General features: G+C 64.4%; 57 protein-coding genes. 41 read left to right on the top strand and 16 right to left on the bottom strand.

The window, feature by feature from the left end:
- Positions 1-329 precede the first annotated feature (329 nt).
- Positions 330-896 carry a hypothetical protein gene (locus ACUYV6_RS12300; protein ID WP_449278960.1) on the top strand — a complete coding sequence of 189 codons (567 nt, stop codon included), beginning with the start codon at positions 330-332 and terminating at the stop codon, positions 894-896.
- A 36-nt stretch (positions 897-932) separates the two neighbouring features.
- On the opposite strand, the gene ACUYV6_RS12295 is transcribed toward ACUYV6_RS12300, so the two are convergent.
- The 5 genes from ACUYV6_RS12295 to ACUYV6_RS12275 all read right to left on the bottom strand — a co-directional run bounded on the left by ACUYV6_RS12295 (position 933) and on the right by ACUYV6_RS12275 (position 8,288).
- Positions 933-1,274, bottom strand: a complete 342-nt coding sequence (locus tag ACUYV6_RS12295) for a hypothetical protein (protein ID WP_449278959.1) — start codon at positions 1,272-1,274, stop codon at positions 933-935.
- Between the two features lie 202 nt (positions 1,275-1,476).
- Positions 1,477-4,968: a MobF family relaxase gene (gene mobF / locus ACUYV6_RS12290; protein WP_449278958.1), complete on the bottom strand. Its 3,492-nt coding sequence runs from the start codon at positions 4,966-4,968 to the stop codon at positions 1,477-1,479.
- 151 nt (positions 4,969-5,119) lie between these two features.
- Positions 5,120-6,019 carry an oxidoreductase gene (locus tag ACUYV6_RS12285; protein ID WP_449278957.1) on the bottom strand — a complete coding sequence of 300 codons (900 nt, stop codon included), beginning with the start codon at positions 6,017-6,019 and terminating at the stop codon, positions 5,120-5,122.
- Between the two features lie 55 nt (positions 6,020-6,074).
- Complete coding sequence (locus ACUYV6_RS12280; protein ID WP_449278956.1) at positions 6,075-7,331, bottom strand: MFS transporter; 1,257 nt, start codon at positions 7,329-7,331, stop codon at positions 6,075-6,077.
- Positions 7,332-7,466: 135 nt separating this feature from the next.
- Positions 7,467-8,288, bottom strand: a complete 822-nt coding sequence (locus ACUYV6_RS12275) for a siderophore-interacting protein (protein WP_449278955.1) — start codon at positions 8,286-8,288, stop codon at positions 7,467-7,469.
- A gap of 151 nt (positions 8,289-8,439) precedes the next feature.
- Here ACUYV6_RS12275 and ACUYV6_RS12270 point away from each other — a divergent pair, with 151 nt between their 5' ends.
- From ACUYV6_RS12270 to ACUYV6_RS12260, 3 genes are all read left to right on the top strand, one after another.
- A complete protein-coding gene (locus tag ACUYV6_RS12270; protein WP_449278954.1) occupies positions 8,440-9,039 on the top strand; it encodes a TetR/AcrR family transcriptional regulator C-terminal domain-containing protein in 600 nt (199 codons plus the stop codon).
- Between the two features lie 873 nt (positions 9,040-9,912).
- A complete protein-coding gene (locus tag ACUYV6_RS12265) occupies positions 9,913-10,464 on the top strand; it encodes a TetR/AcrR family transcriptional regulator (RefSeq protein WP_449278953.1) in 552 nt (183 codons plus the stop codon).
- Positions 10,465-10,474: 10 nt separating this feature from the next.
- The gene (locus tag ACUYV6_RS12260) at positions 10,475-11,323 is read left to right on the top strand and encodes an NmrA family NAD(P)-binding protein (RefSeq protein WP_449278952.1); all 849 of its coding nucleotides are present in this window, start codon (positions 10,475-10,477) and stop codon (positions 11,321-11,323) included.
- A 91-nt stretch (positions 11,324-11,414) separates the two neighbouring features.
- Here the strand turns inward: ACUYV6_RS12260 and ACUYV6_RS12255 are convergent, their stop codons facing one another.
- Entirely contained in the window at positions 11,415-12,827 is a 1,413-nt protein-coding gene (locus ACUYV6_RS12255) for an MFS transporter (protein WP_449278951.1), read from the bottom strand.
- 83 nt (positions 12,828-12,910) lie between these two features.
- Here ACUYV6_RS12255 and ACUYV6_RS12250 point away from each other — a divergent pair, with 83 nt between their 5' ends.
- Positions 12,911-13,582, top strand: coding sequence for a TetR/AcrR family transcriptional regulator (locus ACUYV6_RS12250; protein WP_449278950.1), 672 nt, complete (start codon positions 12,911-12,913; stop codon positions 13,580-13,582).
- A gap of 73 nt (positions 13,583-13,655) precedes the next feature.
- Here the strand turns inward: ACUYV6_RS12250 and ACUYV6_RS12245 are convergent, their stop codons facing one another.
- Entirely contained in the window at positions 13,656-14,495 is an 840-nt protein-coding gene (locus tag ACUYV6_RS12245; RefSeq protein WP_449278949.1) for a LysR family transcriptional regulator, read from the bottom strand.
- 70 nt (positions 14,496-14,565) lie between these two features.
- Between ACUYV6_RS12245 and ACUYV6_RS12240 the strand changes: the two genes are divergently transcribed.
- From ACUYV6_RS12240 to ACUYV6_RS12220, 5 genes are all read left to right on the top strand, one after another.
- Positions 14,566-14,883 (top strand): hypothetical protein, encoded by a 318-nt coding sequence (locus ACUYV6_RS12240; protein WP_449278948.1) that lies wholly within the window; start codon positions 14,566-14,568, stop codon positions 14,881-14,883.
- Positions 14,880-15,143, top strand: coding sequence for a hypothetical protein (locus ACUYV6_RS12235; protein ID WP_449278947.1), 264 nt, complete (start codon positions 14,880-14,882; stop codon positions 15,141-15,143). Before ACUYV6_RS12240 ends, ACUYV6_RS12235 begins: the two co-directional genes overlap by 4 nt.
- 647 nt (positions 15,144-15,790) lie before the next feature.
- Complete coding sequence (locus tag ACUYV6_RS12230; protein ID WP_449278946.1) at positions 15,791-17,311, top strand: MFS transporter; 1,521 nt, start codon at positions 15,791-15,793, stop codon at positions 17,309-17,311.
- Between the two features lie 28 nt (positions 17,312-17,339).
- Positions 17,340-17,945 carry a vitamin K epoxide reductase family protein gene (locus ACUYV6_RS12225; RefSeq protein ID WP_449278945.1) on the top strand — a complete coding sequence of 202 codons (606 nt, stop codon included), beginning with the start codon at positions 17,340-17,342 and terminating at the stop codon, positions 17,943-17,945.
- An 88-nt stretch (positions 17,946-18,033) separates the two neighbouring features.
- Positions 18,034-18,798, top strand: a complete 765-nt coding sequence (locus ACUYV6_RS12220) for a siderophore-interacting protein (RefSeq protein WP_449278944.1) — start codon at positions 18,034-18,036, stop codon at positions 18,796-18,798.
- A 62-nt stretch (positions 18,799-18,860) separates the two neighbouring features.
- On the opposite strand, the gene ACUYV6_RS12215 is transcribed toward ACUYV6_RS12220, so the two are convergent.
- Entirely contained in the window at positions 18,861-19,472 is a 612-nt protein-coding gene (locus ACUYV6_RS12215) for a TetR/AcrR family transcriptional regulator C-terminal domain-containing protein (protein WP_449278943.1), read from the bottom strand.
- Between the two features lie 228 nt (positions 19,473-19,700).
- Here ACUYV6_RS12215 and mgtE point away from each other — a divergent pair, with 228 nt between their 5' ends.
- On the top strand, positions 19,701-21,062 hold the full coding sequence (gene mgtE, locus ACUYV6_RS12210; protein ID WP_449278942.1) for a magnesium transporter: 1,362 nt from the start codon (positions 19,701-19,703) through the stop codon (positions 21,060-21,062).
- 104 nt (positions 21,063-21,166) lie between these two features.
- Here mgtE and ACUYV6_RS12205 read toward each other — a convergent pair whose 3' ends face one another.
- Positions 21,167-21,745 carry a TetR/AcrR family transcriptional regulator gene (locus ACUYV6_RS12205; protein WP_449278941.1) on the bottom strand — a complete coding sequence of 193 codons (579 nt, stop codon included), beginning with the start codon at positions 21,743-21,745 and terminating at the stop codon, positions 21,167-21,169.
- A gap of 141 nt (positions 21,746-21,886) precedes the next feature.
- Here ACUYV6_RS12205 and ACUYV6_RS12200 point away from each other — a divergent pair, with 141 nt between their 5' ends.
- Together ACUYV6_RS12200 and ACUYV6_RS12195 are read left to right on the top strand one after the other, a co-directional pair.
- Complete coding sequence (locus tag ACUYV6_RS12200; RefSeq protein ID WP_449278940.1) at positions 21,887-22,732, top strand: SDR family oxidoreductase; 846 nt, start codon at positions 21,887-21,889, stop codon at positions 22,730-22,732.
- 634 nt (positions 22,733-23,366) lie between these two features.
- On the top strand, positions 23,367-23,708 hold the full coding sequence (locus ACUYV6_RS12195; RefSeq protein WP_449278939.1) for a helix-turn-helix transcriptional regulator: 342 nt from the start codon (positions 23,367-23,369) through the stop codon (positions 23,706-23,708).
- A gap of 577 nt (positions 23,709-24,285) precedes the next feature.
- On the opposite strand, the gene ACUYV6_RS12190 is transcribed toward ACUYV6_RS12195, so the two are convergent.
- Positions 24,286-25,047 carry an AraC family transcriptional regulator gene (locus tag ACUYV6_RS12190; RefSeq protein WP_449278938.1) on the bottom strand — a complete coding sequence of 254 codons (762 nt, stop codon included), beginning with the start codon at positions 25,045-25,047 and terminating at the stop codon, positions 24,286-24,288.
- A gap of 84 nt (positions 25,048-25,131) precedes the next feature.
- Between ACUYV6_RS12190 and ACUYV6_RS12185 the strand changes: the two genes are divergently transcribed.
- Together ACUYV6_RS12185 and ACUYV6_RS12180 are read left to right on the top strand one after the other, a co-directional pair.
- Positions 25,132-25,941: a TSUP family transporter gene (locus ACUYV6_RS12185; RefSeq protein ID WP_449278937.1), complete on the top strand. Its 810-nt coding sequence runs from the start codon at positions 25,132-25,134 to the stop codon at positions 25,939-25,941.
- Positions 25,942-25,977: 36 nt separating this feature from the next.
- Positions 25,978-26,409 (top strand): ATP-binding cassette domain-containing protein, encoded by a 432-nt coding sequence (locus ACUYV6_RS12180; protein ID WP_449278936.1) that lies wholly within the window; start codon positions 25,978-25,980, stop codon positions 26,407-26,409.
- A gap of 87 nt (positions 26,410-26,496) precedes the next feature.
- Here ACUYV6_RS12180 and ACUYV6_RS12175 read toward each other — a convergent pair whose 3' ends face one another.
- Entirely contained in the window at positions 26,497-27,027 is a 531-nt protein-coding gene (locus ACUYV6_RS12175; protein ID WP_449278935.1) for a MarR family winged helix-turn-helix transcriptional regulator, read from the bottom strand.
- Positions 27,028-27,095: 68 nt separating this feature from the next.
- Between ACUYV6_RS12175 and ACUYV6_RS12170 the strand changes: the two genes are divergently transcribed.
- Positions 27,096-28,073 carry a quinone oxidoreductase family protein gene (locus ACUYV6_RS12170; RefSeq protein WP_449278934.1) on the top strand — a complete coding sequence of 326 codons (978 nt, stop codon included), beginning with the start codon at positions 27,096-27,098 and terminating at the stop codon, positions 28,071-28,073.
- Between the two features lie 77 nt (positions 28,074-28,150).
- Here the strand turns inward: ACUYV6_RS12170 and ACUYV6_RS12165 are convergent, their stop codons facing one another.
- Genes ACUYV6_RS12165 through ACUYV6_RS12155 form a run of 3 tightly spaced genes read right to left on the bottom strand, consistent with a single transcriptional unit; the run spans position 28,151 to position 30,038 of the window.
- Positions 28,151-28,951, bottom strand: a complete 801-nt coding sequence (locus ACUYV6_RS12165; protein ID WP_449278933.1) for an aminoglycoside adenylyltransferase domain-containing protein — start codon at positions 28,949-28,951, stop codon at positions 28,151-28,153.
- Positions 28,948-29,403, bottom strand: coding sequence for an N-acetyltransferase family protein (locus tag ACUYV6_RS12160; RefSeq protein ID WP_449278932.1), 456 nt, complete (start codon positions 29,401-29,403; stop codon positions 28,948-28,950). Before ACUYV6_RS12160 ends, ACUYV6_RS12165 begins: the two co-directional genes overlap by 4 nt.
- A 32-nt stretch (positions 29,404-29,435) precedes the next feature.
- Positions 29,436-30,038 (bottom strand): PadR family transcriptional regulator, encoded by a 603-nt coding sequence (locus tag ACUYV6_RS12155; protein WP_449278931.1) that lies wholly within the window; start codon positions 30,036-30,038, stop codon positions 29,436-29,438.
- A gap of 66 nt (positions 30,039-30,104) precedes the next feature.
- Here ACUYV6_RS12155 and ACUYV6_RS12150 point away from each other — a divergent pair, with 66 nt between their 5' ends.
- A complete protein-coding gene (locus tag ACUYV6_RS12150) occupies positions 30,105-31,292 on the top strand; it encodes an FAD-dependent monooxygenase (protein WP_449278930.1) in 1,188 nt (395 codons plus the stop codon).
- Between the two features lie 55 nt (positions 31,293-31,347).
- Here the strand turns inward: ACUYV6_RS12150 and ACUYV6_RS12145 are convergent, their stop codons facing one another.
- Together ACUYV6_RS12145 and ACUYV6_RS12140 are read right to left on the bottom strand one after the other, a co-directional pair.
- Positions 31,348-31,974, bottom strand: coding sequence for a histidine phosphatase family protein (locus tag ACUYV6_RS12145; protein ID WP_449278929.1), 627 nt, complete (start codon positions 31,972-31,974; stop codon positions 31,348-31,350).
- A 39-nt stretch (positions 31,975-32,013) separates the two neighbouring features.
- Complete coding sequence (locus tag ACUYV6_RS12140; RefSeq protein ID WP_449278928.1) at positions 32,014-32,412, bottom strand: MerR family transcriptional regulator; 399 nt, start codon at positions 32,410-32,412, stop codon at positions 32,014-32,016.
- Positions 32,413-32,475: 63 nt separating this feature from the next.
- On the opposite strand from ACUYV6_RS12140, the gene ACUYV6_RS12135 reads away from it, so the two are divergent.
- The 24 genes from ACUYV6_RS12135 to ACUYV6_RS12020 all read left to right on the top strand — a co-directional run bounded on the left by ACUYV6_RS12135 (position 32,476) and on the right by ACUYV6_RS12020 (position 55,747).
- Positions 32,476-33,120: an NADPH-dependent FMN reductase gene (locus ACUYV6_RS12135; RefSeq protein ID WP_449278927.1), complete on the top strand. Its 645-nt coding sequence runs from the start codon at positions 32,476-32,478 to the stop codon at positions 33,118-33,120.
- Positions 33,117-34,604 (top strand): MFS transporter, encoded by a 1,488-nt coding sequence (locus ACUYV6_RS12130; RefSeq protein ID WP_449278926.1) that lies wholly within the window; start codon positions 33,117-33,119, stop codon positions 34,602-34,604. The genes ACUYV6_RS12135 and ACUYV6_RS12130 overlap by 4 nt, the downstream gene beginning before the upstream one ends.
- Before the next feature lie 233 nt (positions 34,605-34,837).
- A complete protein-coding gene (locus ACUYV6_RS12125) occupies positions 34,838-35,590 on the top strand; it encodes a helix-turn-helix domain-containing protein (protein ID WP_449278961.1) in 753 nt (250 codons plus the stop codon).
- A gap of 266 nt (positions 35,591-35,856) precedes the next feature.
- Positions 35,857-36,927, top strand: a complete 1,071-nt coding sequence (locus ACUYV6_RS12120; RefSeq protein WP_010154780.1) for a DNA-methyltransferase — start codon at positions 35,857-35,859, stop codon at positions 36,925-36,927.
- 92 nt (positions 36,928-37,019) lie between these two features.
- Positions 37,020-37,493 carry a hypothetical protein gene (locus tag ACUYV6_RS12115; protein ID WP_029608024.1) on the top strand — a complete coding sequence of 158 codons (474 nt, stop codon included), beginning with the start codon at positions 37,020-37,022 and terminating at the stop codon, positions 37,491-37,493.
- A 153-nt stretch (positions 37,494-37,646) separates the two neighbouring features.
- Complete coding sequence (locus ACUYV6_RS12110) at positions 37,647-39,041, top strand: hypothetical protein (RefSeq protein ID WP_449278925.1); 1,395 nt, start codon at positions 37,647-37,649, stop codon at positions 39,039-39,041.
- Between the two features lie 254 nt (positions 39,042-39,295).
- Positions 39,296-40,180 (top strand): bifunctional DNA primase/polymerase, encoded by an 885-nt coding sequence (locus ACUYV6_RS12105; protein WP_081473361.1) that lies wholly within the window; start codon positions 39,296-39,298, stop codon positions 40,178-40,180.
- A gap of 5 nt (positions 40,181-40,185) precedes the next feature.
- Positions 40,186-40,980 carry a DUF2637 domain-containing protein gene (locus tag ACUYV6_RS12100; RefSeq protein ID WP_010154784.1) on the top strand — a complete coding sequence of 265 codons (795 nt, stop codon included), beginning with the start codon at positions 40,186-40,188 and terminating at the stop codon, positions 40,978-40,980.
- Positions 40,973-41,404 (top strand): hypothetical protein, encoded by a 432-nt coding sequence (locus tag ACUYV6_RS12095; RefSeq protein ID WP_010154785.1) that lies wholly within the window; start codon positions 40,973-40,975, stop codon positions 41,402-41,404. The genes ACUYV6_RS12100 and ACUYV6_RS12095 overlap by 8 nt, the downstream gene beginning before the upstream one ends.
- Before the next feature lie 239 nt (positions 41,405-41,643).
- Complete coding sequence (locus ACUYV6_RS12090; protein ID WP_449278924.1) at positions 41,644-42,474, top strand: hypothetical protein; 831 nt, start codon at positions 41,644-41,646, stop codon at positions 42,472-42,474.
- Positions 42,471-43,586 (top strand): ParB/RepB/Spo0J family partition protein, encoded by a 1,116-nt coding sequence (locus tag ACUYV6_RS12085; protein WP_449278923.1) that lies wholly within the window; start codon positions 42,471-42,473, stop codon positions 43,584-43,586. The genes ACUYV6_RS12090 and ACUYV6_RS12085 overlap by 4 nt, the downstream gene beginning before the upstream one ends.
- The gene (locus tag ACUYV6_RS12080; RefSeq protein ID WP_449278922.1) at positions 43,570-44,049 is read left to right on the top strand and encodes a hypothetical protein; all 480 of its coding nucleotides are present in this window, start codon (positions 43,570-43,572) and stop codon (positions 44,047-44,049) included. Before ACUYV6_RS12085 ends, ACUYV6_RS12080 begins: the two co-directional genes overlap by 17 nt.
- 71 nt (positions 44,050-44,120) lie before the next feature.
- On the top strand, positions 44,121-44,810 hold the full coding sequence (locus ACUYV6_RS12075) for a hypothetical protein (RefSeq protein WP_449278921.1): 690 nt from the start codon (positions 44,121-44,123) through the stop codon (positions 44,808-44,810).
- 13 nt (positions 44,811-44,823) lie between these two features.
- The gene (locus ACUYV6_RS12070) at positions 44,824-45,993 is read left to right on the top strand and encodes a M23 family metallopeptidase (RefSeq protein WP_010154790.1); all 1,170 of its coding nucleotides are present in this window, start codon (positions 44,824-44,826) and stop codon (positions 45,991-45,993) included.
- Between the two features lie 72 nt (positions 45,994-46,065).
- A complete protein-coding gene (locus ACUYV6_RS12065) occupies positions 46,066-46,380 on the top strand; it encodes a DUF6112 family protein (RefSeq protein WP_010154791.1) in 315 nt (104 codons plus the stop codon).
- A gap of 82 nt (positions 46,381-46,462) precedes the next feature.
- Positions 46,463-46,786, top strand: a complete 324-nt coding sequence (locus ACUYV6_RS12060) for a DUF6112 family protein (RefSeq protein WP_010154792.1) — start codon at positions 46,463-46,465, stop codon at positions 46,784-46,786.
- A gap of 33 nt (positions 46,787-46,819) precedes the next feature.
- Positions 46,820-48,262 carry a hypothetical protein gene (locus tag ACUYV6_RS12055; protein ID WP_010154794.1) on the top strand — a complete coding sequence of 481 codons (1,443 nt, stop codon included), beginning with the start codon at positions 46,820-46,822 and terminating at the stop codon, positions 48,260-48,262.
- A gap of 185 nt (positions 48,263-48,447) precedes the next feature.
- Entirely contained in the window at positions 48,448-49,911 is a 1,464-nt protein-coding gene (locus ACUYV6_RS12050; RefSeq protein WP_010154795.1) for an SCO6880 family protein, read from the top strand.
- A 53-nt stretch (positions 49,912-49,964) separates the two neighbouring features.
- A complete protein-coding gene (locus tag ACUYV6_RS12045) occupies positions 49,965-51,494 on the top strand; it encodes an ATP-binding protein (RefSeq protein WP_010154796.1) in 1,530 nt (509 codons plus the stop codon).
- Positions 51,491-51,988 (top strand): hypothetical protein, encoded by a 498-nt coding sequence (locus ACUYV6_RS12040; protein WP_143026014.1) that lies wholly within the window; start codon positions 51,491-51,493, stop codon positions 51,986-51,988. Before ACUYV6_RS12045 ends, ACUYV6_RS12040 begins: the two co-directional genes overlap by 4 nt.
- Positions 51,985-52,515 carry a hypothetical protein gene (locus ACUYV6_RS12035; RefSeq protein ID WP_074690048.1) on the top strand — a complete coding sequence of 177 codons (531 nt, stop codon included), beginning with the start codon at positions 51,985-51,987 and terminating at the stop codon, positions 52,513-52,515. Before ACUYV6_RS12040 ends, ACUYV6_RS12035 begins: the two co-directional genes overlap by 4 nt.
- Positions 52,516-52,586: 71 nt before the next feature.
- The gene (locus ACUYV6_RS12030; protein ID WP_010154799.1) at positions 52,587-54,389 is read left to right on the top strand and encodes a type IV secretory system conjugative DNA transfer family protein; all 1,803 of its coding nucleotides are present in this window, start codon (positions 52,587-52,589) and stop codon (positions 54,387-54,389) included.
- Between the two features lie 75 nt (positions 54,390-54,464).
- The gene (locus ACUYV6_RS12025; RefSeq protein ID WP_010154800.1) at positions 54,465-54,989 is read left to right on the top strand and encodes a single-stranded DNA-binding protein; all 525 of its coding nucleotides are present in this window, start codon (positions 54,465-54,467) and stop codon (positions 54,987-54,989) included.
- 113 nt (positions 54,990-55,102) lie between these two features.
- A complete protein-coding gene (locus ACUYV6_RS12020) occupies positions 55,103-55,747 on the top strand; it encodes a hypothetical protein (protein ID WP_010154801.1) in 645 nt (214 codons plus the stop codon).
- The last annotated feature ends 171 nt before the right edge of the window (positions 55,748-55,918 follow it).

Raw genomic sequence — 55,918 nt, 5'->3', positions numbered from 1 at the left:
TACCATCGCAGGCGTCGCCAGGCCCGTCTGGGCCGGTTGACGCCGATCGAGTTCGAGACCATCATGAACAACGACCTGGCCCTCGCGGCCTGATTAGAACTGTCACCTGTTCCTGCACCAGACCCCGCCAAAAGTTCCGATTGGGGTGCGAGGTCTAGCCACGGCTGGCCACCTCCGGCGTGGATTTCATGCGGAAGAGGACGGCTTGGTGGTCGTTGTGTAGCTGTTGGCACATCCGTCCAGTCTGTCGAGCGAGAGACTGCTCACCCTCGTAAGGGGCCTTGGTTCTGAAAGGTTGTCTCCGAAACACTGGCAGTAGCGTTTCTCTTATGGAAGTGGATCTTGAGGCGATGTACCGGATCCGTCTGCGCTCGCTCATGTGGGCAGCAGGCTTGTTGAAGGAGCTGCGCCATTCTCGTGACGTCGAGGCTGTGGCAGTGGCAGCGAACTGGGGACTCGATGCTGTGTACGACCTCTTCGAGGCTTACATCGTTATCGAGGGCATCCAGAAGAACATGAAGCAAGACGATGCTCTGCTGGAGTCGACCTCGGGCGAGGTAGTCGGCGGGCTAATGTTCGTACGCGGCGAGAAGACACATCGCGCGAGACGTGTTGATGCTCCCAGCCCGTTTAAGGATCTGCCATACGACTTCGCTGATCTCACCGACTGGACGTGGTCCAAGCTCACGGCCATACCGACCGACCGTCGTTACGCTCGGCGGGCAGAGTGGTATCAGCGGCACGTCCAGGATCGCCCGTTATGGGTGCCACTTGAATCTGCGGAGTATTGGTTTCTCACGAACTGGCCTGCGGAAGTCCCTCGCTCCGAGATCATTGAAACGTCCGACTGGGTGGAGGGTGTGCGCCCGTTCTATGACTCAATGTCCGACACGTGAGCTGCGGACTAGAAAGTGATGGCAAAGACTGCCGCGCTACTCAGGCTTGGGGTATCTGGAGCCTCTGTGCGACCGCATCTCACGTGTCCGTGCGCGAGCGAGCAGTACGAGGCTCCACGGGCCGAAGAACAGGAACTTCAGTGCATTCCAGAGGGCGAGGAAGAACACGAGGTAGAGCGATTTGCTCCAGCCCTGCTCGATAAGCCCGGTGCAGGTGACTGCGATTAGTAGGTAGACGATACCGAAGAGCATCGCGGGGATTCCCCATTTGAGGCCGCGTCGGGTGCGCAGCTTGTCGAGGAGGATGTTGGTGGGCATCCAGCCGCGCAGGAAGATGCGGGTGTGGATGCTGGCGTTCCAGAGTCTGTTCAGGAGCATGGTGTGGGCCTCGCTTTCGCACACAGGACTATCGCGGTGTGGCTGGTCCTGAGTGGTTGAGTGCCCGAGATACTTCTCGAACGGTCTGCCTCACCCCAGCTTGCGGGGATCGGCGCGTGGTTGCTCCTGCCACCATCAGGATACCCACCGCTCCAGCAAGAAGGAAGGCCCCGAGAGATGAGGCGCTTCTGCGTTGTGATATCTACAGCCTGCGCTCATCCCGTCGCTGCGCGACCTCTCGGGTGTGGTCGTCTGGAACTTGGTTCATGCGCGTGAGCGTCTCGCGGGCACGTTCGTAATCGATCCGCTGTGCGTCATCAGCGGGCACCGGCCCAAGAGCGCTTGTCGAGGTGATTCCCCACCGATCACGGTACGCGGCGACCACGCGAACCATCTTTTGCAAGGTCCCCTGGTCGAGATCTCCAAGCATGGGCAGCCACGGTGCGGGCTGCTCGATCGCGGCCTGGGTGAGCGCGTCAAGGCGTTCGCCCATGAGTTGCTCCCGTTCGTCCAGCGCTGTGCGCATGGCGGGGTCGGTGATGTCGGTGGCGCGTGGCACGAGTTCTGCGATGAGCCCGGTCGCGCGTCGCGGGCTGGGTGGGTAAGTGCTGGTGATCTTCTGGATCCGGTGCCGCAGCAGTGACCCGAGATCATCGACGCCATCGAGGTTCCCGGCCTGCACGACTCGCGGAAGCAGCTGCTCGATGTCGTGGCCTGCAGCTTCGAGGCGACGCAACTCGGTAGTGAGGATCCCAAACGACTCTGTCTCAACGAGTTCATCAACTACATCGGTGGTGAGCCCCCCGTGTTCGAGGAGGCTGGTCCAGCGGTGTTGCTGGGCTTCTTGGGCGATGGTTTCGTACTCTGCTGCGAGTTGCGCCAGCGATCCCCACGTTTCTTGCTCCGCGGTGATGGTGTCGTGCGCGGATGGTTCGGCACCGACGTGTTGCAGGATGCCGTAGAGGATGCTCCGGGCGGTCATGTGCAGGTCGTCGCGGTGCTGGTGCTCTTCGAGGTGGTGCTGGTCGGTGGCGATGTAGGCGCGGTTGGATTCCCGGCCACGGGTCATTGCGACGTAGAACGATTCGCGAGTCATTTCCGGCGACGTCACGATCGCGTGCGCCGTCGTCACGGTCAAGCCCTGCGCACGGTGCGCGGTAATCGCATACCCGAGTTCCACGTTCTCGGCGACATACGCGGCAGGCAGGGTAATCGTGGTGCACCATTTCGAGTGCGCTCGGCGCACAGTGAGTGATCCGTCATCATGCGCTCGGGTCACGGTCCAGCGGTCGCCGTTCTTCACCCAGCCCCGCCCGAGCGACAATCGCCGGTCATTCTTACGCGTGATGACCAGGTCACCACGCGAGGCATCGTTCCCGTCATGCAGCCGGATACCATCCAGCGCGACCTCGCCTGCAAGGATCCGATCGGTGCGAGCACGAGTATTGAGCTGAGAGACAGTGTCAAGGGTCTCCGCGATCAACACCGAAGTCTTCCCCACCGCTTGGTCTAGTTGCCAAGCTTGGTAAGCCTGCTCGAGAATCTCCTCGTACCCGCCGGGAGTGACGCGGTCGTGGGCGAGATACGTGTCAATGATGTCGGTATCGCCGATCCGTAGTCCGAGGGAGGCGTGTTTCTCCCAGTCATTTCGGAACCTGCGCACATCCAACAGCTCCGGGGCATCGTCCCGCTCACGCACCAACATCCCAAACGCCCCACCCGCATCAACGGCCGCGAGTTGCGCCCAGTCACCCACGAGCAGCACCTTCGCACCGACCGCGTTCGCGTGGGCGGTGATGGTGGCGAGGGCGAGGGTTCCTGCGAGGGATGCTTCGTCGATGATGACAAGCTGACCACGCGTGAGGTTCCAGTTGCCGTGGCGGTGTTCGTGGAGCCACTTCGCCGTGTTCTCCGTCGCCACTCCCAATTCACCCGCCAAGACTTCAGCTGCTGCAGCCGACGGCGCGAGTCCGATCACTGAGCTCTTGCTGTGGCGTCTTTCCCACGCCGCATGCAGGGCTCGCATGGTGGTGGTTTTCCCGGTCCCGGCGGGGCCGACGAGCACATCCAGGGTGCGGCCGGAGACGCCGATCTTCGCGATCGCCTGCTCCTGATCAAGCGACAACGTGTACCCATCCTTGTTCTCTGTACGGGCGGCCTGCTCGATCCACGCAAGCGGCACCGTCGGCGCAGTGCGATTCTCTGCCGCTGTAAGGAGCCGGTCTTCAGCCGCAAGGACCCGTTCGGAGGAGTACACAGTGGACGCTTTCGGGCGGAACACACTCGTGCCATCGGCCTGTTGGAATAGGGGTGGGCTCGACGCCAGCTCCGGCGGGGTCAACCGGAGGGATGCGTGTTCAGCGGCATCAACGATCTGCCGCGTGATGGTGTCACGCTCCTGGGCAGTGGCGAACCGCAAACCCATCGTCTGACGGACGGCTTCGGCGTGGAGGTTCCATCGCTTCCATGTCGCCCTCCGCTCACCTACCCGCTCCACCACGACCGCGGCTACCGCGTCGAGGTCATCGAGCGGGATGTCGTCAGCTCGTAGCAACGGATCAGCTGCGCTACTTGTGAGGAGTGCTGCGGCCCAGGTCGGTGCGTCCTCTCCGAGTACCTGGGTGGCTCGTTCACGCCACTGCGCGGTGAGGTCGCTCAGGGAGTGCTGTTGCTTGGGTGGTCGGGTTTCGAGAGTCGCCTGCTGCCGGAATTGCCACAGCAGCTTCGGTGACGGCTGCCTGCCATGCTTTTCGACATAGTCAGCGACGAGGCGGTCTTTGGCCTGCTCGATATCGCGGGTCCGGGAAGAGAATTCATCAATCAGCCCCTGCGAGACTCCGGTGATCTCCCACGCCGCCGGCCGGCCCGTACCCCGCTCGCGCGCTTCCCACCCCACCCCGAGTACCTGGGTGATCCTGTCGGCTAGAACGGCGTTGTAGTGCTCCGACAGCCCGGTCACTGCTGCGTGGAGTGCGCGGGAATCGAGGGTGCGCCACTTCCCATCCCGCACAGCTTGCACTCGGTTCGCGATCACCACATGGGTATGCAGCTGCGGATCAGACGCTCGTGAGTCGTAATGGTCATACGCAGCCGCAAGCACACCCCGCACCGGTACCTGAGCGACCGCGCCACGCGGACCCTTCGCGCCCACCCTCGTCGCAGCGACATCCCGCTCCAGCAACTCGATGACCTCCTGGATCGCGGTGTGGTGTGCCTGCGCAATCAACGCTTGAGTTCCACCGTCAGCGACCGCCCAAAGCGTGGAGACGGACTTCGGGACGGAGAAGGTGAGATCGAAACCAGCGACAGGCGCACCAGTCGGCTTCGCTGCTTCCTCAGCCTCGATCAACCTGACCTGGGTCGCACGCTCTTCAGCCGTGAGCGTCTCGGGGAGTTTCTCGATTCGACGCTGAACCCGCTCCGTAGGAGTGGCGAACTTCCGGTACGGACGACCAAGCTGCCCACCCGTGCTCGGGTCCTGCCCGTAACCCATAAGCCGCCGCAACTGCTCCTCAGACACAGAATCCCCGTTAATGAGATCACCGGAGAGACCTGAAAGGCCCGACCCGATCCATGTACCGGGCGGGGTCCCAGATTCTTGGTAGTACCTGATCAGTGCTGCGGCAGCATCACGGTCACCATCTCCGTTGACGACGGAGTTCAGTAGGTACCGGTAGCCATGCCCGGCAGTCATCACTCTGATTGAGACCGTCACATGGCGTAGGTACGAACGCTCGAGGCCAGGAGTTGTAGGAGTGTGACGTTCTCGGGACTCGGTTCCGTGTCAGTCCTCAGGCAAGCGGCCGGTCTCGGCTGGCAACCGCCTGACGGTCATCGGGCGTGCGTCACGCGGGGCCGTCGCTGGTCGCGGCGAGGAGGGTGGTGATCACGTCACCGATCGGTGTCGGGATGCCGTGGGCTCGGCCGAGGCGGGATATGACGCCGTTACGGATGTCCCATTCCAGCGGGCGTGAGGCTTCGCGGTCGGTGAGGATCGAGGTGCTCATGTCGGCGGGGAATGCTTGGAAGCGGGCGAGGATCTCCGTGGGGGTGTCTGCGTGGAGGCGTGCGCCCTCGGCGCGGGCGACCGCGAGGCACTCGTGGAGGTAGGCGACGGTGAGGTGCGCGACGTCGGCCCGGGCATACATTCCGGAGCGTCGACCGGTGAGGGCCATCAGTCCAGCGGCGGCGTTCTGAAGCAGCTTGCGCCATGCGACCGAGAGAAAGTCATCGGCGAGTTCCACGCAGCAGCGCGTACCTTGTAGGAGGTCGGCTACCCGTTGAGCGTCGCTCGTATTCGGCAGGGTGAGTCGGGCGTCGCCACGCAGGAGCACGGCGCTATCGGGGTGAGCCTGTGCGGGGAACCACACCACAGACGGAATGATCGCCGTTCCCTGAGGAAGAAGCGGGGAGACCATGCGGACCTGCTCCACACCATTCTGGAGGACGCACACCGCTGTCCCGGTTCGGCACAGCGCTCGCAGCCACGCTGCGGCGGCGTCGATCTGCGTGGCTTTGACAGCGAGGAACACCACGTCGACGGGGCCGGCCACCTCTCGCGGATCGGCAACCACCGGGCCGGGAACCAAGATGCGCGTATCGGCGGTGATGAGTTCCAGGCCCTCTCGTGCAGTCCGACCGTACAGGCGGGGCGTGCGTCCCGCCTCGTGCAAGGAGGCCGCGACCGTCGTACCGATGGCGCCGGGACCGACGACGGCTGTTACTGCGTTCGGCGCCGTGTTCACGCTCATCTCCTTCGCACAGGTCTCGCGTCTGTTCGGTAGAAGCCTATGGGTAGCATCATGCGCGGGGTCCGTTGTCGATAGCCCGACTTCGCCCGCTGAGGTATCCAAGGGCAGCGAGGATGATGCTGATGGCGACCAGTCCGGCCAGTATCGGTGTCCAGTCGCCCGTGGCGTCGTGGAGGGCGCCGAAGGCGAGGGGGCCTGCGGCGGCGACGAGGTAGCCGAGGGTCTGGGCCATGCCGGACAAGCTCGCGGCTTGGCTGTGGTGCGTGGTGCGCAGGCCGAAGAACGATAGGGCGAGGACGACGTTTATTCCTGCTGCGAACCCAAGTACGCAGATCCAGGCCAGTGCGAGTTGCGGTGCGAAGTAGATTCCCGCGAGTCCGGCGGCGATGAGGAGTGGGCCGGTGACCGCGAGAAGTCGTTGGTCTCGCATTCGGGGGATCATGACGGCGCAGACGAGACTCGCGAGCACTCCGAGCGCGTTGAGGACGAACTGGTGGATGTTGATCTCATAAGCACGGATTCCGGCAGCGGCTTCGATGGAAGGCAGCCAGGTGATCAGGCTGTAGAAAATCAGGGACTGCAGTCCCATGAACAAGGTCACCTGCCAGCCGAGCAGGCTCATCCATGGGGAGCGCCACGTCGCGTGATGCGCTTTCGGGAGCTCGAGTGCGATGTCTTCTTCGGAAGCGGCGAGCACGGTTCGCCTGCGCAGCTGCGGCGCGAATACCCCGAGGCTGATGAGCGCAAGCCCGGCCCACATTCCCAGTGGGAGTCTCCATCCGAGGGCGGTCGCCCCGGCGAGCGGCGCTGCAATTCCTGCTGCCACCGCTGCGAAGGTCGACTGCAGGGCGGAGTATCCGCCGGTGACTTGCGCGATCTTGTTCGGGAAGTCGCGTTTGATGAGTGCCGGGAGGACGACGTTGAGGATCGCGATGGCCACCCCAATGAGGACGGTCCCGATCCACAGCAGTGCCAGTGGTGGTGTGGAGCGGGTGATGAGTCCTGCGATGAGGAGGAGCAGGCTCATCCCGATCGTGCGTTCGAGCCCGAGTCGGTGAGCGATGCGCGGGGCGATGGGTGACACGAGCGCGAACGCCACCAGCGGCAGGCTGATGAGCGCTGACGAGAGCAGCGCGCTGATCTGGGTGGAGCGTGCGATCTCCGGCAGCACCGGGCCGACAGTGGTGATGGCCGCACGCAGGTTACCCGCGACAAGCAGGATCCCGATAAGAACCAGCAGGGCCGACGGGCGGATACGTGCCCGCCGCGGATGGGTGGATGTGGGCAGGGTGTCAGTGTGAAGCATCGTGTCTTTCTTGAAAGCTGGATCCGCAGATCATTCGATCGTCGTCGGCTGTAGTGCAGGGCCCCGCAGCGATGATGAGGTTCGTGTACTCAGGGCAGGTGGCCTAGATCCAAAGCGGAGGAGGACGTCCGCTCATCACTGCCGTTTCCAGTAATTCCCTGCGTGGATCGCACTGCGGGGCACACCGGCCCGGCGGAGGCGTGTGACGAGTTCGTGTGTGAAAGAGCGCTCCCCCGCGATGCCGACGAGGTCAGGAACCAGAGGGAGTCTGCGTGCGAGAATCGTTGATGCGAACGCGTCCCCTGAGGCGCTTTGCTCGCCCTGCGTCGGTACAGCGACGACCGTGACGTGGTCGGCGGATCCATTTACTTCTGTCGCAGCCACCGTGCGGGGAACGTACAACGTTGTCGGCACCGCTGACGGGGTCTCTGCCGCGACAGCGAGAGCTGCGGGAGCGCCTGCCTCATCGGCAATGAGCACCTGCCACCGGGTGCCGACGGGGACATGGTAGCGGCGCCCGTTGTCGATGACACCGACCGTGGACCCGAGCGATGCATCCTCGGCCCAGATACTGAGCGGACTCTCGCCGTGCAGCAAGATGTCGAAGTCGATCTCTAGCGCGTCCGCGCGGTAGCCACTGACCGTGAGACGTCGACGGAGTGGGCGGGTAAGCGCTGCTGCGAACCCCCACTGCGATGCTGCGCTCCATGGATCCGCGATCATCGGCACCATGTAACGCCAGGCTTCTTCCTCAGGCCAAGGGATCAGCAGCGTGCATCGCTGATCCCCGCCCTGGTAACGGAAACTCTCTAGGCCGAACCCGCCCAGGGTCACGCGGACCGCACTTTCCCCGATCGGACGACGCTCCACGAGCGTCAACTCATGCCTGCGTCCGAGGAGGGGGCGCCTATCCCATGGCGGAGTGCGGCGGCGATCGCCGCTGTGGAACGAAGACATGGAGTTCACCTTTCTGGACCGGCGACACTCATCGCCTACTTGATTAGGACACCCTAACTTTAACTTGATTAGGATACCCTATCTGTGAACGAAAGCGCACACCGAGCAAGGGAGGGCGAGGATGCCGCCACGCAGACACACCCGTCAGGACGTGATCGACGCGGCGCTCGAGCTGCTGAACGAACATGGCTTGGACGCGGTCACCATCCGCGAAGTCGCCAGACGCATGCGGGTCAACGTGAACACCGTTTCTTTCCAAGTCGGGACAAAAGCCCGCCTGCTCGGACTGATGTCAGACGCTGTGCTGGCACATCTCTCCTTGGAAGAACTGCCCGAGGACGGGTTTCAGCGAGCAGAGGAAATCCTCCGCCGCTACCGGCACACCCTGCTGACATACCGCGACGGTGCACGCCTCACCGCAGGCAACACGCCGTTCGAGGAGCACACACGGGACTTCACCGAGGAACTCGTAACCGCCCTCAGCACCGCTGGCGTGCCCGATAAGGAAAGCGCGCACGGCATGTGGGCACTGTTCTACTTCCTGCTCGGCATCACCCAAGAACAACAAGCCGCACAAACACAAGCCGCCACAGAAGAAGCTCCACCCGCCGACAGATACCCCACTCTGCACCGCCTCCACCCGCACCTGTTCTCCGCAGACTTCGACGCACGCTACGACTTCGGTGTCACCGCCATCCTCGACCACCTCCGTCAAAGCATCCCGATACGAGAACAACCGATGGAGAGCTGAAGGCTTCGGCGCGATCGCGCTGATTACTTGCTCATGACAGCAAGACAGGGGCCTCTACCACCCGCGGCCGATACACTTCCCCTTGGTTAAAGCCAGTCAAGACGGAGCTATTCTTGCTCCCCTACGGGGTTCCAGACTCTAGGTAGTACCTAGTCGGAGCTGCGGCAGCATCGCGATCGCCGTCTCCGATCACGACGGAGTTCAACAGATAGCGGTACCCAGTACCGGCAGTCATCACTCTGATCGAAACCGTCACACGAACCAGGTGCGCCTCTGAGCGGGGCAACGGTGCAGGCCCGAATCGACCCGAGGTGAGCGTAGACAGAGCAGTGCTTTGGAACGTCGGACGACACGGGCGTTTGAACGGTCGACTGTCGGCTCAGCTCGTCTCCGCAGACGATAGTTACGCGAACCGACGATGCGGCCGGGAGCGATGGGGGTTGCGCTGTGAGGTCTGAGTTCCGTCGAGATAGCGAGCCCCGCGAGTCAAGCGGGGCCAGTTGTTTGTGCAAGGAACTTCAGCTCACCGACGTTCGCGTCGACAACACGCTTGGACTATGGGCCGCGGCGCTGTAACTACTCTGCAGGCCCTCGCGATGCGCAGCACAGCACCGCCCGCGAGGTCCAAATGATAGACGAGCGCTAGCGTTCCCACCACCACTCCTCGCGCGGAGAAGCTGGGGCCTTTTGCCCGACCTCATGGCCGTTGGAGCGAATCTTCGTTGAACGAATCGTTCGACACATGAAGCAATCTAGATCTTGAGCTCGGAAGATGGGAGCACCTTAGCACCGCGCCAGTTGGAAGCCTCCTCTCTCCGACGGACAACCCGCTCAACTTTAGCGATTTACGCTAGTGAGTGTATAGTCACTCACATGTCAGATCGATCACTTTCCAACGCAGCCGACCGTCGCTCCACAATCGTGAGCGCCGCCCTCACATCGTTTTCGCGCGGAGGCTATGCGGGCACGACCGTCGCCGATATCGCGAACGAGGCCGGGATCTCAAGTGCATACGTGCTCAAACTGTTCGGCGGGAAGGAGGCGTTGTTCGTCGTTGCGCTCGCGAGGTGTTTCGAACGCATCGAAGAGACGCTGGCGGCTGTTCGTGAGGACGGGACGCCGGTCGCGATCCTCGACGCGATGGGCGACGCCTACGCCGACCTCATCTCGGATCGCACGCTGCTCCTGATCCAGGTGCACGCCCAGTCCGTCGCGACGACTCCCGCGATCGGTGATGCGCTGCGCACCGGCCTAGCCCGTATCACCCGTTTCGCGAAACAGCGATCCGGAGCAGAGGACCGCGATGTGCAGCGGTTCATGGCCTACGGGCAGCTTTGTCATCTTGTGGTGACGTCCGGCATCTCGGACGTCGATGCCGATTGGGCGCATATCTTGACCGACGGCCTCCGTCACCCCGAGATCTGAAGGAGAAGTCATGTCCAGCACACCCGACATCCTCGTTACCGGAGCCACCGGTTCGACCGGTCGCGCCACTGTCGACGCCCTTGCCGCGCGCGGTGTCCTGTTTCGCCCGATGTCCCGGAGCCAGTCGTCCGCCGAGTTCGCCGTGCAGGCCGATCTCGACGACGCCGATGCCGTTCGAGCGGCACTCCGTGGGATCCGAGCCGCATACTTGGTGACGCCGTCGACCGAACGTGCCGAGGCGCAGCAGAAGCAGTTCATCGATCTTGCGGTCGAAGCCGGAGTGCGCCACATCGTGCTGCTGTCGCAGCTCGGATCCGTCGTCGATTCCCCGGTGCGCTTCCTGCGGTATCACGCGGCCGTGGAGGACCATGCGTTCGCGTCGGGTCTTGAGGTCACGGCGTTGCGTCCCAACCTGTTCATGCAGGGTCTGTTCGCTGTGTCCAGCATCGTGAAGTCCGCCGGGGTGCTCCCGGCACCGATCGGCGATGCACGGGTGAGCCTCGTCGACGTGCGCGACATCGGCGAGATGGCCGCGCACGCGTTGCTTTCCTCTGTTCCCCTGGGCGTCCAGACGCTCACAGGGCCTGAATCGCTCACTCATTCCGACCTCGCCGACCACCTGTCGTCCGCGACTGGCGACGAGATCCGCTTCGAAGCCGTTCCGCCTGTGAAGTTCGGTGAGATGCTCACCGGCGTTCTCCCGCCATGGCAGGTGGATGGTCTGCTCGAGGACTATGCCCACTACGCGCGAGGCGAGGCCGCCGAGCTTTCGTCGGCGGTTCCTGACGTGCTCGGGCGTCCGGCGCGTAGCTTCGCGGACTTCGCGAACGAGCACGCGGCGGCCTTCCGGAGGGAGTGACGCGCGCATAGACGAAGCGGTAGCGGCGAGGTGAGTCCTCGTCGCTACCGCTTTGTTGTGACGCCCCTTCGATACGGGCCTCGCTGGCTCTCTACTCCTCGATGGCGACTGCCGCGCGCGGAAGCAGCGGCACGGCCAGGAGACACAGCGCAGCGACGACGAGGATCACGATGAGCGTGGTCGTCATCGCTGCGACGGTGCCGCTGGCGAGGGTGCCGATGAAGATCGTGGTGACAAGGGCAGAGCCGATGCCGTTCGCGATCTGCTGGATGGCGCTGAGGGAACCGCTGGCGGAGCCGGCCTCTTCGGGCTGCAGGTTGCCAAGGGCGGTGTTGAAGACCGAGTTGAAGCAGATTCCTGCGGCGATCCCGAGAAGGCTGGTCGCGATGAGGTTCTGCCACCAGGTCACGTGGATTCCGGAAGCGAGCACGAACACGAGCAGCAGGCCGGTGCCGAGGAGTGTGGTGAGCATGCCGATGAGCACGAGTCGCCGGCCGAGCTTCAGGATGAGCGCGTTAGCGATGCCGGAGCCGGCCATGATGCCGACGGTGAGCGGGATGAGGTTGAGGGATGTCTCGGTCGGGGTGTAGCCGAGGCCGAATTGGAAGAAGAGGCTGATGACGTACATCAGTCCGCTGAAGCTCGCGAAGACGCAGAGTCCGACGATGAGCCCGGATGTGAAGCCGCGGTTGGCGAGAAGACTGCGCGGGAGAAGTGGTTCGTCGGCGCGAGCCTGCCGCCATCCGAACAGCGCCAGGAGTACGACTCCGACGATAACGCTACTGATCGTGAGTGCGTTCCATCCGTCCGACGAACCGGTGACGAGCCCGAACAGCAGGCCGAACAGCGCGAGCGCGAGCAGGACGCTGCCGATCAGATCGATGCGCGTCGAGCGGTGCGCGGGCACGACGGGCAGGTAGCGGAGGGCAAGGAGGAGAGCGATGCCTCCGAGAACGATGTTGATGAGGAAGATCGGACGCCAACCCAGCCCGAACATGTTGGCATCGATGATCAGCCCGCCGAGGATGGGGCCACCGACAGCGAACACGCCGAGCAACGGCGCGAAGACAGCGAACGCCTTCTGCAGCATGGGCTTCGGGAACGTCGCCGCCATGATGGCCATACCCTGCGGGATCAGCAGAGCACCGAATGCTCCCTGCACGACCCGAGCAGCGATCAGCACTCCGGCGGACGGAGCAAACCCCGCAAGAGCAGAACCGACGACGAAACCGATGAGGCCCGTGAGGAACGTGCGTCGTTGGCCGAACTTGTCTCCGATGCGTCCGCCGAGGACGAGGAGAGAGCCCAGCGCGAGCGCGTAGGACGCGCCGAGCCACGGGATGACGCTTTCGCTCACCCCGAGTTCCTTCACGATCGAGGGGGCTGCGACGTTGGCGATCGTCGCATCCATAAGGTCCATCGCATCTGCGAGGAGGACGACGATCAGGGTCAGCCAAACGGCTCGCGTGGACAGGGGTGGCGTTTCAGCGGTGGTGGTGGTCATGGAGACTCCAATCTCAAGTAACGAACATGATCGTAGCGAACACGTTCGTTACGATCAAGATCGTTGTTGGTAGAATCGGTGCCATGACGACGCGGACACCCATCAGCAGGCGCGAACGCCCTGCCAAGCCGGCCCTTTCACGCGAGGCGATCGTTGCGGCTGCACGCCTCGTTCTGGAGCGCGACGGCGCGGACAAGCTCACAATTCGCCGAGTCGCCGACGAGCTGGACACCGGCCCCGCCTCGCTGTACGTCTACGTGAAGAACGTCACCGTCCTACACGCCCTCTTGATCGACGGGTTGCTCGCCGACCTTGACCTCGCGTGGGACGAGGTAGAACCGTGGCGCGAACGCCTCCACCGCGTCGTCGAGGATTACATCAACCTCCTCACCGCTCACGGGAACCTCGCCCGCTCGGCGATGTTCGTCTGGCCCGACGGGCCCCACTACCTCAGCCTGATCGACCTGCTTCTGAGGCTCTTGCGTTCCGGCGGCATCGGTGACCAGCCCGCGGCGTGGGGCATCGACCTTCTCCTTCAGCACGCAAGCGTCACCGCCGCCGAATGGGCAGCACGTGCTTCCGGCACCGGCCAGGAAGTCAGCGAGCTTGCCACCGCGCTCGCTTCGGCCGACCCTCAGCGCCAGCAGACCCTCGCGACGTTCCCCACGGCGGCGTTCACGCAAGGAAGTCCCGAAGAGCGCCACCGTTGGGCACTCGATGTCCTTCTCGACGGCATAACGAGATCCGAGCCCTGAGGAGAACTCCAGATCACACCAGCCATGCTCTCGGTCCCGGCGAGTAGATCGAGCCCAGCTGGTCGCTTCGAACTCAGGTCGGAGGTGACATCTCTCTTGCCGCACGCATGAGAGCAGCAACAGACTCCCGCGGATCGGTTTCCCGGCACCCGACAACTATCGAGCTGCGCCCGGCATCGCGCACAGGCACACAAGCGATTCCTTCGGGTGGTCGCCCAACCAGCGACCGGGGAAGAACAGCAACCGCCCGACCGATCCAGACCAAGGGGATCAGCTCAGCAACGGTACTGATTGCGGGCCCAGCAATGCCGTCGTCCAGCCCTTTCCAGCGCGGCGACGACTCACCGTCGAGGTCACCGAGGGTGAGGCTGTCGCGTTCCGCCAGCCGATGGTCAGCGCGGAGTACTGCCACGCGATCTTCGAGGTGCAGAAGTACCGTCTTCAGACCATCTGTGTTTTCGAATGGCGTGTACAGCAACGCTGCGTCAGCTTGCCCGGATCGCACGAGCTCCGCCCGCTCGGGACCTGGATGGAACAGAATGTCGACCTGCCTGGCACCAGGATGAGCCGCATACTCACCCAGCAGTTCCGACAGCAATCCCGCATCTCCTCCCGGCTTCAACGCCAGCCTGAGAGCGTCGACCTCCCCCGCCTGACGAGCAGCCTGCACGGCCATAGTCATCGCGCCGAGCGCGTGCCGACCGCTCTCAAGAAGGGCCTTACCTGCACTAGTGAGCGCCACGGTCCGACTCGTTCTCGTGAACAGCTGAACTCCTATGCGCCGCTCGATGCGCTGGATGGCCTTGGACAGCGCCGGCTGGGCGATACGCAGGATCTCGGCCGCGCGGCCGAAGTGCAGCTCGTCGGCGACCGTGAGGAAGTACCGCAGCTCTCGAACCTCCAGGTCATCCATTCCTCCAGGTTATCACTCTGGCTCACGGAGGTATTGGACGAATCCGACTAATTGATGCTGTAGTTGAAGCATGTTTACACACACAATGCTCGTCTCCTTCGCCGAATCAATCTCCAAAACCGATCTGGACCAGTTCCTTGCAGACATCGAAGCGGCCATGAAAGACACGGGCGTGGTTCGGAAACTCACGTCCTACAACCATGTCCCCACACCCGGCGAGGACGCGATCCCAGCGTTCATCGCCACCGCAGTGCTCAATTTCACCGTCGAGGCACGCGACGACCTTGCGACCTTGTTTGCGGCCCCCGGTGCGGTTGAGGTGATCCACAAGTGGCAGGCCACCCACCCGTACAAGGTGGCCTGGGTCAACTACGAAGCCCACGCATGACCGAAGCCGACATAGAAGGGCAGGAGCGCCTCTTCCGCCCTGACAATTCACCGCCGCCGAGGTACAAGCTGGCGGTGATCAACTGGATCTCGGCATACCCGCTCATTACGCTCCTGCTGTGGATTGGCCAGCCGCTGATCCGGCAGGTACCGGTCTACGTCACCACACTCGTCCTGTCTTTGACCCTTGTCTGCCTCCTCACGTTCATCATCATGCCGATAATGATGAGGCTGTTTTCGCGTTGGCTCCAAGAAAAGTAAAGACCCTCATGGCCCTCGGCTCAGTCATCAATGCTGCAGCCGGGGGCCTCATTCATGCCCGCACCGAGTTCGCACAGGCGAATTGTAGACAGTCGCCTGTCCACGCAGCAGACCCGACCAACATGGGAGCACCTCGGCACAACACCCAGTCGGGAGCCGCCTCTCGCCGACAGAAAGACCGCTTGACTTAACTGATCCACGGACGGTGGATGTAAAGCCACTCTTCGCCCGCAGGTCGCTGGGTGTCGACGCACGCATCGTCGACGTGACAACCAACATTGTCATCGTGAGAGCCTCCGAAGACGTTGCAAAGCCGACCGACTCCTATCGATGGTCGGTCAGCAGGAACCGGCAGCCGGGTCCGGAGGATCCCATCGATCACCCGGTTGCTCTCCCGTTTCGCGTCCATAACGATACTGGCGTGCTCTCTCGAGGCCTCGATCACGCTGCACGCGCGAAGACATGGTGTCGGGTAAACAATGATGTTATGGTGTCCTTACCAAGTTTGATCAGTGAGCGCGTCCTCGTGATGGCAGCACGCTGACTCCGGCATCAGAATCCGGCACCGACGCCCCTACGTCTCACTCCTGACGATTCAGGGACAATACGGACTCGCTGCCGCCCCGGCACGGAAAGTCGAAGTAACAATGGACAACTCAGGCGCGCCTCGCGCACGCACAGGCATCGTTCTGACCGCAGTGGTGCTGGCGAACTCAGCCGTATTGCTCGGAACGACCATCCTCAATGTCGCGCTGCCGCGAATGACCAGCGCTCTCGATCTCAGCAACACGTCCCAGCAATGGGTGTTGAACAGCTATACCTTGACGTTTGCGGGTTTCTTGCTGATTGCCGGAGCGTTCGGAGATCGCTTTGGGCTTCGTCGGATGCTACTGGTCGGGCTCGCTGGCTTCATCGTGACAACGGCCTTGGCGAGTTTGCCGCTGTCTGTGTCGTTCATCATCGCGATGAGAGCGCTGATGGGTATGTTCGCTGCGGCGATCATGCCAACGACGTTGGCGATTATCACGCGGACGTTTGTCGGCCCGCGCCGTGGACGAGCGATCGCGATATGGGCGGCGCTCTCCGGCGCGGCGATCTCTGCCGGCCCCCTGCTAGGCGGCTTCCTTCTCAGCATGGGGCTGTGGTGGGGTTCACTCCTCATCCTCGTCGCGGTCATTGCTCTCGTGGCATTCGTCCTCTCGCTGATCGGGGTGCGATTGAATGCGCCCGACGGGAAAGCCCCGTCCACGCGGTTCCTGCCTGTGGCGGTTTCGGTCGCAGGCATCGTCTTGCTCGTGTGGGGCGTACTCAACGGCGGTGAGCATGGGGAATGGCTGGCCTGGAGCACGCTGCTGCCGTTGGCCGCAGGCGTTCTGGTCCTCGCGGCACTGGCGACCGTTGAGGCACGTGCAACAAGTCCCGTCGTCGATGTTCGTCTACTCGGGCGGGCCCGGTTCTCGGTACCGGTGATCGCGCTGGGCTTGGGATCCTTCGTGATCTTCGGCTATCTCTACATCGCAACGTTCTATCTGCAGGTCGAGCTCGGGTTCACCCCTTTCGAAACAGGTCTAGCTTTTTTGCCGCAGTCCGTTGCGATGTTGCTGGGATCGCCGCTCTCGCATCGGCTCTCCCTGCGAATCGGTCAGCGAGCGACGATGATCATCGGCCTGGCGTTGAGCACGGGCGGCTTCGTAGGGCTGGCGCTGGTCACGGTGAACACACCGCTGGTGTGGTTCCTCGCGGACATGTTCGTCGTGGCATTCGGATTCGCCCTCGTACTCACCACCGGCACCACCGCGGCCATGTCAGCAGTTCCGGAAGATCGGAGCGGTGCGGGGTCGGCATTACTCAACACGATCCGGCAGCTGGCCAGCGCCCTGGGCGTCGCGACGTTGGGCTCGGTTCTCTGGTCGCAATACCGCAGCAGCATCTCACCCGAGCTGACGGAATTGGGTACCGAGGAACGCATCGCGGCTGCGGAGTCGCTTGGAGCAACGCTGCAGACCGTCGCCGCAGATGAGCGCCTCATCTCCGCCGCGCACGGCGCTTTCGACTCCGCGATGGCACTGACGGCGATCATCGCCGCTGCATTGTCGCTCGTCGCAACAGTGATCGCGCTGATCTCGCGCGGTCGACTCGAAGAGCCGAACCCGCCGACGATGCGATGACGAAGGCCACCCAGTGAAAGGAAACCCCATGACCATCATCGAGGAACACGATTCCCAGCGTGTCAGCAAGCCACTCACCGCGCGAAAGTTTGGTGTACTGCTCGTCACTCTCGGCGCGCTCGGGTTGATTCTGTCATACGGTCTCGCTATCGCAAAGCTCGAACTGATCGCGGATTCAAGCGCTTGGCTCGTCTGCGACCAGGGCGGAGCGATGAGGTGCAGCCCGGTACTCGCTTCTCCTGGCGCAGCGATCTTCGGCTTCCCGAATTCGTTCTTCGGAATGTCCGGGTTCGCTGTCGTGATCGTCGTAGGCGTCCTCGTTCTCGCCCGCGCGAGTCTGCCGTCCTGGTTCTGGACCTGGTTCGGCATCGGCATGGCCGCTGCGCTCGTCCTGGTCGTGCTGTTTGAGATTTACAGCCTCGCTGGCGTCGGCGTGATTTGTGGTGACTGCGTCCTTATGTGGTTGATCACCGCCATCGCATACTTCTACACCCGTGCATGGCAGGTCCAAGAAGGGCATGTACGGCGTCCGCGCGCTCTCGGGCGTCTCATCGCGCGCCACCGCTTGCTCGTCACCGTCATCTGGGCAGGCATCGTCTTGACGTTCGTCGCCGTTCGCGCGGTCATCGGATGAGCCGTCTGCCAGCCCCCATCGCCACGAGTAGACCGGGAGAGAGCCCTTGCCAAGCCTGAAGATCCGCAACCCTAGCTACCGAACGTTGATGCGAGCACAGGTCGTTCGGGTGCACCGACTTACTCCGAACTTAGTCAATGTCACCTTTCACTCGGAGGCGATGAGCGAGTTCGAGTACCTCGGCTTTGATCAGTCCGTGCGCCTATTCATTCCTCGGGTCGAACAACGCGAGCTTCGGCTCCCGTCCTCGACCGGAAACGGGTGGATCGCGAAGTTCTTCATGACGCCCACGTCGATTCGACCCCATGTGCGCAACTACACGATTCGCGTCTGCCGCCCAGAAAGGAACGAGATGGATATCGAGTTCGTCGTCCACGGTGAGCATGGGCCAGCCTCCGCCTGGGCGGGGCGTGCGCGACCGGGCGATGAAGTGGGCTTGTTCCCCGAGGGCATCCAGTACCTGCCCACAGCAAACGCCGCAAAGCACCTACTCGTAGCCGACGAGAGCGCATTGCCCGCCATAATGAGCATTCTCGACCATGCTCCCCGAGACTTCCGTGCCGACGTCTTCCTCGAAGTTCCCACCTCCGACGATGTGCGAAGTTCGCTAGACAGGGATGGCGTCCATGTGAACTGGTTACCACGCGACGGACGCGGTGGCGTCCCTGGCCAACTCGCACTCGAGGCGGTCCGTCAAACAGATTTTGCCACTGAAGAGCTCTATTGTTTCCTCGCCGGAGAAAGCGGACTGCCAACCGCCCTTCGCCGACACCTGGTCGCCGAGCGCGGAATCCCGAAGTCCGCCATCACGTTCGTCGGCTACTGGAAGCACGGCAAGGCCGCCGTCGGATGAACAAGCATGTGCACGCACTTGCTCGGTGGGCCGCCCCATGCTGACCGCACGATAGCTCGCGGTCAGGGGCCCACTTGCGGAGCGACGGAAGAGAGAAGCGATCGGACTCCATGAGCGAACCGCGCGTCGAACGGGTCGTCAACGAGCTGCCGCCCGACCACCGCCAGAGCCGGATATTCCTGCGTGGACAGGCGGCGGGCGAAATTGTCCGCCGCCTCGAGTGACGACGCCTGCTGCTCTTGTACCAGACCAAGAAGAAAATAGTGGAGGCTCCAGAAGATGCGAACGGCTTGGATCGGGTCAACCCCGGCCTCCAGAAGAGCGGCCACAGCCGCGTCGGCCACCCGCAGCGTATTGCGCTCGATCGCCTCGGTTCCCGCAACCAACCGCGCACCATCGCGATAAGCCAACAGCGCACCACGATAGCGCTCGAGAAGTGCTCCTACCCGATCGACCGGATCTACTGGAAGGTTCTCAAGACTCAACCGCCCCAGCACCTCATCCGCCATCAGATCGAGCAGTCGGCCCTTGGTCTTGACCTGGAAAGAAACGGAATTAAGATGAGCACCCAGCCGACGTGCGATCGCGTTGAGCGTCACCGCCTCCAAGCCGCTTTCTTCGAGCAGCTCGAAGGCCGTAGCTATTACGTCCGACCTGTTTCTCCGCTTGCTCACTGCTGCACTCCTCTACGTGCTGACACACACTTGACGTGTTGGTTGCCATACAACTATAGTCTTGGTCGGCAAACAAGACTTGCGCCCACACCATCCTGCCCGGAATCCGCACCCCTCTGAGGTCAAGCCCGGACGTGCCGCCTTGCCGTGCCGGGTATGCCGCGCTCGGACTCGGGCTCGGGAGTGGTGCCCGTGCGCCCGCTCAAGATACAACGCAGAAGGGGTGACATGACAGAGGCGATCATCGACAGGATCGAAACGGTGCTGTCATCGCGAATGTCATCCGATGACCTTGCGGAGCTGGCCCGACTCGTTCCGGAGATCGATCGTCAGGAACTGATCCGCCTGGTCCGGACGAATCCACCACTCGAGTCGGCGATGCTGTTCCGAGTGCTAGGAAGGACCACCGCACTCGCCGTTTTCGAGAACCTCACACCGGCGTACCAAGCCGAGATCATCAGAGCTCTGCGTCAACCAGAAGTAGCTGAGATCATCGAGGGACTGGACCCCGACGACCGCGCAGAACTGTTCGGGGAGCTCCCCGCGGGTGTCGCCCACAAGCTGATGCACGGGCTGAACGCTTCCGAACGACAGATGACTGCTCAGGTTCTCGGCTATCCGAAGTCAGCGATCGGCCGGTACATGTCACCGGAGGTGCTCGACCTGCACGACGACTGGACCGTGCAGCAAGCGGTGGACGTCGTGTACGCGCGCATCGACCGCCCCGAAACTGTGTACCTGCTGCCCGTTGTCGGTACCGGGCGCAAGCTCATGGGCGTTGTCTCCCTCCGCAACCTCCTCGCGGAACAAGCCCGCGATCCAGCTCAGACTGTTGGCAGAATCGCACGTGAGCCTGTGGCTGTGCATGCGCTCGCCGACCGCGAGACCGCCGCTCGAGAGTTCCTCGCACACCGTCTCATCGCAATGCCGATCGTCGATGAGGAAGAACGCTTGATCGGCATCCTCACGATGGATGATGTCCTCGACATCGCGGATGAGGAGAACGCGGAGGACGCCGCTCGCTCCGGCGGTGCCGAACCACTTGATCGCTCCTACCTGTCCAGCACCATTCTTCGCATCGTCCGAAGCCGGATCGTCTGGCTGGTCGTCCTTGCCGTCTCGGCGGTTCTGACCGTTCAGGTTCTCGAGGTCTACGAAGACCGACTCGACCAAGTAGTCGTGCTCGCGCTCTTCATTCCCCTCCTCACCGGCACCGGAGGCAACACAGGAAATCAAGCCGCAACAACCGTCACCCGCGCACTCGCTGTCGGCGAGGTCAGAGTTCGAGATCTCTGGCGCGTCATCTGGCGAGAACTGCGTGTCGGCGCAATGCTCGGGACTGTGCTCGGCTGCCTCGGTTTCCTCGTCGCCGGGCTCGTCTACGGGTGGGCGATCGGCACCGTCATCGGCGTCACTCTTCTGGCAGTGTGCACGATGGCTGCGACAGTAGGGGGTCTAATGCCGATCATTGCAAAGAAAGTCGGAGCCGATCCCGCCGTCTTCTCCAACCCGTTCATCTCCACCTTCTGCGACGCCACCGGTCTTATCCTCTACTTCACCATCGCCACAATCGTCCTCGGCCTGCGTTGAGCAGTACACCTTCTACCTCTCACGAACGAGCGAGACTTGAGGGGCGAGACGATGCGCGGTCCAACGCTAACGAAGTCATCGCGCCGCGGGCGAATATCGAGTCTCTACTCAGTAGCGCGGCATAGACCGCCAAGAATAAGGGCCGTTCTTCGATCGTAGTCTTCGCGCGAGGGCCGTGCCCGGCCGTACTTCAGTGCAAGCGCGTTGTCCATGGCCAGCGCTCGGAAGTCATCAGCCGTGACCCCGTCAGCAAAGACTCCGATCGAATGCCCCTCCGCGACGAGTTCGCTGTGGAAGACATCCCCTGCGTGGCAGAGCGCCATAAGCGGCTCAGAGTCAGGAAACTCCTGCAATAGGACGTCATTGACAGCGGGCAGCGAGTATTGCAGGCCCCGAATCGCGCGAACGTAGACGTCGACTCGGTCCCGAATCGCTTCGACCGCCCGCGCCTCTTCGATGACGCTTAGCAGTTCGGCCGTCACGACCTGGTCGATGACGGCGTCGATCAGGCCAACCCGCCCGCCGAAGCGGTTGAAGATCGTCGCCTTGCTGACGCGGGCTGCAGCAGCCACATCCTCAAGCGGCACCGACAAGCCACGCGCACGGAAGACCTGCACTGCGGCGGTGCGAATCAGCTCGACATTCCGACGTGCATCAGCACGGAGCGTCGATGAGGTCGACATCACTCACGCTCCCTTCATGAAGACACATCTAACTTGACCTAACTGGTCAACTTCGTTCACTATGGTACCGGCAGCAACTTGACCACATGGGTCAATTTATGCATCCGCCCACACCGACGAAGGGACGCCATCTTGATCATCGTGACCGGAGCAACAGGTGCGCTCAACGGAGCCACCGTCGAGCACCTGCTGAAGCGAATCCCTACGAGCCGCATCGGAGTGAGCGTTCGAGACCCTCAACGCGCCCAGCACCTGGCCGACCAAGGCATCCGTGTACGGCAGGGCAGCTACGATGACCCGAGTTCTCTCCGAGAGTCGTTCGCCGATGCTGAACAGGTTCTTCTCGTCTCATCCAGCGACATGACGACCGACGTCGTCGCGCAGCACCGAACTGCTATTGACGCAGCGGTGGACGCAGGCGCAGAGAGAATCCTCTACACGAGCGCCCAGGGAACCGGCTTCAACACTCCCTATCCGCCGCTCGCCATACATGCCGCCACCGAACAGTACCTTGCTGAGTCTGGCGTGGCGTGGACAGCATTGCGCAACGGCTTCTACGGAGATCTCGGCCAATTACTCGGACCCTGGCAGGAAACGGGAATGATCGCAAAACCCGCTGACGGCCCCTTCTCCTGGATCGACCGCCGAGATTCCGCAGAAGCCGCCGCTACCATCCTCACCGGCGCCCCACAAGCAAGCGGCCCCGTGGACCTGACACTGACGACGCCGATCACCCTCGCGGACTTCGCCTCCGAGGCTTCGGATCTGACCGGGCGCCAGATCGAACGTATCGTCGTCGACGACGAGGAATGGCTCGCCGACGAGGTTACTAGCGGAGTTCCCGAGCAGGTCGCGCGCTTCACCCTTTCCATGTTCCAAGCGACACGGAGCGGCCACTTCTCACAATCCAGCCCGGAGCTTTCACGACTACTCGGAAAAGAGCCGCGCAGCATCGCTAAGCAGCTCGCCGACCATGTCACCGGTTGAGCACTCGCAGCTTCTAAGCGAGCAAAATGTCAGGGCTCGTGAGCCGAGGAAGCCACCGGCCTGCTTTAGAAGGAGACGGCCTATCGCGGAAGGCTCCGGGCAGCGGCGAACCGCAACCCCATCGGCCGTCGGACAGCGGGTGCACGGAGGTTCCGCCGTTTCCAAATCGCACGCCTATTATTTACCCGCTCCGCCCCACCGCATCCTGTCCCGCGCTCTCGACCACGATTCGGTGGGCGTTTGAACGGTGCACATGAAGATCAGATTGGAAGACCTCACGCATGACCACCCGATGCGCGCGGCATCCGGTTCACTCGCAAACGCAACTTCACGCCACCCGAGCGGCTGACGGCAATTACGCCTATTCAACGGTCCGCTCGGCGTAGCTGAGAGCATGCAGGAATGAGGAGGGTCGTCAACGATCCCTTCGACCGTCTGACGATCCCGCCACCATTCGTCGAATCGTCCTCGATTCAGATCATGCCAGCCTTGACACCTCGCTCACGCCTTGCGACGAGCGACGAGCGACGAGCAACGAGCAACGAGCAACGAGCGACGAGCGACGAGCGACGAGCGACGAGCGACGAGCGACGAGCGACGAGCGCTATCATGATACTGTCGAAACGTTCGGTCTTTGCACGAGAGAAGAACAGGCGAGGAAGTCCTGACCGCGATCGAGCTAAAGGACACGAACCTCAGTGATCCATGGACAGCAGAATTCCTCGCCCGCGAAGTAGCGCTCTCTCCCTCCCAACTCTCGTCTCTCTTTCGAGCTCAACTCGGAGCCTCACCTGCGGCTTATCTTCGCAAGATTCGCGCTGACCGCATGGCGGACCCGCTCGCCACGACAAGTCTCACCGCCGGTGAAGGTGGCGCCGCGGTCGGTTGGCAAGACCCGACCTTCGCGTCGCGATCCTTCAAGCATCGGTACGGAATAGCCCCGAGCACCTTCGCGAGGGTATACCGCGAATGCTGATGGCTCCTTGGCGCCCCCACTTCCTCACGCGATCGCTCTCCGGCGGCGTCCGGGAGAAGCTCTCCCTGCCAGAATCTGGCCAGGGCAATTCAGTGATGCCTCAGTAGATTCGTGACGATTCTATGCACAGACGTGGTGACTGCGAGTCTTGAGGTGGCGATCCCGGACCGACTGCTGAGCGATGGGAGGTGCGTCTCGTAGCGTGGTGTCACTTCCCGCAGGGTTCTCTCTGTCGTCGTTGGCGTAGAGGAGGGCCATCGTGGGAGACCTGTCGTTCCGCTAAGAACCGCGGAAGTTGCCTTCACGCGGCATCCCCGATCCTCAACGCCGGGAAGCAGCTCGGCTGCGCCGTCGGTGTCACCCTCCTTGCCGCCGTCATTTCCCTCGCCGCCTCACCCGCTCGGCATCGGGCGTCGGCCAGACGGAGCTGTTCCCGTTCCACCTCGCCTTCATGGCCGTGGCGGCGGTGGCACTCCCCTTCACGCCCATCGCCCTCTGGGACCGTGACGACGATGCGTGCGCGACCATGGTGCGCCGTGGGCATCCGGCGAGGGCCGCATAGCAGGTCAGTGCCGCTTCAGGGCGAGCGGAGACTCGAGGGGGACGATTGGAAGGCACGGGTGAAGGCATAGGAGAAGGCTGCCGGAGTGGAGTAACCGAGTCGCGCGGCGACGTTGGTCACGCTCTGGTGGCGCAGCAGCGGGATCGCCGCGAGAAGACGGGCGCGCGAACGCCATGCGGCAGGACTCATCCCGACATCTTCCCGGAACCGGCGTGCGAAGGTGCGTTCGCTCATCCCGGCTTCCCCTGCCCATACGCGGTTGTCGACCGCCAGGTCGGGGTCGGCAAGGTAGCGGTGGCAGAGCCCGGCCAGAGGGGGCGCGTGCGGGATCGGAACGTGCAGCGGCAGCTCGCTGAGCCGGGACGTCTCATGCAGGATCAGCTCCAAAACCACCTCGTCGCGCCCATCAAGCCCGGCGCAGGGATCAATGTCGGACGCGGCCAAGAGCAGCTCCCGCAGGAGCGGGGCAACCTCGACAACTTGGCACGCGACAGGCCACCACGGAACCGCTGCGGGCTCGATGTAGAGGCTGTTGGTCTTCACATCGAGCATCCGCACCTGGTGCCGCGTATTAGGAGGGATGAGCACCGCCCGCTCACCCGGGACCGTCCAGGCCCCGTGCTCTGTCTCGACAAGCATCGTCCCCGTCGCGGCGTAGAGGAACTGCACCCTCCGGTGCTCATGCCACCCCAGCAAATAGTCGGGCGGATACGCGGTGGCGATCGGCAACACCGCAACGGGCAGTGCATCGACCTCGGGCAGCGTCACGTTCCGCACAGAACCAGAGTACTGGCTGAAACTCGATAATTCTTGCCTCACACTCGAATGCGGATATGACGGGAAGCCACTGGAATGGGTTCAGTGACCGTTCTCGTCCTTGTTCTCATCGGTGTTCTCACAGGCCTAACCACGGTGCTGTTCGGCTTCGGAGGCGGGTTTGTCACCGTCCCCGTCATCGTCTGGGCCGACGCAGCGCTCGGCCCCGTGGCAGGCACGGTCGCTGTGGCGACATCCGCGATTGTCATGGTCGTCAACGCCGCGGTCGCCACCACGGCCACGCCCCGGGTGGTCCTCGCCCGGCTCCGCGGCCGTGGAACGCTCCTCGGCCTCCTCGCCGCAGGCGGTCTCCTCGGCGCCCTCGCTGCCCTGGCGGTGCCGGCAGCCGTGCCGTCATGGGGGTTCGTGATCTACGTCGCCGTCACGATCATCGACGTGCTCGCCCGACCCGGATTCCTCCGCTCTGCAGACCTCGCGCGCGACGATACGTCGCACCGGGCAATTCCGACCGCTGCCGGTGCCCCGATCGGTGCGGTCGCGTCGTTACTCGGCGTCGGCGGCAGCGTCATGACCGTCCCGCTCCTGCGCCGCGGCGGCCTGCCCATGGGGCACGCCACGGCCCTCGCGAACCCGCTCACCCTCGCCATCAGCATCCCCGCCGCACTCGTCTTCCTCTTTGCCCAACACACGACCAACCTGGAGCGTGCCGTGTTCAGCGTGGGGATCATCGACCTCGGGGCCGCAGCACTCCTCCTCATCGGGGCAATCCCAGTCATCGTGACCCTGCGCCGCCGCCCACCTCGCATTCCCGACCGCGTACACGCCTGGGCCTACGTCGTCATGCTTGTTGTCGTCTTCCTCGCAATGATCGCCTCGCTGCTTCAAGCAACGTGAAGGAGTGGTCTCGGGAGACGGAGCTCAGCGGAGGCCGTGAGCCGTCCTCCCGAGCGACGCTCGCGATCGACGAGCGAGGCACGTTTCCACGCACGAGACGCAGAGTCGGAAGGACATGCGGCCCAGCTCGACGATATCATCGAACGTCTTCCCGACGGCTGGGATACTCACGTCGAGGAAGGCGGCATGCGACTCTCGGGCGGCGAGCGCCAGCGCGTCTCTATCGCACGCGCCCTGCTCAAGAACGCACCGGTCGTCCTGCTCGATAAAGTGACCTCCGCACTCGACCCTACAAGCGACGCCGCAGTGCACCGAGGGATCGACCGGCTGTGCACGGGACGAACTGTCGTCATGGTGTCGCACCGAATGCACTCCGTTGAGGCCGCCGACCAGATTGTCTTCCTCGACCACGGTCACATCATCGAACAGGGCACTCACACCGAGCTCATGCAGTCGAACGGCCGGTAGGCCGACTACTGGAAGATCTCCGACCCTCTCGAGGCGACGTAACGATGGTCACCGGGCAGACCTACCGACCATTCCTCTTTGCTCGTTCTAGTCGAGGAGGTCAGGCCGGAAACGAACGCCCTCGCGCGGCATTCGGACCAAGTCGTCCAGCACCCGTGCGATAACTTCTAGTTCTTCCACACGGTACCGATTGAGAAAGACTGCCGGGAGTGCATTCATCTGCTGATGCAGTTCACGGTGAGCCGCCTGGATTTCTCTGCCGATAGGGGTCAGTCTCAGGTGGACTTCTTTGCGATTCCCAGGCAACTGACGGCGCTCCACTACACCGCTTTCGGCGAGCCGTTGGATGCGTTTCGAGACAGTGCCTTTAGGTGAACCTGTAGCTTTGGACAGCCCCACGACATTTACTGTTTCCGATCCGGAGCCACTTCCTTCGGCGGGGATGGCGTCGAGCAGGTGAAGCGCTCCCACACTCATGTGCTCAAGCGCGTTCTGCGCGTCCGGTGAGCACTGAACCTTCATGTGGGTGCGCTCGCCTGCGTCTTCTTCGACCAGCCGCTGGAAAAAACGGGCAGTCAGGTCAGTGATTGCTGCGATGAGCTCACGCTGAGTTTCCATGGAAACCATCTTGCCAGGTCCCCCGCCTTCGCGTATTGTTTCCATCGAAACCAAAGAAGGGAACTACCATGAAGGCTGCGATCCTCGACCAATTCGGCGACGCGCCGGCGCTGCGTGAAATCCTCGAGCCGCAAGCGGGACCGGGCGAAGTGGTAGTCGATGTACGTGCCGCTGCGCTCAAGAACATTGAGCGAGTGCTGGCAGCAGGAACCCACTACGCCAGTGCCCAGATGATGCTGCCGTCACCGATCGGCATGGATGCTGTCGTGCAGATGCCGGATGGGCGACGCGCCTATGCTGGCGCATTACCGCCGGGCGGAGCAATGGCCGAACGGATGATCATCAACCCCTCGATGGCTCTTGATATTCCCGCTACGGTGGACGATGCCACAGCGGCCGCACTGCCAAATGCCGGAGTCTCCGCGTGGCTTGCGCTCGAATACTCCGCGCGCGTTCAGCCAGGTGAGTCCGTACTAGTTCTTGGGGCGACAGGCGTTACCGGCGCGCTCGCTGTGCAATTGGCCAAACACAAGTTCAGCGCGGGCCATGTCGCGGCTGTAGGACGCAACCACGAACGGTTAGTCGAGCTTCGACAGCACGGCGCCGACCGAATAATCAGCCTGACAAGCGACCCCGGACAGTTCGACTCGGCGATCGCCGAGGCTCACACGCAACATCCCTTTGACGTGGTGATCGATTTTCTTTGGGGTGCACCCGCAGAACAGACGCTTCGGATGCTCGGAGGGGACGACCTCAGTGCCCGCTACCATCGCACACGGTTTGTCCAGGTAGGCGAGATGGCTGGGCCGGATATCGCACTGCCCGCGTCTATCTTGCGCAGTGCGGCCATTGAGCTCGTCGGTCAAGGTGGTGGCAGCGTGCCGCGCGAAGCCTACGCGCGAGTTCCGGACGTGATTGGTGAGCTCTTCGATATGCTTGCCACCGGCAGGCTCGCAGTCACTACTATTTCTCGTCCACTCGCGGAAGTCGCAGAGGCCTGGCGCGAGAATATCCCGTCCGGAACACGGATCGTCCTCATCCCCTGAGGCAATAACTTCACGGCGCTCATGACCGGCATACGTCCGGAGGCTCAGACTGAACGAACGATGAGCTCTGACTGCGTTCACCTCTCACGAGCGAGCTCCACGATTTCCCGAGCAGCTTGCAGCACTGCCTCGTGCCGCGCTGTCCAGTCGACGGATGCTTCTCCGAGGTACTCTGCGCGAGCAAGCAGCAAAGTTGCTTCACTAGCAGTGGTGAGGCGAGCGGCAGCCCAGTCGGCAGCGCGACTCTTGGAGACGATGCGACCCGAACTGCTGGTGAAGGCGATACGGGCGAGGGTGAGGAGCACGTTGCGCTCGTCGCCTGTCAGCTCATCGAAAAGGGTCGGGATGACTTCGAGTCCCGCACGTCGCAACATCGCTTCGGGGATTGTGGAGACGAGTGAGCTGAGTGCTGCTCCGTGTAGCCGCTGATGACCGGATTGCGCGGTTGCGAGGAGAATTGGCGTATCTGGATCGTATTGGGGTTCGGGTATCGCGCCAGCGTAGAGTTCTGAGCGTAACCATTCTCCGTACTGGTAGTCGTGACCTGAGTGGTGTGTTGCTGGGTGTTCGTCGCCGATTGCTATCGAGGTGAGCTCAATGGGCCTTCGCGTTGCGGCCTCTGGGTCTGTGTGCGCGTGTCCACTCCATCCAGATAGTTCGAGAAGAAGGCCGGTGAGCGCTTGGCGCTCGTCTTTGCCGAGGGATGCTCGGGTGATCAGGAGGAGATCGAGGTCGCTGTCTGGGCCTCGTTCCCTTGAAATCGTTGAGCCGTAGAGGTACAGTCCGAGCACTGTTCCGGGGTTATGTTCCGCGAGATGGGCTTGGATGAGGCGAAGCGAGCGGCGGTCCGCATTATCGAGAGGGAGAAGCTTCGTCATAGCTGCTTGAGGAACACTACCCGGTCCAGGCCAGGGCCGTCGTAATCCGCGATCGCCTCAGAGGCGGTGAAGCCGATTGCTTGGTGAAACGCGATGGAACGTTCGTTGACCTCTGAGGTGATCGCTTTCACCTTGGTGCAGCCTGCGGCGCGGGCTGTACCGAAGAAGCGCTCGTAGAGGTCTCGTGCGAGTCCCGTCCGGCGCATTTCTGGGTGCACACCGGTGAAATGCATGTAGCCAGTGTCCGGCTGGGCGGGTGAGATGAATGCGATCGCGAATCCTGCTAGTGGAAGCTCGTCAGTGAACGCGGTCAGGCTGGTGTTGTGGAAGTGGTCGAGGAATAGCCTGGTGAGGTCGCGGGAGGCGGGTCGACCCCACCAGTCGTCTACGACCGCGATGATCGAATCGAAGTCTTCGGACTGGGCTTGGCGGACTTGGTATGGGGTTGTCATGTCGCTCCAATCACTGGTGTGGCTTATAAGCGCTATGGCGAATCGTCTGTTTCTGCAGATAAGAGGTGTTCGGGCCGCTGCCAGCGCAGGTGCCCGGTCTCAAGGTCGCCGATGAGGGCGGCGATCCAGTCCCGCTCCGCGAGGAGCATCGTGCGACGGTATTCGTCCTCGAGCACGAAAACGCGTTCAAGTCCGTAGTCACGGCGCACCTGTTCAGGCTGGATCTCGGTAAGGGTCGTGTCGAGAGCGTGGAGACGTTCTTGAAGCAACCCCAAGAGCCGCAGAGGAGTGGTCAGGGGGAGGCAGGAAAGCGCCGCGGCAAATGACGGGTACTCGTTTCGCGGATGCGCGAGGGTGTCGGTCAGCCAGGACAGTAAGACCTCGCGTCCGCGGTCCGTATTGCGGTACACCACGCGGGTTCCGGGGGCGTCGTCAGGCACGGGCACGATGAGGCCGTCGCGCTGCAGGCGGGCGAGTACCTGGTGGATTGAGTTGCGGGACGAGACGTTCACGACCGCGTCCTTATCGCGCATGCGTATGAGCTGCTGCATCCGATACGCGTGCATCGGGGATTCTTCCAGCAACGTCAACACGATCATCGCGAGCGGTGAACGTCCCTGCTGCGGTTGCGCCATGCCCCTCCCTACGTACCGATCCCATGCAATCTTGACAGTCATACTATATCTAGTCATACTATGACCATGAAACGTGTGCTGATTATTGGAAGTGGAATCGCCGGCCCCGCCGCCGCCCTCGCCTTCGCGAAGGCCGGCATCAAGGCAGAGATCTTCGAACGACACCCGCACCCTGCGGATGAAGCTGGCGTGTTCTTCACGCTCGGCTCCAACGGACTGGATGCTCTCGCCACACTCGACCTGCAGGAGGACGCCCTTTCGCACGGGTTCGCGACTCCTGCGATCGAGTTGCGCAGCGGCACCGGGCAGCCACTCGGGGTGAGCCGCATCGCAACGACGAGAACTGACGGTATAACGAGCCAGACCATGCGGCGCGCCGATCTGTACACCGTGTTGCGTGACCGCGTCGTAGCCGAGGGGATCCCGATCAATTACGGCAAGGAGCTCGCCTCCGTCACCGAGTCCAGAGAGGGCGTGACGGCAACGTTCAGCGACGGTTCCACTGCAGAGGGAGACTTCCTCGTCGGCTGCGATGGCGTGAACTCACGAACCAGGATGCTGATCGACCCGAAATCGCCTCCTCCCGTCAGTGCGGGACTCATCAACTACGGCGGATACACCTCAGGTATCGCCGTCGACACCGAACCCGGCACCTTCCGGATGATCTTTGGCGACCGCGCCTTCTTCGGTTATGCAACAGCCCCGGACAAGACCGTGTGGTGGTTTGTGAACGAACCCACGACTGTCACCTCTGCCACCGCTTTCCCCGCACGCAGCGACACGGAACTGCGCACGCATTTGAGTGACTTGTTCCAGAATGATGCCGGGCCTGCCGCCGCGCTGATCGCCGCCGGACATGACCTTGCCCGGCCCACGCTCACGCAGCTGCTCCCGCACCTGCCGCGTTGGCAGCGGGGACGGCTGGTCGTCATCGGCGATGCCGCGCACGCCCCCTCACCAAGCTCAGGGCAAGGTGCGTCACTCTCGATCGAAGACGCGCTCGTTCTCGCCCAGTGCGTGCGAGACCTCGGTGCTGTTCCCGCCGCGCTTGAAAGGTTTGAGAGCATCCGTCGCCCGCGCGTCGAACGAATCGTGAAAGCCGCCGCCCGCATCAACAGCAACAAAGCCGCCACCGGAGTAAACCGCCGCATTCGCGACGCCGTGCTCCCCATCGTCCTCAAGCTCAGCGGTACTCGGGAGATAGAGAAGACTTACGGGCACCACATCGATTGGCACCAGCAACTCACGGCATAGCCGACGCGACATCAGACTGTATCGAGCCTCGGGCATCCTCAACCAGGAACGAAAACTATTTCAAGTGGCTAGTGCTTCCCAACGAGATGAGCGAACGGTTGTGGAATCGGTCATCCTCTGCGAGGTGAGTGATGCTACCAGGAGGGGCATCAAAGCGAGCGTATGAGCAACTCTCCCGCGAAATACGCATCCAAGCAGCGATCACCCAACTTGCCGTACCGCCGTGTGTAACGACAATCTGGTGTTCTGCGGATTGACGCTCCAGCCACGCAACGGCACGGTATGCACGGTCAATCCATGCCCGTTTCGTCTCCGAGCCTTGGAGCCCGTCATGATAATCCAGACGGTCTCCATTCTGCGGCGGAAGGACAAAGTGTTGTTCTAGCCATTGCTCAGACCGGCCCTCTGCTTCTCCGTACGACTTTTCTCGTAGGTCCGTCATTGGCTCCGGCGTAATGTGAAATGCGGCCGCAATTTTCTCCGCGGTCTGCATGGTACGACGCAGGTCCGATGAAACCAGCAGGGGCACAACGTCGTCGGGTAGGCTCGCTCGGAGCTGGGCGCCTACTGCTGCTGCCTGTTGCTGACCCCTCAAAGTCAAAGCCGAGTCGAACCATCCCCCGACTCGCCGGTCGAGATGGTGAGTCGACTCTGGATGAGTCACTACGTACAGGCTTTTCATTAGGGCTTGTTCCAGTCTTTGAGCGCGTAGCTGAGAAGACTACCCACTTGCGGCACCGATCTCGCAGAGCTTGGCACCTGTCGATAGTGACGCCAATTCCTTCTTCAATCGTTCTAGGCGCGACTCTGCCTCTTCCACGAGCTGAGTTGCGATCACCTCCCAGTTCGCAGGACCGGGGTCAAGGGAAAGGCCTTCGAACAGTGAAGCGATTTCCTTCACTGTCAGCCCTACTCTTTGCGCAAGTTTTGCGACCTGGATGCGGCATATTGACGATCCGTCGAACCGCCGCTGGTTGGTCTGAGTGCGTGTGGCTACCACCACTCCGTGCTTCTCATAGAACCGGACTGCAGAGGCGTTCACGCCAGTAGCTGCCGCGACCTGACTGACCGTGTAGAGACAAGCCGAGAGCTGCTCCTTTGCCGGGATCATCGCTTCCATGTTTCAAGGCTATGAGACATCTCACTTGACTTCAACATATGTTGAACCCTCAACGTTGAAGACATGTCTCAACTATCTAAACCCCGCCCCGAGCCTGCGAGTCATCCGGGGAGTGCTCCTCCGCGTCCAGGCCTCGGCCGCAAGATCCGCATTGCCCTTGTGATCAGCAGCGTTCGAGAGGGGCGCATGGGCGACCCCATTTCGCGCTGGGTGGGCAAAGTGCTCGCAGGCTCGGATGAATACGAAGTGTTCGAAGTTGATCTTGCTGACGTTACTCTTCCTGATGATCGCTATCTCATACCCGGTGGAGCAGCAGAACACATTCCCGAGCAAGCCAACCTGATCGATTCATCGGACGCCTTCGTGTTCGTTACTCCTGAGTACAATCGTTCCTTCCCCGGGACGCTCAAACGATTCATCGACTGGCATTATCGGGAGTGGATGTTTAAACCGGCCACCGTTGTCTCGTATGGGGCGCACGGTGGTCATACTGTCGTCGAGAACCTCCGGGCGGTGCTTGCCGAATTGAATGTTGTGACGACGAAGCACACTGTCTCCATCGCGTCACCATGGGAGAAGCTTGGGGCCTCTAACCAGTTTGAACCCGGTGACCGCGAGCTCCGTCGTCTTATTGAGTCGTTGAATGAGTTGCTCTGGTGGGCGCAACTACTCGCCGCCGCACGTGTTGAGAGGCCATTCACGACGTGATCACTGTCTTGAAGAGCCCTTCGACACGCATCGGTCTCGCAGTTGCGTACGGGACCTTACTAGTAATCGTCGATACGGTAGCCACCGTCATCGCGCTTCCGGCGTTCGTTGCAGACCTAGATACGACCCTGGTTCGGGGTTCCTGGGCTACGACCGGGTACCTACTCGGAGTAATTTCCGCAATCCCGGTCACAAGCTGGCTGGCTGACCGATTCGGGGAACGCAACGTATATCTCACGGGTTTACTCGTGTTCACGGGATTTGGCTTCGCTGCCGGCATGTCCAATAGCATCGAAATGTTAATCGGGCTGCGATTCTTGCAAGGAATTGGCGGAGGCACCTTCCCTCCGGTGGGATCTGCGATCGCACTGCGCTCTGTGGCACAGGAACGACGCGGCGCGATGATGGCAATACTCGGTTTACCGTTGTTATTGGGGCCCACTGTCGGCCCTGTGGCACTGGGACTCCTCGTCGATCTGAGTTCCTGGCGCTGGCTCTTCTGGATCACCTTGCCGCTCGGCGCTCTAGCGTACTTCATGTGCATGAAGGTATTGCCTGCACCAGAGCATTCAGTCAGGACGCGACGACTGGACTGGCAGAGCCTTCTCTACTCCATTCCAGGTTTCGCAGCTGTTCTTCTCGCTACCACGAGCATCGGTGGCTCCGGTCACCTGACCGTTCAAAGCCTTCTAGTGCTCCTTGCAGGAGCAATCCTCATATACCTGTTCGTGCGACGGAGTCTGCGAATCCCCTCGCCCCTTCTTCGCATCGATCTTCTTAGACATCGCCCGACAATGCTGGCAGCTGGCGTGGTCGGACTGTTCACCGCCGGATATTTTGGGGGAAGCCTCATCCTTCCTACCTATGTGCAAGTCGTCCGCGGTGACCCTGTGTCAGTTGCAGGAACCCTGGCAGCTCTCACCGGACTTACCGTGGGAGTAACCGTTCAAATCTCCACCAGACTGCTCGACCGATATCCAACCGGCTGGATCATTCCGATCAGCGTTGGGATCACGACTACCGGCACGCTTCTTTTGGGCATCCTCGTGATTACGGAAAGCCCCTATTGGTCATTCACCGCCGCCAATCTCGTCATTGGCATCGGCGCAGGCGGCACGCTAATGCCGGCGATGGCAACCGCTTCACGTCCTTATAAAGGCACCGCGCTGCTCAACATCTCAACTCTCCTCAGCCTCATCCAGCAGATCGGCACAGCCATCGGCACTGCGCTCATCGCTGCAGCGTTAACCATCGCGGTCAGCGTGGAAGTATCGGCACCATCCAGCCTTGAAAGAGTGGTGCCCCCGAGGAAGTCAGGCTCTCTCGATAGAGACGAACTTTCCTTGCCAGGCCCGCTCGATCCATTGGCTCTCGCTGTAGGGGGCGTTGCGCTTATCCCTGCCACGCTTCTCCTTTTCGCTACAGTTTTGGCCATTCTCATGAGCCGGAGCGACCAGCATCGATCACATGTTCAGGGCTCTTAGATGACTGTTTCAAACCGAGATTCACACTTATGGAATGGGGATATGCGCGGTGAAGTATTACAAGGCGACCATGGACCGGTTCTCCTCGCAGGGGCTTATGTCGGGATTATTGGAGCAGCGCTTTGCTACCTGTAGGTATCTTCGACGGTGCAGGACCTCCTGTGATCGCCAAGGAAATTCACCTCAGGCAACCCACCGAGGTTGCGAAATTCGACTCGATCCAGGTTGCGTTCATGGTTTCGGGCGCAGGAAGAGTCACAGCACCGCGGCAAGATTCGACCGTGAGGCTGGGAGACATCGTTGCTATCCCTCCAGGTCTTCCAAGGAGAGTATTCCCGCTACGCGGAATGAGATTTGTCTCCTTACACCTCCACCCGAGATTCGTAGCGGAGCAGGTGGAATGGTTTACTCCGTCTCACCCGATGACACGTTTACTCAAAAGCACCCTGTCCGAAGTAACGGAGTTCCACATCCTTAGGCTTAGCCCTAGTGCAGTGCAAACGTTTGCGTCCACGCTGCCGTCTCTAACGTGCATCGAGTCGCAGAACTACTCGTGGTTCTTCACTATGGCCCACGTTGCAATCCTCTTTGATTATGCAGGAAGGCTCGAGAGCACCCCCCGCACGGGACTGCATCAGAAGCAGACAAACTTATACCCTCGTGAGGAAATCAGCCGAGCGATCTCCATCATGCAAAACGACCTCCAGCATCATTGGCGCATCAGTGACCTGGCCGCAAAAGTTCTGCTGTCTCCCTCCCAGCTGACCCGCCTATTTCGGCGGCATGTGAATTGTTCCCCTTTGAAGTTCCTCAACCAGTTACGAGCCGACCACATGGCAAAGACTCTCGTAGCGTACGACGCGAGCGTCACGGAAGCGGCAAAGCAGGTGGGATGGAGTGATCTCCCCACCGCTTCTCGGCTGTTCAAACAGCGGCATGGGATGAGCCCAACCAGGTATCGAGCTCACCATCGGCCACTCAATTGACGGGCCGCCGCTATCGGGAATACCATTCGCCGTCATCGGTCGACAACGTTGATTGCCGATCGTGTGTGGGAGAACGGAGCTCGGGATTTCAGGGTCGCGCAGTTCGCTCGTGGGATGCGGGGAGGCGGAGTAGCTTCTCTGTTTCCAGGCTGTTCGGGGGTGCCGCGACGTGGGCTCAGGAATGCTGGGACGGCCCGTACCTGCTGGGTGATCCTGATCGTCGCACACGGCGGCGAACAGGCCCCGAACAGCAGGGAGCCCTCGTCATGCCAGACCCCACGTCGCCCGGCCCGGGCGCCGCCGCCCTTCCGTCCCCGGCCTTCACCGATGGCCGCGTCACGCTCTACCACGGTGACGCGGTCGAGCTTCTGCGACTGCTGCCCGAGGCCGGCGCCGACGCGCTGGTATCGGATCCGCCGTACGGGTTGAACTTCAACGGGCAGGCCTGGGACGACGCGGCCGGGTTCCGCGAGTCGCTCCCGCATCTCGACACGGCGGGAATGACGCCGCCGGAGGTGTTCGAAGCGTGGTGCGGCGAGTGGGCTGCGGGTGCGCTGCAGGCGTTGAAGCCGGGTGCGCATCTTGCCGCATTCGGCGGTGCACGCACATGGCATCGCATGGTGCGCGGCCTGGAGAACGCAGGCTTCGAAATCCGCGACCAGATTGCATGGCTGCACACCACCGGGATGCCCAAGAGCATGGATCTCTCGCACGCAATCGACAAGCACTTGGGCGTGCAGCGTGCAGACCGGATCGTGCAGCACAGTGAGCACGAGGGCGTCCTCGGCGCAACGCGTTCGGTGCTGTCCAAGGGCACCCCGGTCACCGAGGAAGCTGCACGCTGGGAAGGGTGGGGCACAGCACTGCGCCCCGCGTTCGAACCGATTATCATCGCCCGCAAACCACTGTCGGACAGCATCGTCGGCAACGTCCTCGAGCACGGCGTCGGCGGCATCAACATCGACGGTGGCCGATTCGCCGACGAGCGGTGGCCTACGAACGTGGCATTCGATCCGGGGCAGGCCGACGCGCTGGATGTGCTGACCGGAACGTGGCAGGGCGAGTCGCTGTCGCGGAAGTTCCCGATCTTCCGGTTCGAGCACAAGCCCACCGCCTCTGAGCGGCCCCGCGCCTACGGCGTTTCACACACGACGGTGAAGCCTCTCGCGCTCATGCGCTGGCTGGTCGCCCTCGTCGCCCCGGTCGGAGGTGTCGTCCTCGAGCCGTTCGCGGGCTCGGGCACCACCGTGCAGGCAGCAGCAGCCGCAGGGTTTCGGGTGGTCGCGTTCGAGAAGAACGCCGGCTACGTCCCGCTCATCCGTTCCCGCATGGAATAGTGACCGGCCCGCAGTGGCCGCGGCGCACGGGCGGTGCCCTACCTGAGAGGTAGGCCGTCATCTGGCGAGCCAGCACCGTAAGCGGAGGAACCATGACGACGAGCGAAATGCACGCAGAGGAAGAACGCCCGCAGCGATCGGTGTATCTCGGGGTGATCATCTGGTCTGATGACCCGGACGTTGAGCCGACGGTAATCGCGGACCGGAACCCGGTGACGTTGGCGCGCAGCCTCGCCCTCACGATTCACGAGATGCTCGCCGACATCAACCTGTACGTGGGCGCGACCGAGTTCCTGCAGGAACAGCCGCCGCCACAGGACTGGGCTCTGCCCGAGGACGTCGACGACTGGCTGGAGGCGCTTCGTGCGGGAAGCCCGTATCCGTCGTACTCGTTCCACCAGGTGCCAATCACCGGCGGCGTCGACGGGACGAACCATACCGTCGTGAATCGCCACCTGCAGCAGGCCCTGCATGATCGCGAGCAGGCGCTCGCCGCCGACACCGACGCCACGTCCCCGGCCCCCGCATCGTCTCGGCCGGCGCCCGGCCCGGCTGGGTGGGGATGACGATGCGGCGCAGATTCTTGACCGTACGCCGCAGATCTGGTCCGTCGGCTCGACCGGGCCGACGCGAATCACGTAATCCGGAAGGGGCTGCCTGTGCTTCAGCGGTCCTGGTCGCCGCTTGAATCCCTGGTCCCTGATCGAAGGAGTATGCCCATGTCAGATCCGACCCTCCCGCCCGCGTCCGAACCGGCACCGCTGCGTTCGCATCGCGTGACGATCGAGTTCGACGTCCTCGCCCGTTCCCAACCCGAAGCCGACCACCTGGTGAACGAAGTGCTGATCGAAGAGATCGCAGGCCCGCCAGAGCAGCTCCGCACGGACGGGGATCGCGCGTTCGGCGAAGACTTCGGCGACGACGTGGCGCACGTCCTCTCCTGGGCTTCCCGCAGCGAATCGACTGCCGCTTCGCCGTCCGGGGCGGTGCCGTCGCCGGAGTGGGCACCGTTCGAGGACTCGGGGGTTCCAGAGATCGTCGCCCGCATGTTCCCGCCGTTCCCGTCCGAAGACGATCATCGCCGCGCGGATGGGTCGCTCAACGAGGACGCGTTCGAGTTCGAGGTGCAGGAATGGCGAGACGCGTGCTTGGAGCTCGCAGTCCAGGCTGCCCAGTTGCCGGATCTTCTGGCGCGGCTCGAACAGCTCGAGCATGCGCAGACCAGTCAGGCACGGATCGACGAGGCAGAACGCGTGCGGGACGGGCTCATCGATCTCCTCGACCGCGACCCGCTCCCGGTCGAGCCGCGCAAGGAGGACTACCTCGTGACCATCGCGCCATCATTCGAAGGCGAAGTCGAAGACATGCGGTTCGCATGGGATCACTCGCAATGGCGATCCGACTTCACCGCTGCAGCCCTCCGACGCGACCACACCCTCCGGGAACTCCTCACAGCGGGCGGGCCGCGCACGACGTACCTGCCCGAGCAGTTCCACCGCGACTGGGTTCCCGCCGACCTGATCGCACTCCACACGCTGCGCTCCATCGTCGAATCCGAACAGCCGACCCTCGGGATCTCGATCGAACGGGAACAGGCAGCACAGCTCGAGGCACTCCTCGCCGCCGCGGATCCCGAGGTGCGCGTCATCGATCCCGACGATCCATCCGGGGTCGAACTGTATGCGGGGCCGGCCTCGGAAGCGCATGCCTGGCTCCCGTCCGGCGTCTACGAAGCGACCGGTCCCGACGGCACAGGCGAGTTCCGGGTCGTCGTCGGTCCCATCCCTGGAAGCGAGGGCGTGATGGCCTCGGCCGGGTTCCCGCCGCTCGAGCACGATAGCGCCGCGCTGAGCGAGATCGCCCGCATCCTCGAACACGACACCGAGGTGGCTGACCCGGCGACGGTGCTCGCGCACATTAACGAGACGGTCACGGGCACCGGCCGCATCGGTGCGCTCCCCAGCGATCTCGCCCGCGCGCCCGAGCCGCTGACCCGGCTCGAGCGGGGCGTGCTGCTGAGCGAGCTGCTCGCCGAACGGGAACAGCACCTGGATCCTCCCGCGGACGGTCCCGAACCGCGCGCACCCGAGACGGGGCCGGAACGAAACCTCTAGCACGCGCCGGCACGACTTCCGGGGAGGCGGAGCCTGGCGGGTTTGACGATGCGGCGCAGATCCTTGACGATTCGGCGCAGACCGCTCCGGAATCCTCGCCAGGGCTTCCCTGGCCGGGTAAGGGTGGAGGCCTCAGAGAATGCTTGCGAGCGGACTCTCCCCAAGCCCCGGCAGCACCGCTGCCGCACCTTCTGGAAGACGCCGTACGCGGGCCGCAGAGCTCCTGCGACGTCATCGGAAAGGGGGTGATTCGGGTGTCTCGTCTTGACCCTACCGGCCGGCCGATCCCCCCGAAACTTCCCGGCACGCTCGCGGACGCCGCGGTCGCGTATGCGCAGGCGGGCATCCCGATTTTCCCGTGCGTGCCCGGCGAGAAGAACCCGCTCATTAAGCGTGGCTTCCACCGCGCCACTACCGATCTGCGACAGGTTCGACGGTGGTGGCGCCGTACTCCGGAGGCGAACATCGGGATCGCTACCGGCCGCGGAGTTGAGGTGCTGGACGTGGACGTGCACGCCATCGGGACCGGGTTCCCGCTGCTGCGGACCCTGCACCGCTCCGGGCAGATCAGCGGATGGGCGCAGGCCGTACGTTCCCCGGCGGGCGGCATCCATCTGTACTACCCAACCGATCCAGCCCGTGAACAACGGTCCTGGGCACGCGGAACGGCGCATCTGGATTTCCGAGGGCTCGGCGGCTACATCATCGCCCCGCCCTCCATCGTCACCACCGATCACGGGCCACGCCGCTACGAGCTAATCGCGACGGGTCGCAGTCCCCGCCCGATCGACGCCGACGCGATCCGTGAGTTCCTCACCCCGTCACCGGCCCCGGCCAGCACGACCGCGGCTCCGGCTCGTGGCGGGGCCGGAGCCGAGCGCCTCGTGGCCTGGGTCGCGCGGCTGCCCGAGGGGAACCGGAACGCTGGCCTGTTCTGGGCCGCGTGCCGCCTGGTCGAGGCCGGCCTCACCGAGGCGGAAACGCACGCCGTGCTCGAGCCCGCCGCCCTCGCGACCGCGCTGGACGCACGGGAGATCGCTGCGACCATCCGGTCGGCGCACCGCACCGCGAGCATCGCCCCCGACCCGGCCGAATCGAGAACGGGCGCCTCCAGCGATCTGACGGGGATGGGCAGGTAGCCCTCATGCACGCCCCGGCCCCCTTCGAGCACGCACCGCGCCGGGGCGAGCCTGCGGCCGGAGTGACGAGGCTGGTGATCGTGCTCGCGGTGACGGGGACGATCCTGCTGGCACTGGGCGCGTTCTGGCTCTCCTTCACCACCCTGATGGATCTTGCCGTCTTGTCCGGCATCCCGTCGGGGCAGGCGTGGGTGTGGCCGTTGATCGTCGACGGCGTGATTCTGGAGGCCACGATCAGTGTCGTCGCTCTCCGCAACTCGGCTCCCGCCGCGAGGCGGTTCGCCTGGCTGCTGCTCGCGGCCGGGGCCGGCGTGTCGGTCGCAGCGAACGTCACTCACGCCGTCGTCGCTTCCGATATCCGGGTGCCCGCCGTGATCGCAGCCGTGGTCGCGTCGGTGCCGCCGCTGGTGCTGCTGGCGATGACGCATCTCACCGTCGAACTCACCCGCAACGCCACCCCGCCCGGCGAGCCGCTCCGCGACGGCCCTTCATCGAACGGAGCCTCGAGCACCGCCGAGATCGAGAGCAGTCCCGAAACTGAGGCAGGGCAATCGCCCGCGCCGCGAGCGATCCAGACCGCACCGCCGACACCCGCCGCGACAGACCGGTCAGCGGAGGAGGCGCCTACGGTCTCGCCCCGGCGCGGTGACCGGGAGCAGGCGCGGGCTCGGGCACTCGCGTTGCATGCGCAGGGCGTCCCGAAGCGGCAGATCGCCGCCGAGGAAGGGGTGCATCCGACCACGGTGGGCCGATGGCTGAACGCACCTGATGAGCAACAGGACGGAGCCAATCATGACTGACCCCACCAGAGCGGACCCGATCCGTGCCGCCGCGACCCGTGACGAGGCCGCCCGCCGTGCCACGGCGGAGGCAGAGCGTGCCGCGACGAGCTCGGAGACTCGCAGCACGCAAGATGATAAAGCGTCGAGGTTCGCGACCCACGGAGACCCCACCGTCACCACAGGCGCCGAGACGGAGGCGCAGCGTGCCGGGGTGCAGTGGGTGCGGCCGACCGATCTTGCTGCCCGTGCCGGTGGCGCGGTCGTCGATCGGGGCGCGCAGTGGAATGCCCTGCTGCACGAGGCCGCCCTCGACGGGATCCGTGAGGGCCGCGCCCAACTCCACGAGCGGCTCGCACAGCGACAGGACGACCTCGAGCCTGCGACGACGACCTCGGGTCGGGCCATGCGGCCCGTGGCCGAGAGGACGGGGGTGAGCCGATGACCCATTCGTGGCCCGGCACCGCCCGAGTGCCGGACAACACCCCGACCCTCTAAGCACCGATCACGCACCGGACATCCCGTGCGGGAGATGCGCACAGACCCTCCCAGGGGAGGGCCTGCCGGTCTCGTGCGGCCTGCGCACCGCGGCGCTGTGCTGCCGTTCGCGGTCGACTGCGCCGATTGACCGGATGGGGGTCGTACCTCTCTTCCATCGACGGATCTTTCTTCTCAGGAGTCGCTATGTACCCCCAGTCTCACCACGAGTCCCACGACCAGGCACCGGATTTCACCACAAGTGAAGGCCTGCGCGTCCTGCTCACGGAGCTCAACGAGCACAACGCATGGGCGTCCAGCCCGGTCGCAGCCGAGCTCATGGCCTACGCCACGCAGAAATACACGCCCATCGCGAAGGCCTGGCATCGGGATCCGGCCGATGCCGCCTACGAAGCGTTCCTCGCGATGCGCACCCCGACCACCCTCGCCGCCAATGATCCGTGGGCGGTGATCACGCGGGCGGTGGCGCTCGGCATCGCCGCCGAGGTACACGCCGACCGGAACATGACCAGCCAAGACAAGGCCCGCCGCCCCTCGAAGCGTCCCGCGGAAGAGCCGATGCGGGCCGGGCACTACGAAGAGTTCTTCTACGACGTGCACCCGCACGCCCATTCCCTCGTGCAGCACGGCGGAGAAGACCATTCGGTGGACCGGGTGATCCGCGCGACATGCGTGTTCCTCGTCCTCACCGACTGGCCGCCCCGCCCCGTCGAGCAGGCCGTCGACTACATCGCTCACCGCGTCACCGGCCTGTCGTCGCGCAGCGCCGCAGTGGAGGTCGTCTCCAAGGAGCTGCACATCGCGCATCGGCTGGGCTACACCGCCGACACCTGGGCGGCGCTGGTGCGCCTGGTCGTCGGCACGAAAACCGGGAAACGTAAGAGCGGGCAGTACGGCCTGTTCGCCCGCGTGCTCCTCGGCGACGACGTCACCGACCTGTTGCGGGACGAGGCCCTGGTGACCGCGTCCCGGCGCAGCGCCCAGCCCGGCACGGAAGGAGACGGGGGTGCCTCATGAGCCGCGGGCATCTCGTGCTCGAGCACGCGATCGACGAGATCAGCATCGGGTACAGCTTCCGCCGCGACGCCGAGGAGGATCTCGACGAGCTGTGCGCGTCGATCGAACGCTTCGGTGTCATCCACCCGCCCGCGGTCACCGAGCAGTATTCGCTGATCTCCGGCCGACGCGTGCTCGCCGCACAGAGGCGGCTCGGTTACCGCGTCACCCCGGTCTGGATCGTACACGGCGTGTCCGACAAACTCTCCCAAGTCCTCGCGATCCGCGACGAGGAAACCCTCCGCAAAGCGTTGAAGCCGCTCGAGCAGGCCGAACTCTACGACGAGCTGAAGAAGCTCTACGCCGAGGAGAACGCACGCAAGCAGCAAGCCACCCAGTTCGGAGCCGACGCCCGCACGAATGAGGGCGGTCAGGAGCCGGGCGACGAGGCGGAAGGTGACGGTGGTGTCGATTCGACACCACCGCAGACCGCGCCCAAGGGCGAGGGACGTAAGACGCGGGTGCAGGCGGCGAAAGCCGTCACTGGGCAGGACTCGCACGGCAAGCTCGACCAGGTCGTCGAGCTGAAGCAGATCGCCGCCTCCGACGAGGAACATCCCGAGGTGCGGCAGGCCGCAGCGGAGGCGCTGCTCGAGCTCAACACCGACGGGAAAGTGAACGGCCGCTACCTCCGCGTGAAACTCCTCCAAGCACTCATGTTGCTCGAGCGTTGGTCCGCTCATCCCGACGAGCCGGATGCGATCCGGCAGGCGGCAGCGTCCGAGCTCGCCCAGGTGCGGGCGCAGGAGCATCCGAAGGACGCACTGGCAGACGCGAATCGTGCGATCGCGCGTCTCACGCAGCTCCGCAAGGACGCGGCGGCTGCCGCCCCGCGCGAGGGATGGAAGGATGCCGACCCGCTGCTGCGCGAGAAGCATCAGGTCCGCAAGCTCGTCGACCTGCTCCGTCGCGAACACGGCTGGTGGGACCGCTTCGACCCCACTGTGTTTGGGATGCACGCGGACGCGGAACAGTGGGAGCTCGTCGAGACGAGCATCACCCAGGCCGGCGTCTTCCTCGACACCGCCCGTACCGCGCGCGAGAAGGAGGCCGCTGATGCCAACATTTCATGATCCGAAACAGGATGCCGACGAGCTCGGCGAAGCTGCCCGCGGCCTCGCGTACGCGACCCGTCATATCGAACACCCGGCCGACACGTACCAGGTGCTCGGGTCTCTGCACTACGCGCTGACGAGTGTGCAGCAGTCGCTGTCGCAGTTGGCGTCGTGGCATCACCGGCATAGCGGCCACGCCGCGACCGACAATGGGAACCGGCAGGCCGGGCAGGAGCACGCTGAGAAAGCCGGAGGCTGGGCGCGGATCGCGGCCGCGTCCCTGGACCAGGTCGTTGACCTCGTGATGCGTGCGCAGGGCGAGAACGGGCACATCGCCTGGCAGCCCGACCCGTCACGGGCCGCGCTCCCGAGCGAGCTGGCTCCGCTGGCCGAAGCCCTCCGCGACCGGGAGGCCGAGCTCACCGCCGAGCCACGGCCTTCCGGCGAGCGGCCGGATCCCGGCCGGGGCATGACGCGCTGACCGCACGGGCGCCCTAACGGGGGACGCACCTATCGGCTGACCGTTGCCCCTCGTCAGGAAGGCCCGCCGCCATGTCCTCGCCGCACACCGAATATCGTTCGCGTCACCGCCGCCGCCTCATCATTACGCTCGTCGCCACCGGCCTGGTCCTGCTGCTGCTTGCCGGGATCGGGATCTACGGGCTCCTCACCGGCCCCGCACCATCCGGCACCGATCGCGATACGCCTCCGGCGACGCCAACCGCACCGCAGACGCCGGGCGAGAATCCCGACGGGACGAAGCTGGATCCGCTGCCGCGCACGGACGACCCGCAGGAGTATGTGCGGGCCATCGCACGGGCGCTGTTCGACTGGGACACGTTCACGCTCCTCACCCCGAATGATCATCGCGGCGTCCTGATCGAGGACGCCGACCCCTCCGGCACCGAAACACCGGGCCTGATCACCGACCTCGACGGCTACCTACCGTCGGCGTCGACGTGGCGAGATCTCGCCGAGTACCGCACCCGCCAGCACCTCGAGATCGACCAGATCTCCGTTCCCGCGCAGTGGGAGGAAGCGGTCGCCGTCTCCGACGGGCAGATCGCTGAGGGCACGATCGCATACACCGTCGAGGGCACCAGGCACCGGGAAGGCGTCTGGTACGACGACCCGGTCGAAAGCGCGCACCCGGTCTCCTTCACCGTGTTCGTCGCCTGCGAACCAGTATTCGACCGCTGCCATCTGCTGCGCCTGTCCCAGCTCGACAACCCCCTCCGATAAGCGGGAGGCGCGCATGAAGAAGTTCCTCGCCGTCGGCGTCATCGCGCTCTTGCTCGCCCCGATGCTGGGTCTGCTGAGCATCGGGGTGCTGATGAACCCCGCCGTCATCCACCAGGCGAACTGCATCGCCACCGGCATTCGGCTCGGCCCGATCCCCGACGAACTCGAAGTGACGACGAAGGACGGCACCCGGTTCATGCTGAACAAGCAGCAGCTCACCCACGCCGGCACGATCATCACCGTGGGAGGAAACACGGCAGGGGCCGGCCGGGACGGGATTCTCGTCGCGCTCATGGCCGCCCTCACCGAGTCCACCCTCCGGCAGCTCGCGAACACCAGCACCTATCCCGAGAGCGGCGACTATCCCAATGACGGCGATGCCTCCGATCACGACAGTTTGGGCCTCTTCCAGATGCGGCCCCAGGCCGGCTGGGGCACCGTCGCCGAGCTCATGGACACCACCTACCAGGCGCGCGCCTTCTATGGCGGACCGGACGGCCCGAACTTCCCGAGCCCGAGAGGGCTCTTGGATATTCCGGGCTGGCAGCAGATGGACAAGGGCGAAGCGGCCCAGGCAGTTGAGGTCAGCGCCTACCCGGATCGGTACCAGAACTACGAGCCCGTCGCTCGCACGATCCTCGACGCCCTCACAGTGCCTGACGGCGGCTCGGGCGAGGGCGCACCGGGCGATGAGACGATCCCCGAGACGACGCGGCTCGTGTTCCCGCTGCCCACCGGCACCTACGTCCGCACATCAGGGTTCGGGCCGCGCGTCGACCCGATCACCGGGGAGTCGAGCTTCCACTCCGGCACCGACTGGGCAGCGCCCGACGGGACGCCGATCTTCGCGCTCGCAGACGGGCGCGTCGTCTACGCAGGCATGGTGGATGGCTTCTCAGGGCAGATCACGATCGAGCACACCATCCGCGGCAAGAAGGTCGCAACGATGTACGTGCACATGTGGGCGCACGGGATCCAAGTCTCCGCAGGTGATCGTGTCACCGCCGGGCAGCACATCGGCGATGTCGGCAGCAGCGGCCACTCCACCGGCGCGCACCTGCACTTCCAAGTTCACCCAGGCGGCGCGGGCCAGCCCGCGATCGACGCCGAACCCTGGCTTGCCGAGCACGGCGTCGAAGGCATCGACGCGCCGACCGGCGGCGGACCCGGCTGCGCCGCCTGACCCCCGAACCGGGCGCCGTGCGGGGGCCGTACCTGTGCGATGCCAGATCCCGCGCAGCGTCAGGAGTCCCATATGCATTCGCTTGTCTTCCTCACCAGCAGATTCGCCCTCGTCGCCGCTGAGAACGTCTACCCGGATCTCAGCGGCGTCGGCGGCCGTTCCACACTCATCTCGATCGTCGGCGCGCTCCTCACCTTCGTGCTGATCGTCGCCGTGCTGATGCTCGTCATCTCCGGCACCGTCTGGGCGGTGTCCTCCTCAAGCGGGAACGCGCAGGCCGCACAGAAAGGCAAGGTCGGCGTGTTCGTCGCACTCGGAGCGGCGGCACTGGCAGGAGCAGGGGTGGCGTGGATGAACTTCTTGCTGCGCCTGGGCGACACGCTCTGACCGGCCTGGCGGGGTCCGTACCTGTCGCGGTGACCCCTCCTCACATCCGGGGACGGGGCGTCTGCCCGCGAAGGAGCCCACCATGCTTGCTGTCCTCGACACGCTCACGACCGTCGCCGCGGCACTGCCCGCGAACATCGACATCAGCCCGAACGATTCGGGACTGCCCGGTATCGCGGCGCTGCGCACCATCGTCGGCGCCGTGATGACGATCGGTCTGATCCTGTCGGTGCTCGCGCTCATCGTGTCCGCCGTGGTCTGGGGTTTCGGATCCAATTCCTCAAATCCCCATCTCGCCAGTCGCGGGAAGGTCGGCGTGCTGATCTCCTGCGGCGCGGCCATCGTGACCGGCGCGAGCGTCACGCTGATCAATTTTTTCTGGACCGTGGGCCAGACCGTCTCCTGAAAATCCGGCACCTCGAAGGAAGGGAGGGGTGTCGTGGCTCTGTGTGACGTCCCCATCATCTCGAACGTCTGCGACACGGTCGGCGAGACCGCCGCGACGCTGATCTCGGCCCCGTTCGACTGGCTCGCGCAAGCCATCGGGCAAGCCGCGTCGTGGATCTTCCAGGGAGTTTGGGCACTGTTCGACTCCACCACCCTGGTCGATATCAGCGGCGGCGGCTACATCGGCGTGTACAACGTGATCTTCGGGATCGCGATTTTCCTGATGCTGATCTTCTTCTGCCTGCAACTGATCACCGGGCTGATCCGCCGCGACCCCGGAGCGCTGTCTCGCGCGGCGCTCGGGCTCGCCAAGAGCGTGCTCGGCTCGTTCCTCGTGATCACCATCACCGGCACCCTCTTGGAGGTGGTCGATCAGCTCTGCGTCGGGATCATCCAAGCCACCGGAACGACCCTCGAGGAGATGGGCGGGAAGATCGGCGTCCTGGTCGCCGGCCTGACCGCAATCAATCTCACAGCGCCCGGGGCGGGAGCGATCATCACCATTTTCCTGGCGTTTCTCGCGATTTGTGCGGCAGCGATCGTCTGGTTCAGCCTGCTAGTGCGCAAAGCCCTCATCCTCGTCGCCGTCGTGATGGCCCCGATCGCGCTATCGGGGTCCTCGTGGGATGCGACGAAGGGATGGTTCGGGAAGTGGGCCAGCTTCGTGCTCGCGCTGATCTTCTCGAAGCTCGTGATCGTGATCGTGTTCCTCGTCGCGATCAACCAGGTCAACGCCCCGATCGACCTCGACCTGTCGTCGATCGCGGACCCGATCGCGGGCATCGTGTTGATGTTCATCGCCGCGTTCGCGCCATACATGGTCTATAAGTTCATCAGCTTCGTCGGCTTCGACATGTACCACGTCATGAGCGCGGAGCAGGAGTCCAAGCAGGCCATGAACCGGCCGGTGCCCATGCCCGGCAAGCCCGATGGGAAAGAGCCCCCGCGCGTCCTCGAGGACAACAAAGGCAGCAACGGCGGAGGTGGCGGGAACCCGCCCCCGCCTGGTGGCGGTGGAGGAGGAGGGAATCCTCCGCCGCCTCCTCCTGGCGGCGGCGGTGGCGGCGGAGCCGGAGCCGGAGGCGCTGCAGGTGGCGGCGCGGCGGGCAGTGGAGCCGGTGCTGCCGGCGGCGGTGCGGCGGCCGGAGGCGCAGGTGCCGGGGCTGCGGCAGGCCCGATCGGGATCGCGGCCGTGGCCGGAGCGAAGGTCGCCAAGGGCGCAGCCGAGGCCGGCCCGAAGCTCGGTGCCGCGATCGGCCGTTCCGCCGACGCACACGCGGGAGCGGCAAGCGACGGGCAGAACCCTCCGCCTCCGCCGGATCGGTCGGTGCCACCGACCCCGAATGCGCCGTCGCAGCCACCTGCGAAGCCGGCAGCTCCGCCCCCGGAGGGGCCGAAGAAGCCGCCGCCTTCGCCCTCGGGCGGGCCGAAGTAGCAGACCGTCGAGGACGCAGAGAAAGGAGGTGAGGCCGCCGTCGATGCGGGCGGTGGTGCGACATGCCCGGCACGGGTCAGCCAGCGACCTGGCTCGTGCCCGGTACGCATCACCGTCCGCTTCTGCGCTCTGGGGCGCGTACCTGATCGGCGACCGTGTCTCTTCGTCTGTTCAGGAGCATCCTCATGGCGACCACCGCTTCCACCACGACCGAGTTCGACCTGTCCCCGGTGAAGTTTTCCAGACTCACCCGGCGCGGCATCATCCTCGGCCTCTCCCTCCCGCAGGTGATCGCCCTCAGCGCCGCAGTCGCCGTGTTCGTCGCCTCCCTGTACGCGGGAGGCCCGGCCGCGCTCTATACGGCACCGATCTGGGGCACCGCACTCGGCCTCGCCTGGGTGCCCGTCGGCGGCAGGAAGCTCGTCGAATGGGTGCCCATCACCCTCCACTGGCTGCTCCGGCAAGCCCTGCGACAGACTCGCTATCGGAAGCGGGTCGTGAAGCCACGCCCCGCAGGAACGCTCGCGCTCCCCGGCGATGCGGCGCCGCTGCGCCAGTACCAGGATCCCGAGACCGACGCGGTGATGGTGCACGACCCGCACGGGCAGACCCTCACCGCACTGCTGGAGGTCACGCATCCCTCGTTCATCCTCCTCGACCCCGGCGAGCAGGAACGCCGCGTCCACGCCTGGGGCAGAGTCCTCTCCACCGCATGCCGGTCGACCCGGATCGCCCGATTGCAGGTGCTCGAGCGCACCGTCCCCGACTCCGGGTCCGGGCTCGCACAGTGGTGGACGGAGCACGGCCACGACGACGACTCCTGGGTCGCGAGAACCTACCGCGAGCTCATCGACCGGGCAGGCCCCGCCGGAGAACGGCACATCTCCACCATCTCCCTCTCCCTGGACATGCGCGCAGCCGGTCGCGCGATCCGCACCGCAGGCGGCGGCATGAAGGGCGCTGCCGCGGTGCTGCGACAAGAGATGCAGACCCTCACCACGGCGCTGCGCACCGCCGACCTGAAGCCCTCCGACTGGTACACGCCAGGACAGCTCGCGATCATGCTGCGCTCCGCCTACGACCCCGCGATCGCCGCGACCCTGGAACGGGCCGGCGATATCGGACAGGAGCTCGCCGCCGCCGGCCCCGTCGCCGTCGAGGAGACCTGGGACCGGCTCCGCTCCGACAGCGCACATCATGCGGTGCTGTGGATCTCCGAATGGCCGCGCTCGCTCGTCTACCCCGGATTCCTCGCCCCGGTGCTGCTCTCCAGTGGCATCCGCCGCGCCTTCACGCTGCTGTGCGACCCGGTGCGCTCGGACCAGGCGGCACGAGACATCCGGAAGAAGAAAACCGAGTACATCTCCGACGCCGCGCAACGGCAGAAGGTCGGGCAGATCGAGGATGCGCAGCAGACCGCCGAATACCAAGACGTACTCCAGCAGGAATCCGACCTCACCAGCGGACACGGCGTCCTCCGCTACACCGGGCTCATCGCCGTCTCCGCGACGACCGAGGATGAGCTCGAGGCGGCAGTATCCGCGATCGAGCAGGCCGCGATCCAAGCGTCGTGCGAGACGCGACGCCTCGTCGGGCAGCAGGCCCAGGCGTTCGTCGCGGCAGCGCTACCGCTGTGCCGCGGGATCTGACCGCGGGCGTACCTGATCGGTGGTATCGGCTGTGCGACAGGAAGGCCCCGGTCATGGGAGATCACCAGCGTTCGAAGAAGCTCTACTCCACGGTGCTCGTGGAGGACGGGACCGGGCGGCGCGCCCGCCAAGCCCGTGAGCGTGCCGCCCGCCAAGTCATCGCCCGCGAGCACGCCGACCAGCGGCAAGTAGTTCGGCAGAAGCTTCAGGCCGAGCGTGCGGAGGCACGCTCCACGAACTATCTTCCGCGGGGAGGCGAGCCGGGAGCGGCGGCGCTCGGTTCGTATCGGGGGTTCCGGGTGCCCGCACACCAGGACACATCGGCGGCGCTCCAGGGGGCGTATCCGTTTCTCGCGGAGGGTGGGCTCGGCTCTCAGGGCGTCTTCGTCGGGCAGGACATGTACTCCGGAGGCAGCTTCGTCTATGACCCCTGGGTGCTCTATGAGCGCGGCATCATCACCGCCCCGAACCTGGTGCTGGCGGGCATCGTCGGCTCGGGCAAGTCGTCGCTGGCGAAGTCGCTGTACACGAGGTCGATCCCGTTCGGGAGGCGCGTTTACGTCCCCGGTGACCCGAAGGGCGAGCACACCGCGGTCGCCGAAGCCGTGGGCGGGAAAGCGATCGTTCTCGGCCACGGCCTCCGCAATCGGTTGAACCCCTTGGACGAGGGGTACCGTCCTGCCGGGATCTCCGACAACGAGTGGGCGGCGACCATCGCCTCCCGTCGCCGCGATCTGATCGGGGCGCTCGCAGAGACGGTGCTCGAACGATCCTTGACGCCCCTGGAGCACACGGTCATCGATATCGCCCTTCAGTCGGTCGTCTCCACCGCATCGGTGCCGATCCTCCCGATGATCGTCGACCGCATCCTCGCCCCCGATACAGGCGGTGATGATCGTCTCGCAGAAGATGGGCGCATGGTCGGGCATGCGCTGCGCAGGCTCGTCTCCGGAGACCTCGCCGGATTGTTCGACGGACCTTCGACCGTGTCCTTTGATCCGACGCTGCCGATGATCACCCTGGATTTGTCGCGGGTGGTGGAGAACTCCACGCTGATCTCGGTGCTGATGACCTGTTCCTCGGCGTGGATGGAATCGGCGCTGTTGGATCCCAACGGCGGACAACGCTGGGTCGTCTACGACGAGGCGTGGAGGCTGATGTCGCATCCCGCGCTCCTCAAACGCATGGACGCGCACTGGAGACTGGCCCGCCACTACGGAATCGCGAACCTGCTCATCTTCCATAAGCTCACCGACCTCGACAACGTCGGCGACCAGGGCTCCGCCATGAGATCCCTCGCCAACTCGCTCCTAGCGAATGCAGAATCTCGCATCATCTACCGGCAGGAATCCGACCAGGTCGGCACCACCGGAAAGACCCTCGGCTTGACCGGCACGGAACAGAGACTCCTCCCGAGCCTCGGCACCGGGCAGGGGCTGTGGCGGATCAAGGAATCCAGCTACGTCGTGCAGCATCAACTCCACCCGGATGAGCTGCGAGCCTTCGACACGACCCAGCGCATGACGCAGGCCCAAAATCCGCGGAAACACGCCGGTCCAGGCGGGTCGGAAGACGTGTCATGAGCCTACCGAGCCCCGGCCCCGAGCACCAGGGGCCACCGTACTCGGAAGCCGAGCTCGTCCAGCGGATGGAGTCGCTCACGACCGGGCTGGAGGAGATCGCGGAACGCTACTCCGAGCACATCGCCCTCGGATGGGAAGACCCCGAGGTCTTCGGCGCCGGGCACTTCGTCTTCACGCCCTGGAACAGCCACATGTATCGCTTCGCGATCGAGGAACGCTACGCCGACACCGACTGGGAAGACCCCGACCGCGTCCCGACCTCATGGACGTGGGTCTCCGAACTGCGCGTCAGAGGAATATCGGGCGACTTGCCCTGGATGGCGATCTCGGGCGGTGAAGTCGCACCAGGTGACTACGCCGAGCTGCTGCAGGAGGCAGAGATCTGGGCGAAGGGCACCTCCGCGCTGCTGGCACGCGAGCAAGCCCTCGACCCTGACGAGATCACGTTCCGCGGCCGGGAAGCGGAGGGTCCGGGTCGCACCTTGCAGACATGAGCCTTCGACCCCGCACGCGTAAACCGACCGCTTCGACTCCCAGCCCCGAGGCGGTAGTGGTGCCGCCGGTGCTGCCGCAGATCCTGCTCGAGGCGGTGAACGCCGACACGCTGATCGTGACAGTCAACGGAAACAAGCTCGCCGCGACCCCGATCCGCCGCGACCAGATCGCGCAGACCGTGACGGAGCTCGTCGCCCGCCTCGATTCGCCGACGCGGGTGGAAGTGCGGGAGATGGATGGCAGCATCCATGCCGACGTCCTCACGCCTCCCGCCCCGCGCTCGCCATTCGCACCGGCCGAGAACACGCAGAACGCGGCCCCTGTGCCGAGCTTGCTGGAGTTCACCGGAGAGGGGTTCATCGCGGGCGAGGACGTCGCGGTCGCGCTGATCATCCGGCACGCCTCCGCCGATCACACCGGGACTGTGCGAGCGCTCCTCGACCGTGGCGAGGTGCCGCAGATCGCGGGCGAAGTCCTGCTGTTCGGGCGGATCTCCGGCACCGCATCCGTGCAGTCCATCACCTAGCCGTCGGCCCGGCTGCTGCCGCACCTGCTTCCTGACCCCTCCGTATCGGGGCAGGAAGCAGGTGCGTTGTCATGTCCGGGCCAGTGCAGGCGAAACCCGCCAACGACATCTTCATCAATCTCGCCCTCGGAGCGCTTGTCGCGGCCGCCGCGTTCGCGCTGCTACTCCGACTCGCGGGCTCCGTCACCGCGTTCCTCACGGGCCTGCCGGAGCCCGAAGGCGGGATGACGTCCGGCATTGGCGTCCTCGCAACCCCGACCGATCCGGGGACGGCGCTCGGAGCGGAGGGCCTGAGCCCGATCTTGTACTGGATCGTCGTCACGATCTTCCTCCTCGCGGTGGTCGCGGTCGGGTGGGTCGTGGCGCGCCTGATCCTGCGGGCGCGTGCGACCACGGATCCGCACCGGCTGGCAGGCACCGCCTCTGCGGTGGAGATCGCCCGCGCCGCCTCCCCGAAAGCACTCGTCAAGAAGGCCGCCACGCTGCGACCCTCCCTCGTCGGGAAGGTCGCCCCGCACGAGGTCGGGTATCTCCTCGGGCACGGGAAAGGCGGGCAGGTGTGGGCGACGGTGGAGGATTCGATCCTCCTCATTGGGCCACCGCGTGCCGGGAAAGGTTATTTCGTGGCCCTGAACGCGATCCTGGACGCCCCAGGCGCGGTGATCGCGACGTCGACCAGGCCCGACAATCTCACCGCGACGATGCAGGCACGAGCACGCAAGGGGAAGGTCGCGGTGTTCGATCCGCAACAGCTCGCTCCCGGCCTGCCCGCGGGGATGCGCTGGTCGCCCGTGCGCGGCTGCCACGACCCCCTGACCGCGATGATCCGCGCCAAAGGCCTCGCGACAGCAACCGGGTTTGGTGGCGTGCAGGACGCCGGCTTCTGGGAAGGGAAAACCACGGCCGCGATCCAGGGGCTGCTCCACGCCGCAGCGCTCGACGGCCGCGATGCGAAGACCCTGTACCAGTGGGCGCTGAACCCGACGCTCGCAGCCGACGCCGCGCGGATCCTCTCCTCGCATCCTGACGCGGCCGAAGGGTGGGCGGATTCCCTCGACGCGATGGTCCAGGCAGACCCCCGCACGAGAGACTCGATCTGGCAGGGCGTCTCGCTGGCGTTCTCCGCGCTCGCAGACCCCCGCGTGCTCGACGCGGTCACCCCCGCGCCCGGCGAGGAATTCGATCCAGAAGCGTTCCTCCGCGACAACGGCACGCTGTATCTGCTCGCGACCGGCGCCGGGGCTGGAGCATCGTCGGCGCTGGTGGCGGCCTTCATCGAAGACCTCGTCGAGACCGCCCGCAAGATCGCCGCCCGTTCACCGGGCGCCCGCTTGGATCCGCCACTGCTGCTCGCGCTAGACGAGATCGGCAACCTCGCCCCGCTTCCGTCGCTGCCGACGTTGATGGCGGAAGGCGGAGGGACGGGGATCACGTCGCTACCGGTGCTGCAGTCTCTCGCGCAGGCGCGGGAAAAATGGGGCGAGAACCAGGCGAACGCGATCTGGGACGCCTCGATCGTGAAGATCATCCTTGGCGGGGCCTCCAACTCCCGCGACTTGCAGGATCTCGCGACATTGATCGGCGACCGGGACGAGACCACCGACTCGATCACGACCGACGCCTACGGGTCGCACTCGAATCAGCGATCGATCCGCAGGGTGCCGATCCTCCCGCCGGACGTGTTGCGAACCTTGCCATTTGGCACCGGCGTCGTGATGCTCCGCACCGCCCGTCCGATCATCACCAAGCTCCGCCCCTGGACCGCACGCGCGGACGCGACGCAGCTCCGCGCCGACCGTGCCGAGGTCGAACAGGCCCTCCAGCAGGGCTCCACGACCGTGGCCTCTCCGGAGCCAGACGGGGAGACCGCGTAGGTCCTGGCCGGGTCCGTACCTGTCTGGTGACCCCGACATACTCCGTGCCGGGGCGCGAGCAGAGGAGTAAAGCTGATGGCCGAAGAACCGCAGGAACAGACCCAGGAGCAGCAGCCGCAGAAGAAGAAGCCGCTCTGGGGATTCATCGCCTCCGACCCGGAGCTGACGTTCACCAGCAGAGGCGATGCGCGCTTCTATGCCCGGATCGGTGAGCCGAAGTCTCAGCCCGAACCCGACGGCACGTTCACGGACCTGCCCCCGCAGTTCGGTGACCTGGTGATGTTCCGCAAGTCCGCAGAGCGCGCCTTCGCGAAGTTCCAGAAGGGCGACAACTTCATCGCCGTGGTTGAACCCCGCGACTACGTCAACAGCGAGGGCGTAAAGAAGCAGCAGTTCGTCGCCTCCCGCATCGGGCACGACAATAACACCACCGACTACACCGTCGAACGCCGCCGCCCCGAACGCGACGCCGCGCAGCGAGACACGGCGACCCGTGACCAGGTGCAGCAGGCCCTCGCCGAACGCGAAGCGCAGCTCGATCCCGAAGCCCCCGCGACGGCGGGCGCCGACCCGGAGCAGCGGGAAGCCGTCGCCCGATGACGCGGGTGCGGCAGCCAGCGCCCGTGTCTCCTCCTGGCCGCCGCACCCGCCCTCTGATTCGGGGCGCCGCCCAGCGGCGCACTCCTCTTTCTCCTCGTGGATGGAGCTCTCTGATGAACACCGATACCAGCCCGTCCAGTATTGACGGCGACGAGCCGAACGTAACGGATGCGGCGCTGCCGCCCGAGGTCGAGGCGCAGGCTCGGCAGGTCGCGAAGCAGGCCTACGCCAACGACATCGCCGCGACACTCGGCGCGGTCCCGAGACCGATCAACTGGCGCACCCTGCCCCCGCAGGATCTCGAGCAGGAACTCCTCGACCTCAACGCCTGGGTCGACTGGCTCCGCCACACCTATGGGCTGCCCGCCCAGGTCGTGCCCCCGATGTGGCATCGGCATCCCGAGTTGCTCTGGGAACTTTCGGCGCTGCGGCAGCACTGGCTATTCTGCTTCGACCCGCAAGCCAAAGGCAACCAGGCCCTCGCCTGGCACTACGACTTCGCCATCGCCAGGGAGCGGCTGCGGGACTGGGTCACGATCTCCGGTACCCGGCTCGACCGCGACCGCCCCACCCGCAGCACAGCGTGGCCGGGCGGTGAAGCCGAGGACTGGACCCCGCCCGACACGACCGAGCGCCCCGTCACGAATCGGACGGAGGACTTCCTCGCCTTCGTGGAAGAACAGATCGTCGCACGGCGGGCCGAGCAGGACGCCACGATCCGCGAGATCACGAACCTCGAGTGGCAGGAACAGCGATGAGCGACCAGCCAGTCCTGACCTCACCGCTCCTCGACAGTCACGAGGTCGGGTCTGATGTAGGAACAGGTGACATCAAACATGGCTAGCCGAGAGGGCTGGCCTGGAAGGATGTCATCATGCCCAAGCCGTTCCCCAAGGAGTTCAGAGATGACGTGATCCGCGTCGCCCAGA

Source organism: Leucobacter sp. GX24907 (assembly GCF_053567335.1).
This window is presented reverse-complemented; position numbering and strand designations above follow the sequence as displayed.

Coding starts and splice junctions, on each gene's coding strand:
- ACUYV6_RS12275 (WP_449278955.1), bottom strand. CDS start 8,288: ATGTCTTCGTTCCACAGCGGCGATCGCCGCCGCACTCCGCCATGGGAT.
- ACUYV6_RS12260 (WP_449278952.1), top strand. CDS start 10,475: ATGTCCAGCACACCCGACATCCTCGTTACCGGAGCCACCGGTTCGACC.
- ACUYV6_RS12110 (WP_449278925.1), top strand. CDS start 37,647: ATGTCAGATCCGACCCTCCCGCCCGCGTCCGAACCGGCACCGCTGCGT.
- ACUYV6_RS12245 (WP_449278949.1), bottom strand. CDS start 14,495: ATGGATGACCTGGAGGTTCGAGAGCTGCGGTACTTCCTCACGGTCGCC.
- ACUYV6_RS12155 (WP_449278931.1), bottom strand. CDS start 30,038: ATGGCGCAACCGCAGCAGGGACGTTCACCGCTCGCGATGATCGTGTTG.
- ACUYV6_RS12030 (WP_010154799.1), top strand. CDS start 52,587: ATGTCCGGGCCAGTGCAGGCGAAACCCGCCAACGACATCTTCATCAAT.
- mobF (WP_449278958.1), bottom strand. CDS start 4,968: ATGACTGCCGGGCATGGCTACCGGTACCTACTGAACTCCGTCGTCAAC.
- ACUYV6_RS12125 (WP_449278961.1), top strand. CDS start 34,838: ATGGTTTCGGGCGCAGGAAGAGTCACAGCACCGCGGCAAGATTCGACC.
- ACUYV6_RS12025 (WP_010154800.1), top strand. CDS start 54,465: ATGGCCGAAGAACCGCAGGAACAGACCCAGGAGCAGCAGCCGCAGAAG.
- ACUYV6_RS12250 (WP_449278950.1), top strand. CDS start 12,911: ATGACGACGCGGACACCCATCAGCAGGCGCGAACGCCCTGCCAAGCCG.
- ACUYV6_RS12175 (WP_449278935.1), bottom strand. CDS start 27,027: ATGGAAACTCAGCGTGAGCTCATCGCAGCAATCACTGACCTGACTGCC.
- ACUYV6_RS12140 (WP_449278928.1), bottom strand. CDS start 32,412: ATGGAAGCGATGATCCCGGCAAAGGAGCAGCTCTCGGCTTGTCTCTAC.
- ACUYV6_RS12230 (WP_449278946.1), top strand. CDS start 15,791: ATGGACAACTCAGGCGCGCCTCGCGCACGCACAGGCATCGTTCTGACC.
- ACUYV6_RS12065 (WP_010154791.1), top strand. CDS start 46,066: ATGCATTCGCTTGTCTTCCTCACCAGCAGATTCGCCCTCGTCGCCGCT.
- ACUYV6_RS12160 (WP_449278932.1), bottom strand. CDS start 29,403: ATGACAACCCCATACCAAGTCCGCCAAGCCCAGTCCGAAGACTTCGAT.
- ACUYV6_RS12080 (WP_449278922.1), top strand. CDS start 43,570: ATGCCAACATTTCATGATCCGAAACAGGATGCCGACGAGCTCGGCGAA.
- ACUYV6_RS12235 (WP_449278947.1), top strand. CDS start 14,880: ATGACCGAAGCCGACATAGAAGGGCAGGAGCGCCTCTTCCGCCCTGAC.
- ACUYV6_RS12220 (WP_449278944.1), top strand. CDS start 18,034: ATGCGAGCACAGGTCGTTCGGGTGCACCGACTTACTCCGAACTTAGTC.
- ACUYV6_RS12120 (WP_010154780.1), top strand. CDS start 35,857: ATGCCAGACCCCACGTCGCCCGGCCCGGGCGCCGCCGCCCTTCCGTCC.
- ACUYV6_RS12020 (WP_010154801.1), top strand. CDS start 55,103: ATGAACACCGATACCAGCCCGTCCAGTATTGACGGCGACGAGCCGAAC.
- ACUYV6_RS12255 (WP_449278951.1), bottom strand. CDS start 12,827: ATGACCACCACCACCGCTGAAACGCCACCCCTGTCCACGCGAGCCGTT.
- ACUYV6_RS12225 (WP_449278945.1), top strand. CDS start 17,340: ATGACCATCATCGAGGAACACGATTCCCAGCGTGTCAGCAAGCCACTC.
- ACUYV6_RS12265 (WP_449278953.1), top strand. CDS start 9,913: ATGTCAGATCGATCACTTTCCAACGCAGCCGACCGTCGCTCCACAATC.
- ACUYV6_RS12050 (WP_010154795.1), top strand. CDS start 48,448: ATGGCGACCACCGCTTCCACCACGACCGAGTTCGACCTGTCCCCGGTG.
- ACUYV6_RS12145 (WP_449278929.1), bottom strand. CDS start 31,974: ATGAAAAGCCTGTACGTAGTGACTCATCCAGAGTCGACTCACCATCTC.
- ACUYV6_RS12045 (WP_010154796.1), top strand. CDS start 49,965: ATGGGAGATCACCAGCGTTCGAAGAAGCTCTACTCCACGGTGCTCGTG.
- ACUYV6_RS12115 (WP_029608024.1), top strand. CDS start 37,020: ATGACGACGAGCGAAATGCACGCAGAGGAAGAACGCCCGCAGCGATCG.
- ACUYV6_RS12170 (WP_449278934.1), top strand. CDS start 27,096: ATGAAGGCTGCGATCCTCGACCAATTCGGCGACGCGCCGGCGCTGCGT.
- ACUYV6_RS12095 (WP_010154785.1), top strand. CDS start 40,973: ATGACTGACCCCACCAGAGCGGACCCGATCCGTGCCGCCGCGACCCGT.
- ACUYV6_RS12135 (WP_449278927.1), top strand. CDS start 32,476: ATGTCTCAACTATCTAAACCCCGCCCCGAGCCTGCGAGTCATCCGGGG.
- ACUYV6_RS12100 (WP_010154784.1), top strand. CDS start 40,186: ATGCACGCCCCGGCCCCCTTCGAGCACGCACCGCGCCGGGGCGAGCCT.
- ACUYV6_RS12035 (WP_074690048.1), top strand. CDS start 51,985: ATGAGCCTTCGACCCCGCACGCGTAAACCGACCGCTTCGACTCCCAGC.
- ACUYV6_RS12040 (WP_143026014.1), top strand. CDS start 51,491: ATGAGCCTACCGAGCCCCGGCCCCGAGCACCAGGGGCCACCGTACTCG.
- ACUYV6_RS12070 (WP_010154790.1), top strand. CDS start 44,824: ATGAAGAAGTTCCTCGCCGTCGGCGTCATCGCGCTCTTGCTCGCCCCG.
- ACUYV6_RS12205 (WP_449278941.1), bottom strand. CDS start 21,745: ATGTCGACCTCATCGACGCTCCGTGCTGATGCACGTCGGAATGTCGAG.
- ACUYV6_RS12060 (WP_010154792.1), top strand. CDS start 46,463: ATGCTTGCTGTCCTCGACACGCTCACGACCGTCGCCGCGGCACTGCCC.
- mgtE (WP_449278942.1), top strand. CDS start 19,701: ATGACAGAGGCGATCATCGACAGGATCGAAACGGTGCTGTCATCGCGA.
- ACUYV6_RS12165 (WP_449278933.1), bottom strand. CDS start 28,951: ATGACGAAGCTTCTCCCTCTCGATAATGCGGACCGCCGCTCGCTTCGC.
- ACUYV6_RS12295 (WP_449278959.1), bottom strand. CDS start 1,274: ATGCTCCTGAACAGACTCTGGAACGCCAGCATCCACACCCGCATCTTC.
- ACUYV6_RS12085 (WP_449278923.1), top strand. CDS start 42,471: ATGAGCCGCGGGCATCTCGTGCTCGAGCACGCGATCGACGAGATCAGC.
- ACUYV6_RS12090 (WP_449278924.1), top strand. CDS start 41,644: ATGTACCCCCAGTCTCACCACGAGTCCCACGACCAGGCACCGGATTTC.
- ACUYV6_RS12240 (WP_449278948.1), top strand. CDS start 14,566: ATGTTTACACACACAATGCTCGTCTCCTTCGCCGAATCAATCTCCAAA.
- ACUYV6_RS12280 (WP_449278956.1), bottom strand. CDS start 7,331: ATGCTTCACACTGACACCCTGCCCACATCCACCCATCCGCGGCGGGCA.
- ACUYV6_RS12150 (WP_449278930.1), top strand. CDS start 30,105: ATGAAACGTGTGCTGATTATTGGAAGTGGAATCGCCGGCCCCGCCGCC.
- ACUYV6_RS12075 (WP_449278921.1), top strand. CDS start 44,121: ATGTCCTCGCCGCACACCGAATATCGTTCGCGTCACCGCCGCCGCCTC.
- ACUYV6_RS12300 (WP_449278960.1), top strand. CDS start 330: ATGGAAGTGGATCTTGAGGCGATGTACCGGATCCGTCTGCGCTCGCTC.